The 57,671-nt window shown below is 68.8% G+C and carries 44 protein-coding genes, 1 other RNA gene and 1 riboswitch (1 of these 46 running past the window's edge); of the genes, 29 read left to right on the plus strand and 16 right to left on the minus strand.

The window, feature by feature from the left end:
- Positions 1-105: 105 nt before the first annotated feature.
- Positions 106-696: a hypothetical protein gene (locus RT456_RS14730; protein ID WP_313347792.1), complete on the minus strand. Its 591-nt coding sequence runs from the start codon at positions 694-696 to the stop codon at positions 106-108.
- 233 nt (positions 697-929) lie between these two features.
- Between RT456_RS14730 and RT456_RS14735 the strand changes: the two genes are divergently transcribed.
- A complete protein-coding gene (locus RT456_RS14735; RefSeq protein ID WP_313347793.1) occupies positions 930-1,709 on the plus strand; it encodes a thioredoxin fold domain-containing protein in 780 nt (259 codons plus the stop codon).
- 51 nt (positions 1,710-1,760) lie between these two features.
- Here the strand turns inward: RT456_RS14735 and RT456_RS14740 are convergent, their stop codons facing one another.
- The 3 genes from RT456_RS14740 to RT456_RS14750 all read right to left on the minus strand — a co-directional run bounded on the left by RT456_RS14740 (position 1,761) and on the right by RT456_RS14750 (position 6,346).
- Positions 1,761-2,777, minus strand: coding sequence for a hypothetical protein (locus RT456_RS14740; protein WP_313347794.1), 1,017 nt, complete (start codon positions 2,775-2,777; stop codon positions 1,761-1,763).
- Between the two features lie 196 nt (positions 2,778-2,973).
- Positions 2,974-3,999: a hypothetical protein gene (locus tag RT456_RS14745; protein ID WP_313347795.1), complete on the minus strand. Its 1,026-nt coding sequence runs from the start codon at positions 3,997-3,999 to the stop codon at positions 2,974-2,976.
- Positions 4,000-4,324: 325 nt separating this feature from the next.
- The gene (locus RT456_RS14750) at positions 4,325-6,346 is read right to left on the minus strand and encodes a glycosyl hydrolase family 18 protein (RefSeq protein WP_313347843.1); all 2,022 of its coding nucleotides are present in this window, start codon (positions 6,344-6,346) and stop codon (positions 4,325-4,327) included.
- 383 nt (positions 6,347-6,729) lie between these two features.
- Between RT456_RS14750 and purL the strand changes: the two genes are divergently transcribed.
- The 17 genes from purL (at position 6,730) to pncB (ending at position 34,503) form a co-directional block, all read left to right on the plus strand.
- Positions 6,730-10,614: a phosphoribosylformylglycinamidine synthase gene (purL, locus tag RT456_RS14755; protein WP_313347796.1), complete on the plus strand. Its 3,885-nt coding sequence runs from the start codon at positions 6,730-6,732 to the stop codon at positions 10,612-10,614.
- A gap of 459 nt (positions 10,615-11,073) precedes the next feature.
- Complete coding sequence (locus RT456_RS14760) at positions 11,074-18,657, plus strand: ESPR-type extended signal peptide-containing protein (RefSeq protein WP_313347797.1); 7,584 nt, start codon at positions 11,074-11,076, stop codon at positions 18,655-18,657.
- 128 nt (positions 18,658-18,785) lie between these two features.
- Positions 18,786-20,639: a S8 family peptidase gene (locus RT456_RS14765; protein ID WP_313347798.1), complete on the plus strand. Its 1,854-nt coding sequence runs from the start codon at positions 18,786-18,788 to the stop codon at positions 20,637-20,639.
- A 118-nt stretch (positions 20,640-20,757) separates the two neighbouring features.
- The gene (gspE, locus tag RT456_RS14770) at positions 20,758-22,491 is read left to right on the plus strand and encodes a type II secretion system ATPase GspE (RefSeq protein WP_313347799.1); all 1,734 of its coding nucleotides are present in this window, start codon (positions 20,758-20,760) and stop codon (positions 22,489-22,491) included.
- 40 nt (positions 22,492-22,531) lie between these two features.
- Complete coding sequence (locus tag RT456_RS14775; RefSeq protein ID WP_313347800.1) at positions 22,532-23,752, plus strand: type II secretion system F family protein; 1,221 nt, start codon at positions 22,532-22,534, stop codon at positions 23,750-23,752.
- 43 nt (positions 23,753-23,795) lie between these two features.
- A complete protein-coding gene (gspG, locus tag RT456_RS14780) occupies positions 23,796-24,230 on the plus strand; it encodes a type II secretion system major pseudopilin GspG (RefSeq protein WP_313347801.1) in 435 nt (144 codons plus the stop codon).
- Between the two features lie 51 nt (positions 24,231-24,281).
- Entirely contained in the window at positions 24,282-24,743 is a 462-nt protein-coding gene (locus RT456_RS14785) for a GspH/FimT family pseudopilin (RefSeq protein ID WP_313347844.1), read from the plus strand.
- Positions 24,740-25,159, plus strand: a complete 420-nt coding sequence (locus RT456_RS14790; protein WP_313347802.1) for a prepilin-type N-terminal cleavage/methylation domain-containing protein — start codon at positions 24,740-24,742, stop codon at positions 25,157-25,159. Before RT456_RS14785 ends, RT456_RS14790 begins: the two co-directional genes overlap by 4 nt.
- Entirely contained in the window at positions 25,156-25,791 is a 636-nt protein-coding gene (locus RT456_RS14795) for a type II secretion system protein J (protein ID WP_313347803.1), read from the plus strand. The genes RT456_RS14790 and RT456_RS14795 overlap by 4 nt, the downstream gene beginning before the upstream one ends.
- Positions 25,788-26,651: a type II secretion system protein GspK gene (locus tag RT456_RS14800; RefSeq protein WP_313347804.1), complete on the plus strand. Its 864-nt coding sequence runs from the start codon at positions 25,788-25,790 to the stop codon at positions 26,649-26,651. The genes RT456_RS14795 and RT456_RS14800 overlap by 4 nt, the downstream gene beginning before the upstream one ends.
- A complete protein-coding gene (locus RT456_RS14805) occupies positions 26,648-27,805 on the plus strand; it encodes a PilN domain-containing protein (RefSeq protein WP_313347805.1) in 1,158 nt (385 codons plus the stop codon). Before RT456_RS14800 ends, RT456_RS14805 begins: the two co-directional genes overlap by 4 nt.
- On the plus strand, positions 27,786-28,508 hold the full coding sequence (gene gspM / locus RT456_RS14810; protein ID WP_313347845.1) for a type II secretion system protein GspM: 723 nt from the start codon (positions 27,786-27,788) through the stop codon (positions 28,506-28,508). Before RT456_RS14805 ends, gspM begins: the two co-directional genes overlap by 20 nt.
- Positions 28,498-29,295 (plus strand): hypothetical protein, encoded by a 798-nt coding sequence (locus RT456_RS14815; protein ID WP_313347806.1) that lies wholly within the window; start codon positions 28,498-28,500, stop codon positions 29,293-29,295. Before gspM ends, RT456_RS14815 begins: the two co-directional genes overlap by 11 nt.
- Positions 29,296-29,304: 9 nt before the next feature.
- Complete coding sequence (gene gspD, locus RT456_RS14820) at positions 29,305-31,509, plus strand: type II secretion system secretin GspD (RefSeq protein WP_313347807.1); 2,205 nt, start codon at positions 29,305-29,307, stop codon at positions 31,507-31,509.
- A 72-nt stretch (positions 31,510-31,581) separates the two neighbouring features.
- Entirely contained in the window at positions 31,582-32,442 is an 861-nt protein-coding gene (locus tag RT456_RS14825; RefSeq protein WP_313347808.1) for a glycosyltransferase, read from the plus strand.
- The gene (locus RT456_RS14830) at positions 32,439-33,275 is read left to right on the plus strand and encodes a glycosyltransferase family 2 protein (protein ID WP_313347809.1); all 837 of its coding nucleotides are present in this window, start codon (positions 32,439-32,441) and stop codon (positions 33,273-33,275) included. The genes RT456_RS14825 and RT456_RS14830 overlap by 4 nt, the downstream gene beginning before the upstream one ends.
- A gap of 43 nt (positions 33,276-33,318) precedes the next feature.
- Positions 33,319-34,503: a nicotinate phosphoribosyltransferase gene (gene pncB / locus RT456_RS14835; RefSeq protein ID WP_313347846.1), complete on the plus strand. Its 1,185-nt coding sequence runs from the start codon at positions 33,319-33,321 to the stop codon at positions 34,501-34,503.
- A gap of 5 nt (positions 34,504-34,508) precedes the next feature.
- On the opposite strand, the gene RT456_RS14840 is transcribed toward pncB, so the two are convergent.
- Together RT456_RS14840 and ettA are read right to left on the minus strand one after the other, a co-directional pair.
- Positions 34,509-35,825, minus strand: a complete 1,317-nt coding sequence (locus RT456_RS14840; protein ID WP_313347810.1) for an NCS2 family permease — start codon at positions 35,823-35,825, stop codon at positions 34,509-34,511.
- Between the two features lie 520 nt (positions 35,826-36,345).
- Complete coding sequence (gene ettA, locus RT456_RS14845; RefSeq protein WP_313347811.1) at positions 36,346-38,010, minus strand: energy-dependent translational throttle protein EttA; 1,665 nt, start codon at positions 38,008-38,010, stop codon at positions 36,346-36,348.
- A 234-nt stretch (positions 38,011-38,244) separates the two neighbouring features.
- Between ettA and RT456_RS14850 the strand changes: the two genes are divergently transcribed.
- Positions 38,245-38,715, plus strand: coding sequence for an RcnB family protein (locus RT456_RS14850; protein WP_313347812.1), 471 nt, complete (start codon positions 38,245-38,247; stop codon positions 38,713-38,715).
- A gap of 128 nt (positions 38,716-38,843) precedes the next feature.
- Here RT456_RS14850 and RT456_RS14855 read toward each other — a convergent pair whose 3' ends face one another.
- Complete coding sequence (locus RT456_RS14855) at positions 38,844-42,464, minus strand: autotransporter domain-containing protein (protein ID WP_313347813.1); 3,621 nt, start codon at positions 42,462-42,464, stop codon at positions 38,844-38,846.
- Positions 42,465-42,623: 159 nt separating this feature from the next.
- Here RT456_RS14855 and glyA point away from each other — a divergent pair, with 159 nt between their 5' ends.
- The 4 genes from glyA (at position 42,624) to ribD (ending at position 46,215) form a co-directional block, all read left to right on the plus strand.
- Positions 42,624-43,877 (plus strand): serine hydroxymethyltransferase, encoded by a 1,254-nt coding sequence (gene glyA / locus RT456_RS14860; RefSeq protein ID WP_313347814.1) that lies wholly within the window; start codon positions 42,624-42,626, stop codon positions 43,875-43,877.
- Positions 43,878-43,939: 62 nt separating this feature from the next.
- Positions 43,940-44,374, plus strand: coding sequence for a hypothetical protein (locus tag RT456_RS14865; RefSeq protein WP_313347815.1), 435 nt, complete (start codon positions 43,940-43,942; stop codon positions 44,372-44,374).
- 94 nt (positions 44,375-44,468) lie between these two features.
- Positions 44,469-44,996 carry a transcriptional regulator NrdR gene (nrdR, locus tag RT456_RS14870; protein WP_313347816.1) on the plus strand — a complete coding sequence of 176 codons (528 nt, stop codon included), beginning with the start codon at positions 44,469-44,471 and terminating at the stop codon, positions 44,994-44,996.
- Between the two features lie 139 nt (positions 44,997-45,135).
- Positions 45,136-46,215: a bifunctional diaminohydroxyphosphoribosylaminopyrimidine deaminase/5-amino-6-(5-phosphoribosylamino)uracil reductase RibD gene (gene ribD / locus RT456_RS14875; RefSeq protein WP_313347817.1), complete on the plus strand. Its 1,080-nt coding sequence runs from the start codon at positions 45,136-45,138 to the stop codon at positions 46,213-46,215.
- 45 nt (positions 46,216-46,260) lie between these two features.
- Here the strand turns inward: ribD and RT456_RS14880 are convergent, their stop codons facing one another.
- The 3 genes from RT456_RS14880 to RT456_RS14890 all read right to left on the minus strand — a co-directional run bounded on the left by RT456_RS14880 (position 46,261) and on the right by RT456_RS14890 (position 47,770).
- Positions 46,261-46,590, minus strand: coding sequence for a transcriptional regulator (locus tag RT456_RS14880; RefSeq protein WP_313347818.1), 330 nt, complete (start codon positions 46,588-46,590; stop codon positions 46,261-46,263).
- A complete protein-coding gene (locus tag RT456_RS14885; protein WP_313347819.1) occupies positions 46,590-46,931 on the minus strand; it encodes a hypothetical protein in 342 nt (113 codons plus the stop codon). The genes RT456_RS14880 and RT456_RS14885 overlap by 1 nt, the downstream gene beginning before the upstream one ends.
- A gap of 209 nt (positions 46,932-47,140) precedes the next feature.
- Complete coding sequence (locus tag RT456_RS14890) at positions 47,141-47,770, minus strand: outer membrane beta-barrel protein (RefSeq protein WP_313347820.1); 630 nt, start codon at positions 47,768-47,770, stop codon at positions 47,141-47,143.
- Between the two features lie 156 nt (positions 47,771-47,926).
- A riboswitch (FMN riboswitch) is annotated at positions 47,927-48,071 on the plus strand.
- A gap of 78 nt (positions 48,072-48,149) precedes the next feature.
- Between RT456_RS14890 and RT456_RS14895 the strand changes: the two genes are divergently transcribed.
- The 5 genes from RT456_RS14895 to thiL all read left to right on the plus strand — a co-directional run bounded on the left by RT456_RS14895 (position 48,150) and on the right by thiL (position 52,082).
- Positions 48,150-48,776 carry a riboflavin synthase gene (locus tag RT456_RS14895; RefSeq protein WP_313347821.1) on the plus strand — a complete coding sequence of 209 codons (627 nt, stop codon included), beginning with the start codon at positions 48,150-48,152 and terminating at the stop codon, positions 48,774-48,776.
- Positions 48,773-49,870 (plus strand): 3,4-dihydroxy-2-butanone-4-phosphate synthase, encoded by a 1,098-nt coding sequence (ribB, locus tag RT456_RS14900; RefSeq protein ID WP_313347822.1) that lies wholly within the window; start codon positions 48,773-48,775, stop codon positions 49,868-49,870. Before RT456_RS14895 ends, ribB begins: the two co-directional genes overlap by 4 nt.
- Positions 49,871-50,162: 292 nt before the next feature.
- Positions 50,163-50,630: a 6,7-dimethyl-8-ribityllumazine synthase gene (gene ribH / locus RT456_RS14905; protein WP_313347823.1), complete on the plus strand. Its 468-nt coding sequence runs from the start codon at positions 50,163-50,165 to the stop codon at positions 50,628-50,630.
- Positions 50,627-51,106, plus strand: a complete 480-nt coding sequence (gene nusB, locus RT456_RS14910) for a transcription antitermination factor NusB (protein ID WP_313347824.1) — start codon at positions 50,627-50,629, stop codon at positions 51,104-51,106. The genes ribH and nusB overlap by 4 nt, the downstream gene beginning before the upstream one ends.
- 4 nt (positions 51,107-51,110) lie before the next feature.
- Complete coding sequence (gene thiL / locus RT456_RS14915) at positions 51,111-52,082, plus strand: thiamine-phosphate kinase (RefSeq protein WP_313347825.1); 972 nt, start codon at positions 51,111-51,113, stop codon at positions 52,080-52,082.
- A 6-nt stretch (positions 52,083-52,088) separates the two neighbouring features.
- Here thiL and RT456_RS14920 read toward each other — a convergent pair whose 3' ends face one another.
- From RT456_RS14920 to RT456_RS14935, 4 genes are read right to left on the minus strand one after another with little or no spacing between them, the layout of a single operon-like run.
- Positions 52,089-53,477 carry an FAD-linked oxidase C-terminal domain-containing protein gene (locus RT456_RS14920; RefSeq protein WP_313347826.1) on the minus strand — a complete coding sequence of 463 codons (1,389 nt, stop codon included), beginning with the start codon at positions 53,475-53,477 and terminating at the stop codon, positions 52,089-52,091.
- Complete coding sequence (locus RT456_RS14925; protein ID WP_313347827.1) at positions 53,474-54,016, minus strand: metal-dependent hydrolase; 543 nt, start codon at positions 54,014-54,016, stop codon at positions 53,474-53,476. Before RT456_RS14925 ends, RT456_RS14920 begins: the two co-directional genes overlap by 4 nt.
- Entirely contained in the window at positions 54,016-54,384 is a 369-nt protein-coding gene (locus RT456_RS14930) for a YraN family protein (protein WP_313347828.1), read from the minus strand. The genes RT456_RS14925 and RT456_RS14930 overlap by 1 nt, the downstream gene beginning before the upstream one ends.
- Before the next feature lie 5 nt (positions 54,385-54,389).
- Positions 54,390-56,111 carry a penicillin-binding protein activator gene (locus RT456_RS14935; protein WP_313347829.1) on the minus strand — a complete coding sequence of 574 codons (1,722 nt, stop codon included), beginning with the start codon at positions 56,109-56,111 and terminating at the stop codon, positions 54,390-54,392.
- A gap of 78 nt (positions 56,112-56,189) precedes the next feature.
- Here RT456_RS14935 and rsmI point away from each other — a divergent pair, with 78 nt between their 5' ends.
- Positions 56,190-57,011 carry a 16S rRNA (cytidine(1402)-2'-O)-methyltransferase gene (gene rsmI, locus RT456_RS14940; RefSeq protein ID WP_313347830.1) on the plus strand — a complete coding sequence of 274 codons (822 nt, stop codon included), beginning with the start codon at positions 56,190-56,192 and terminating at the stop codon, positions 57,009-57,011.
- A gap of 273 nt (positions 57,012-57,284) precedes the next feature.
- Here the strand turns inward: rsmI and rnpB are convergent.
- Positions 57,285-57,635: RNase P RNA component class A (rnpB, locus tag RT456_RS14945), an RNA gene on the minus strand.
- 29 nt (positions 57,636-57,664) lie between these two features.
- Positions 57,665-57,671, minus strand: the end of a protein-coding gene (locus tag RT456_RS14950) for an NRDE family protein (RefSeq protein WP_313347831.1). Its footprint extends 803 nt past the window's final position; 7 of the gene's 810 nt are visible here — the last part of the coding sequence; its start codon lies beyond the right edge, outside the window; it ends in the stop codon at positions 57,665-57,667.

A 57,671-nucleotide genomic window follows, 5' to 3' on the forward strand; every position in this document is an offset into this window, starting at 1 on the left:
AGCTCGCTGTCCACCACCCAGATCTACACGCTGGTGGCACGCGAACACCTGCAGAAGCTGCATGCGCGGCATCATCCGCGGGGGTGAGCGGCGCGGCGCGTGCGGTTACCGCCGCAGGGAATGCACTTCATCACCGGGCCGTTTGCCCCAGAGGGGGGCAACTCCCTCCACACTGTCGAAGGAAGCCAGGCTCCACGTGCGCCGGCTCCTCACCGAGCCGGTATCGGAACTGTCACACCGGATAAAACTGTGACAGGACCGCGCATCACCATCGACCGAATCGTGCCCGCGGCTGCTCGAATCCGGGTAGTACGACGAAGCTGAGGTCACGCTGGTACGCGCGTCGCTGCGATGACCCTCATCCTCATCCTGCGCAGGAGGAGCGTTGTCGACCGCGCCAGTACCGGCCATCAGGTGGCCGGGAGCGGTCGCCAAGGGTGTGTCAGGGGGGAGTGTTGCGGGATGTAGAGCATGGCACGCGTTCAGCAGCCTGGCCATGCCGATGTGGACCGGCACCGAGGGATTCAGCGTCGCTCCCAGACGGGCCAGTTTCGTGGCGCGCGAGATCAGCTGGTCCTCGGCCAACCTGCCTTTCCCGTAGGCCCGGTACATGGCCGCTTCGCTGTTGGAGAGGCTGCTCAGGGCCAAAGCGTATCGCTTGCCGCCCGGGTCTGGCTTGTTGGCTGCCAGCGCCACGCGTGCGGTGGTGCTGCCAAGTAGATGGGCCTTGAGAGACAGAGTGAGCGAGGGAAGGCAGCGCATTGGCGTGGAGGTAGCGTAGGACGTCCGAGGCTGGGCCTTCGGATGCGCGGCTGCTTCCAGAAATCACTCACCTGACGCGACCCGAGTGCCGGCTCCCTCTGCTGGGCGTACCTCGCGTTCCAGCCGGCTGTGCGAGAATTCGCACATCCCCTACCGTGGAACGCCTGATGCTTCGTGTCCTTACCGTCGCCCTGTTCGGCGCGCTCAGCCTGACGGCCTGCGCCCAGCCGGCCGCCCCGGTCGCCTCCTCTTCGAACAAGCCGGCCGCCAGTGCGGCACCGGCGTCCAACGCCACGGCCGAGCAGACCGTGCGAACCGCGCTGGCCAGCCTGGACGCAAAGTTCAACCCCGATTACATCGGTGCCGCACCGTTCCCGGGCTTCCGCGAAGTGCTGGTGTCCGGTCAGGTGCTGTACGTGTCTGATGATGGCCGCTACCTGATGCAGTCGCAGCCGTATGACATCCAGAACCGGGGGCCGGCCAGCAGTGCCGGGCTGCTGTCTTACCGCAAGGCCCTGCTGGACAAGGTGCCGCGCAGCGAGCGCATCGTGTTCGCCGCGCCCAACCCGAAACACACGATCACGGTGTTCACCGACATCGAATGCGGTTACTGCCGCAAGCTGCACCAGGACCTGCCCGAACTGAACCGCCAGGGCATCACCGTGGAATACCTGGCGTTTCCGCGCATGGGTCCCGGCAGCCAGGACTTCACCGACATGATTTCGGTCTGGTGCGCCGTGGACAAGCGCAAGGCGCTGACCGAAGCCAAGAGCGGCCAGGCGGTAGCGCCGAAGAACTGCACCAGCCCGGTGGCCATGCAGTACAACCTGGGCCAGCAGGTCGGCGTGAGCGGCACCCCCGCGATCTTCGCCGCCGACGGCACCCAGCTGGGCGGCTATCTCACCCCGGCACAGCTGGCCAAGGCGCTGGAGCGGCAGTCCCGGTAAACCGGGCTGTCCAGACCGGAGGCTCAATGCCTCCGGTCCGACCAGCGTGGCTCAGCCGCTGGGATTGTTGGCGCGCGTCGCCAGCTTTTGCCTGAGTTCCGTCATCATGTCGTTCTTGACGGCGCTGTCCTTCTGCCGCCCCGGAGGTCCCGCGAACGCGTTGTTGACTCCGGTGGCCCCCTTTTCTTCACCCTTGTAGTGAACGTGGACTACCTTGGGTGCGGCGGTCTCGTCATCCACCGCGCGCTGCTCCGATTCCAGGTCCAGCACTGCGCGACGCTCGGCGATCTTCCGCAGCAGCTCGGCCGGCAACGTACCCCCGAACAGGTCGCTATGGCTGAGGCGCCCACGAGCGGCATCGCGTGCGCTGCTGTCCGGCGCCTCGTGTGTCTTTTCCTTGCGGGTCCCGAAACTCACTGTCGCCTGTTCATCGAGCGAGCGGCTCTTGATCAACGGATTGCGCTGCAACTCCTTGAGCAGACCGCCCGAGGTTGCATGAACCTGCGCGGCAGGGAAGGCGGGCGGCGCTGGGGGAGGCGGGGGAGCGGGTGCCGTTGATGGCAGCGTCGGCTCGCTCGCGCATTTCACTTCCAGGAGGGCGGGCCGGGGTATGCGAAAGACGGAGGGAAACGCAGCTGCCTGCGTCTTCCAATCGGTGGTATCAACGTGATTGGACCGGGTCGCAACACCCGCCGGGCGGTCTGCCCAATGATTGTGCAGCCAGCCGCCTTGGAGGTTCCCGGCGTTGCGTGCCTCGCTGGTTCCTGCAGCCCCATGAATCAGCAGGGGTGCAGCGCGCGGACCACGTTCCGTTTCCCGCGGCACCGGCGGCACGTGCAGCTGCGCCGGTGCCATCAACTTCCTCACATCCTGCAGAGACAGCTTGTCGGCTTTTCGGAACTCGAACGGGCGGACAGGCGGGTCCGACACCTTCGGTCGGTTGGAGAGATGCGTGAAGGAGCGGATTTTGACCGTGGGGAGCTCCAGCTTCGTCTTGGCGCGTGAACTGCCGAGGAAGGCGGCGATCCGAAGGAGGGGGGTGGGGACGCGGGAGGTTGCAGTAGTCATGAGCTTCCAATGGCAATCGAACGAGTGCCCCGCCATTGTTGGTGCAACGCCGTGGCAGACTTTCATGAAACGCTCGCGCCCCGCGCGCGCCATGCATCACGGGGCGTCACGGGCGTTTATTCCTTTGCACCATTCCAATCGCTGTCATCCGGGGACCGGGTCATGGCGCTGAGCACCCGCGTGCTGGCCGACCTGCTCAGGGATCCCAACCGTGGTCGGAAGCATCGTCGTCCGGGCCGCTGCCAATGCCCGAGTCGCTGGAAGATGCCTGGCGAGCCAAGGATGTTTCTCCGCTTCCGATGTTGATGAGGGCGCGCTGGTAGAAGTCCTCCATCGCTGACGCCACACGGGTCGGTTCCACGTCCAGGATGCGCCTGACAGGCGCAGCCTGTCCTCTCGCCCGTATTTCCGCCAACAGGTCCGTTGGAAGCGCCGAGCGGTGCAGGGGCTGGGCAGGCGCCGGACCTGCTTCCTTGACGGGGAGCGTCCGCGGAACCGTCGCGCTGGCGACCTGCGGGGCGTGCGGTCGTTGTCCGCCTGCATCGGCCAGATGCGGATAGATGGCCTTGTCGGGAAGGCGTGCCTTGAATTCCGCGAACGACTCGCCGCCGGCGCGCAGCTGCAGTGCGGTTCGTAGTGCCTGCGACATGGTCTGTTCGTGAAGGCCAACTCGATTGGCGCTGCCGGCGCTGGGCGGGAGGGCTGTGTTCGCCAGCGGGAGTGGCGCGGGAGCGTGGACGCCTGCCTTGGCACGGTCCAGCAGCCACGCAGGTTTGGGCGCCGGGACAGGCTTGGTGGGCACGGGCGCCTGCGCGCGCATCTGCGGTGATGGCACGAACGCTGCCGCCGCCTTGGAGCGCGCCAACAACGCCGGTGGCTTCGGCGGAACAACGGGCTTCATGGAGGGGGCGGGCGGCGCGCGCCGTTTCCGTCCCATGGTGCCCTCCTGCAGCGCCGTCATGAGCACCACATTGCGGGCGGCCGGCGTCCGCGTCTCTCGGTTCGACCCGGAGCTGCGCGCAGGCAATTCGCCGAACATGTCGCCGTCCAGGCTGTCGCGGTACGGTCGGGACCGTGCGCTGTGATCGGTGGCGGACTGCCCGCTCAACCATGCGATCAGCGTGCTGTTGCCGGCTTCCACCAGTGCGGGGGGCGCGGCGCGCGGCGCTTCGGCCGGTCCCGGGGCGCCAAAATAATTAGCGATGGCCCACGGCGGCTTCACCGGAAGGGACGCAGTTCCGGGCGCCTTATGCGCTGAGACCGTACCGGGGCGAGAGGTCGGCGGAGGCGACTGCCATGTGCCCGATGCCTTGTTGTTGCTTATGTCACTGACAGACAGGGGCTGGAGGGACTGCCGCAACCACCGTTCGTTTTTCGCGCTCTTGCTGCCCAGGCGGTCAAGGAGTTTGATGAGAGGAGTAGGAATGCGCATGGCGATCAAACATCTGGAGGCCCGGCACCCTAACGGCGACCAAGCAGCGCCGCTTTCAGTTTGCGCTCATCCCTGCACAACACCCGGGGCCACAGCGGCCCCGGGCGCGTTGCACTTACTTCAAACCCGTACTGATGGTGTTCACCAGCGTGCCTTGTGCGTCATCGCCACTGAACTCCCAGAAGAACGCGCCGCCCAGTCCCTGGGTCTTCACGTAACCCATCTTCTCGGTCACCAGCGCCGGCGTATCGAAGCTCCAGAACGTGGTGCCGTTATAGCTCCAGGTGGCCCGTGCATTGGCGTCGGTGAAGATGGGATGGTTGAGGTTCTTCAGCACCTTCCAGTCTTCGATGCCCGCCTCGTAGGTACCCGGCGCGGCGCTGCCGCTCTGGTACAGGCCATTGTTGACGTTGGGCACGTTCGTCCAGCCGCGGCCGTAGAAGCCGATGCCCAGGTTGAGCTTGCTGGCCGGCACGCCACGGCTGATGAACGCTTCCATTGCATCGTTGCTGTTGTACAGCTTCGTATCACCGGTGGAGGGGTCGGCCGGCGAATTGAACAGCGCCGAGTGGTGCCCGGTGATCGGGTCGAACGCGCCGTGGAAGTCGTACGTCATCACGTTGATGAAATCCAGGTAGCCGTGATACGCGGCCGGGTCGGTCACGCGGATCTTGTCGATGCCCGCGCCTACCGCCACGGTCAGCAACAGGCCAGGGCGCACCGCGTCCAGCTGGCGGCGGAACTCGGCCAGCAGTGCGGTGTAGTTGGCATTGTCGGCCGGCGTCCCGCAGCTCAACCCGCACCCCACCGGGTACTCCCAGTCGATGTCGATGCCATCGAACACGCCCGCCGCCGCGCCCACGCCGCCGGCACCGTCGGTCACCGGCAGGTTGCCCTTGATGTAGGCATCGACGCACGACGCCACGAAGGCCTGGCGGTTGGCGGGCTGTGCCGCGCTGGAGAAGCCGCGCGACCAGGTCCAGCCGCCCAGCGAGATCAGCACCTTCACGTTCGGGTGCTTGGCCTTGAGCTGCTTGAGCTGGTTCCAGTTGCCGCGCAGCGGCTGGTCCCAGGTATCGGCGCCGCCACTGACGCTTTCGCCCGCCTGGAAGGCCTTGGTGTAGTCGGCGAACGCATCGCCACCCACGCCGGTGTTCGGGTCCGAGGCCTGGGTGATGCCCACTTCGCAGCGGTTGTTGCGCACGTTGCCGAAGGCGTAGTTGATGTGGGTCAGCTTGCTGGCCGAGCCGCTGGTGTCGATGTTCTTGACCCGGTAGTTGCGCCCGTAGATACCCCACTGGGTGAAGTAACCGATCACCCGCTTGTTGCCGCCCGTGCCGCCACCGGTGGCGGTGGTGACGCTGATCGACGCGCTCTGCGCCGAGGCATTGCCGGCGTTGTCACGGGCGCGCACCCGGTAGGTGTAGGCCGTGCTGGCGGTGAGGCCGCCGTCGGTGTACTGGGTGGCGCTGGGCGAACCGACCAGGCTGCCGTTGCGGTACACGTCGTAACCGGCCACGCCGCTGCCGCCGGTGTTGTCGCTGGCCGCGTTCCAGGCCAGGTTCACCGTGGTGGCGGTTTTGGCGGGCGAGGCCAGGCCGCCGGGCACGCTGGGCGGGGTGGTGTCGTTGCTGGCCGCGTTGACCGTCACGCTGACCGTGGCCGAGGAGGTCACCGCATTGTTGTTGTCGGTGGCCACCGCCTTGAACGTGTGGCTGCCGGCGCTGGCGTTGGTCCAAGCCACGCTGTACGGCGCGCTCGTGTCGATGCCGAGCGAGGTGCCGCCGCGGAAGAACTCGACCTTGGCCACGCTGCCATCACTGTCGCTGGCAGTGGCGCTGACGGTGATGCTGCTGCCGGCGGCGAAGCTGGCGCCGTTGGACGGCGAGGTCAGGCTGACGCTCGGGGGCTGGTTGCTGCCGCCAGTGTCGCAGGCGCCCAGGTTGGTGTAGTACGGCGCGCCGGCGGGGTGGTCGGGCGGGGCGTTCCAGATGTCCTGGTTGGCCCGGTACAGCACGCCCCCCTTCTGCAGGGTGCTGCCGGACAGGTAGATCACGTTGCCGTTCCACTCCGGCACCCCGGTACAGCTGGCCGCCAGGGCCAGGCCGGGGCTCAGTGCCGCCGAGCCCAGCGCCATGGCCAGCAGCCAACGCCGATGCCGGGCGGGGGAGCGGGGAGATAACGATGTCACCGTACTGCGCGCAATCGGGTCAGTCATGTCTTACTCCGATCAGGTGGTGGGCGCTGGGCGGCAGGGTGTCGGCCAGCGTTGCAGCAGGTCCGGGGCCGGTGAGAGAGGCCGGCAACAGCAGAGGGGGCGGACATGGACCCCGCCCGGCAGTCCGCTGGGCAGGTGGTGGCAACGTTGTCATGGTTTGCCCCTCCGTTCCGTGCGCCAGCGCAAGGTTCGGGACGCGGCCGGTCTGCGCCGGTGCGGGAGCGGGGGGGGGCCGGGCCGACCACCGGCGGGCACGTATCGGTACAATAGTGGGCCCCGTCTCCAACCACGGTTCCCCGGACATGATGGTCCTCGAGGGCGCATCCGCCCTTTCGCCGTTCCGCCGCGAACGTCTTGAATCCCGCCTGCAGTCCCTCGCCGCCGACCTGCGCATTACCGGTGCCTGGCACGTCTACTTCATCCAGACCGAAGGTGATGCCGCCCCGGACCCGGTGATCCTGAGCCGGATCCTGGAGGCGCAGCCGGCGCTGGCCGCGCAGGCGGAGGGCGCTCTTTCGCGCTTCGTGGTGCCGCGCCTGGGCACGCTGTCGCCGTGGTCGAGCAAGGCCACCGAGCTGGTCCGTGGTGCCGGGCAGCCGATCCGCCGCGTGGAGCGCGGGCTGCGCATCGACCTGGCCGGCTGGCCGGCCGATGCCGCCCAGCGTGAGGCGGTGATCCGCGCGCTGCACGACCCGATGACCCAGTCCGTGCTGGACGATGCCGCCCAGGCGCAGGCGCTGTTCACCGCGCCGGCCCGTGGCGAGCTGGAGCGGGTGGCGCTGGATGACCTGGAAGCGGCCAACCGCCGCCTCGGCCTGGCCATGGCCCAGGACGAGATCGACTACCTGCGCCAGCGCTTCGGCGAACTGGGCCGCAAGCCGTCGGACGTGGAACTGATGATGTTCGCCCAGGCGAACTCCGAACACTGCCGGCACAAGATCTTCAATGCCAGCTGGACCATCGACGGCGCCGACCAGGCCAACTCGCTGTTCCGCATGATCAAGAACACCCACCAGCACACCCCGCAGCACACGTTGAGCGCGTACAGCGACAACGCCGCGGTGGTGGCCGGTTTCCCGGCCGCGCGCTACCGGCCGGACCCGGCCACGGGCGAATACCGCAGCGAAGCGGTGGTGGACTCGGCCTTCTGCATCAAGGTGGAAACCCACAACCACCCGACCGCGATCGCGCCGTTCCCGGGCGCCTCGACCGGTGCCGGCGGCGAGATCCGGGACGAAGGTGCCACCGGCCGCGGCGGCAAGCCCAAAGCCGGCCTGACCGGATTCTCGGTCTCGCACCTGCGCATCCCGACCCTGCCGCAGCCGTGGGAGGCGCCGCGTGCGCTGAACCCGCGCATGGCGCCTGCGCTGGACATCATGCTGGAGGGCCCGCTCGGCGGCGCCGCATTCAACAACGAGTTCGGCCGGCCCAACCTGCTGGGCTACTTCCGCAGCTTCGAACTGCCGGAAGGCGAGGGCCTGACCCGCGCCTACGACAAGCCGATCATGCTGGCCGGTGGCCTGGGCGCCATCGACCAGGTCCAGGTCGAGAAGCTGCGCCTGCAGCCGGGCGATGCGGTCATCGTGCTCGGTGGTCCGGCCATGCTGATCGGGCTGGGCGGCGGTGCCGCCAGTTCGGTGGCATCGGGCGAAAGCGCCGAAGACCTCGATTTTGCCAGCGTGCAGCGCGACAACCCGGAAATGGAGCGTCGCTGCCAGGAAGTGATCGACCGCTGCGTCGCGCTGGGCCTGGACAACCCGATCCGCTGGTTCCATGACGTTGGCGCGGGCGGCCTGTCCAATGCCATTCCCGAGCTGCTGCACGACTCCGGCGTGGGCGGTGTGATCGACCTGGGCAAGGTGCCCACCGACGATCCGTCGCTGTCGCCGATGCAGTTGTGGTGCAACGAATCGCAGGAGCGCTACGTGCTCGGCGTGCCGCAGGCGCGCCTGGCCGAGTTCGCCGCGCTGTGCGCCCGCGAGCGCTGCCCGTTCGCCGCCGTCGGCGTGGCCACGGCCGAGGAACGCCTGGTGGTGGCCTACGGTGCAACGGTGGGCAACATCCCCGCCGATGCGCCGATCGACCTGCCCATGGACGTGCTGTTCGGCAAGGCGCCGAAGATGCACCGCGATACCGCGCACCCGCCGGCGCCGCGCTGGCCGGCGTTGAGGACGAGCGGGCTGGACCTGCATGAGGCCGGCCTGCGCGTGCTCGCGCACCCGTCCGTGGCCGCCAAGAACTTCCTGGTCACGATCGGCGACCGCAGCGTGGGCGGCCTGACCGCTCGCGAACAGATGATCGGGCCGTGGCAGCTGCCGCTGGCCGACGTGGCCATCACCCTGGCCGGTTTCGATACCGTCGCCGGTGAAGCGATGGCGATTGGCGAGCGCACCCCGCTGGCCCTGCTGGATGCGGCCGCCTCGGCGCGCATGGCGGTGGGCGAAGCGATCACCAACCTGTGCGCCGCCCCGGTGGACGCGCTGGAGACGGTGAAGCTCTCGGCCAACTGGATGGCGGCGGCCGGCCACAACGGTGAAGACGCGCTGCTGTATGACGCGGTGCGTGCGGTGGGCATGGAACTCTGCCCGCAGCTGGACCTGAGCATTCCGGTCGGCAAGGATTCGCTGTCGATGCAGGCGCAGTGGCATGACAACGGCCAGGCGCACAAGTCGGTGTCGCCGGTGTCGCTGGTGATCTCGGCGTTCGCGCCGGTGGCCGATGCCAGCGGCCAGCTGACCCCGTTGCTCGACCGCGAGACCGACAGCGAGCTGTGGCTTATCGGCCTCGGTGCCGGCAAGCAGCGGCTGGGCGGTTCGATCCTGGCCCAGGTGCACGCCGACCACAGTGCACTGCCGGCCTTCGCCGGCCCGGTGCCGGACCTGGACGATGCGCAGCGCCTGCGTGCCTTCTTTGAACTGATCCGCGATGCGCGCCAGTCCGGCCTGCTGCTGGCGTACCACGACCGCAGCGATGGCGGTGCGTTTGCCGCGCTGTGCGAAATGGCGTTTGCCTCGCGCCTGGGCTTGGACATTACTCTGGATGCCTGGGGCGACGATCCGTTCCGCAGCCTGTTCAACGAAGAACTGGGTGCGGTGGTGCAGATCGCCAAGGAAGACCGTGCCGCGTTCGCCGACCTGGTCGAACGCCATGCACTCACCGAGTGCGCCCAGCGCATTGCCCGCCCGACCACCGCACCGGTGGTGCGGGTGACGCTGCAGGGCGAGAGCCTGGTCGAATGGCGCTGGGAAGCGCTGTTCGACGCATGGTGGTCGGTGACCCACGCGATGCAGAAGCTGCGCGACAACCCCGACAACGCCGACCAGGAGCGTGCGATCGCGCGCAACTTCAACGCGCCGGGCCTGAAGCCGAAGCTGACCTTCGACATCAACGAAGATGTCGCAGGCCCCTACATCAACACCGGCGCGCGCCCGCGCGTGGCGGTGCTGCGCGAGCAGGGCGTCAACGGCCAGATCGAGATGGCCAACATCTTCGAACGCGCGGGGTTCAGTGCCCATGACGTGCACATGAGCGACCTGATCGAGGGCCGCGTGGCACTGTCCGATTTCACCGGCCTGGCCGCCTGTGGTGGTTTCAGCTACGGCGACGTGCTGGGTGCAGGGCGTGGCTGGGCCACCTCGGTGCTGGAACGCAACGCACTGCGCGATGCCTTCGCCACGTTCTTCGCGCGGCAGGACAGCTTCGCGCTGGGCGTGTGCAACGGCTGCCAGATGATGAGCCAGCTCAAGGACATCATCCCGGGTGCCGAGCACTGGCCACAGTTCCGCCGCAACCGCAGCGAACAGTTCGAGGCGCGGACCGCGTTGCTGGAAGTGGTGGAGTCCCCGTCGATCCTGCTGCGCGGCATGGCCGGCTCGCGCCTGCCGGTGGCCGTGGCGCATGGTGAAGGCCAGGCGGTGTTCGCCACCGCCGTCGACCAGGCCGCTGCCCGCGTCTCGCTGCGCTACGTGGACGGCGATGGCAACGTCGCCAGCCAGTACCCGCTCAATCCGAACGGTTCACCGGACGGCATCACCGGCCTGACCAGCACCGATGGCCGCGTCACCATCATGATGCCGCACCCGGAGCGCACACCGCGCGCGATCAACCTGAGCTGGCGTCCGGCGGAGTGGCAGGGCGACTCGCCGTGGCTGCGCATGTTCCGCAACGCACGCGTATGGTGCGATTGAGCAGACATACAGATCGCGTGAAAGCGTGGTGAAAGCTGAGTGAAAAAACCGCCGACCCGTTCGGCGGTTTTTTTTCGTCTTCGATCCAAGTCGAGTGGAAGCAACAAGTTACAGCGCGTTACATGCGTCAATTCGTGTGATGAAGATTACTCACATCGATCTAACAAAACGCGTTGATGAATAGTCAAATATGTGACGTCTCTCGCGTTCGAGCAATTTCTGCAGTCAAAGTCTTGACGCCATCGGAACCGTGCGTTAACACTGATTGCTCATTTTGACAGCGTTCAGTTCTGCAGTAACCCCAAGGATGGCGAGTTCTCTGTACGTCGCACACGCCGTTCGGCACACAACGCAGTAATCCAAAGCATTCAAGCGAAAACGCCCCCAGGGGACGTTGGACCACGTTGTCCGGCGTTGGCGTCGCTTTGCCCGAAACCAGTCCAACCAGGAGTCGCATCGATGAATCGGATTTATCGCAAGGTCTGGAACAAAGCACTGGGGCAGATGGTCGTTGCCTCCGAACTCGCCAGCAGCCAGACCCCGGGCGTGGTGGTGGACCAGCGACGAGCCGCTGGCGCGCGCGGCACATCGGTGTTGTCCGCTGCCATTGCGTTGACGCTTGGATTGGGCATGGCCGGGGTGACCGCGGATGCGCGTGCGCAATCGGTGGAAGTGGGCGGCAACGCCAACTGCGTGGTGCTCAACAGCGGCGTGGTCGACAGCTGCGTGGTTGACGGCAACGCAACCGCGTCGGGCGCGAATGCCGTGGCGATCGGCAGCAACAGCACGGCCTCGGCAGCCAACAGCGTGGCGCTGGGCGCCGGCTCGCGCGCTGCACGGGCCAACACCGTTTCGGTCGGCGACGCTGGCAAGGAACGCCAGGTCACCAACGTCGCGGCCGGCACCGCCGCCACGGACGCGGTGAACAAGGCACAGCTCGATACGGTGGCCGCGACCGCCGCCGGCGCAACGCGCTACTTCAAGGCCGATGGCGAAGGCAACGACAGCGACGCGGCCCGTATCGATGGCGAAGGTGCACTCGCTGCCGGTGCCAATGCCACGGCCGAAGGCGACGGCGCCACGGCGCTGGGCCACAACAGCCAGGCGCTGGCCAACGCCACCACGGCGGTGGGCAGCGATGCCATCGCCGCGGGCCTGGGCGGCAGCGCCTTCGGCCAGAACAGCCTGGCCATCGGCGACGCCACCGTTGCGGTGGGCCAGAGCGCCATGGCGTTCGGGCTCGGCGATGTAGCGCTGGGCGCGTCGGCCTTCGCGGCAAGCGAAAACGGCGCCGCCACCGCGATCGGCGGCCTGGCCGAAGCCAGTGCGGATGGCGCCACTGCCATCGGTGGCGGCGCCCTGGCCATTGGCGCGGGCAGCACCTCGCTCGGCCGTGGTGCCGGCAGCGGCGGCGAAGCCTCGATTGCGGTGGGCGCGTTCAGCACTGCGGTGGCTGACTTCAGCGCCGCACTGGGCTCCAACTCAGCCGCGGTGGCGGTGGGCAGCGTGGCGCTCGGCGCCGGCTCCTACGCCGATCGCGTCGACACGGTCTCGGTGGGCAACAACAACGGCCTGCAGCGCCAGATCACCAACGTGGCTGCCGGCACCGAAGACAACGACGCGGTGAACAAGGCCCAGCTCGATGGAGTGGGTGACGTCGCGCAGACCACGAGCAAGTTCTTCCAGGCCAGCGGCAGCGCCGACAGCGATGCCGGTGCGTTCGTCGATGGCGACAACGCCACTGCGATCGGCGAAGCCAGCAACGCGCTCGGCAACGGCGCCACCGCGCTGGGCAGCGGTGCGACCGCCGTCGCGCAGAACGCCACCGCGGTGGGTTACAACGCACTGGCCAGCGGTCAGAACAGCGCCGCGTTCGGCACCAATGCGCAGGCCAACGGCCCGGGCAGCGTGGCCGTGGGCGGTACCGCCGTCGACGAAGACGGCAATCCGTTGATCACCAATGGCGGCGTCCCGGTCGACACCGGCGCCACCAGTGCCGGCGTGGGCGGCACGGCCGTCGGCGCCAGCGCCGAGGCCTCCGGCTTCGCCGCATCCTCGTACGGCGTCGGTGCATACGCGGGCGGCGCGCAGTCGTCGGCCTTCGGTGCCGTCTCCAATGCGACGGGCGATTACGCCACCGCCGTGGGCACGCAGAGCGTGGCCGCCGGCACCAGCAGCACCGCCATTGGCGGCCCGGCCGACCTGATTCCGGGCCTGGGCTTCTTCGTGCAGACCCAGGCCAGCGGCGAAGCCGCCACCGCCGTCGGTGCCGGCGCGATCGCCAGCGGCGATTACGCGGTGGCCAACGGCACGCTGAGCGAAGCGTCGGGCACCGAAGCCACCGCCGTGGGCTATTTCGCCTACGCACCCGGCGAGGGCGCGTCTGCGCTCGGCGCCGAAAGCTGGGCGAGTGGTGACCTGAGCACGGCGGTCGGGTTCTACAGCACCGCACGCGGCGCCAACAGCGTGGCCCTCGGCGCCAACTCCACGGCCGTGCGCGCCAACACCGTATCGGTCGGCGATGTCGGCAACGAACGCCAGATCACCCACGTCGCCGCCGGCAGCGAAGCCACCGATGCGGTCAACAAGGCGCAGCTGGATGCCGTCGCGGAAACGGCCGATGGCACGGCCTACCGTTTCAAGGCCAACGCGTCGCAGGACAGCGATGTGGGCGCCTTCGCCGACGGCGACGGTGCGCTGGCCGCTGGTGAAGCCAGCAATGCCTTCGGTGCCGGCGCCACTGCGGTGGGTAACGGCGCGTCTGCCATTGGCGACGATACCGTCGCGGTCGGCCGCAACGTAGCCGCCAACGGCACCGGCAGCGTCGCCATCGGCGGTGTGGGGCAGGCCTACGACCAGTACAACGCGCCGATCGTGGATGCCGACGGCAACGCGGTGACGGTGGGCACCACCGCCGCGCAGGATGCCGTCGCCGTCGGTGCGGGCGCCCAGGCCACCGGTGCGCTCAGCAATGCTTACGGCAGCGGCGCGCAGGCCACCGGCGACAACAGCCTGGCGCAGGGCTACAAGTCGCGCGCCACCGGCGAGTACAGCGTCGCGCAGGGCGACAACGCCTTCGCCAGCGGCAGCGAAAGCACCGCCACCGGTGCATACGCATGGGCAACCAACGACGGCGCCACCGCGTTCGGCTCCAGCGCGTGGGCCACCGAAGCCAACGCCACGGCCGTGGGCTATGCGGCCTGGGCCGACGGCAGCGGTTCCACCTCGGTCGGCTACAACAGCTGGGCGCGCGGCAGCAGTGCCACCGCGCTCGGTCGCGGTGCGTTCGGCTACGGCGACAACAGCGTGGCCGTGGGCTACCAGGCACTCGGCAACAGCATCAACACCATCGCCATCGGTACCAATGTGGTGGCCGGCGGTGAAAGCGCGATCGGCATCGGTGCGGGCAGCACCGCCAGTGCATCCAACGCGGTCGCGCTGGGGGCCGGTGCACGCGCCGACCGCGCTTACACGGTCTCGGTCGGCAATGACAACCAGCAGCGCCAGATCACCCAGGTGGCCGCCGGTACCGAAGGCACCGATGCGGTCAACGTGGACCAGCTGACCGCCGCCACCGAACAGTTCCAGGCGAGCGGCGACGGCGTGGCCGTAGCCGGTGGCGAGGAAAGCGTGGCCGCCGGTTCGAATGCCGCCACCGATGGCGATTACGCCACCGCCGTGGGCTCCAGCAGCTTCGCCAGTGGCACCGGCGCATCGGCCGTGGGCAGCGGCGCGTTCGCGCTGGCAGACGGCGCCACGGCCGTCGGCCTGAATGCATTGGCCAGTGCGGCCAACGCCACGGCATCCGGCGCGGATGCACAGGCCACTGCCGAATATGCCACCGCCAACGGTGCGGAAAGCCTGGCCTCGGGTGAGCAGAGCACCGCCAACGGTGCGGCCAGCATTGCGTCCGGTGCGGGCAGCCTGGCCAGCGGCGCGTTGTCCGAAGCGGCCGGCGAAGAATCGGTGGCGCTGGGCTACTACAGCACCGCCAGCGGCTCGGGGTCCACGGCGGTCGGTGCGGAAAGCGTGGTCAGCGGGACCCTTTCCGCTGGCTACGGTTTCGCGTCCGAAGCTACTGCGGGCTACACCACGGCGATCGGTGGCTATGCCGCCGCAACCGCCTTCAACGCCACCGCACTGGGCAGCTTCGCGCAGGCCACCGGCTCCAACAGTGTCGCGCTCGGCGGTGACGCCGAAGCCAGCGGCGCCTACAGCACCGCCACCGGCCAGGGCAGCCTGGCCAGCGGCACCAACAGTGTTGCCATCGGTGGCGCGCTGTTCGGCCTGCTGCCCACCGAAGCATCCGGCAACTATTCCACCGCCGTCGGCGGTGGTGCCTGGTCGCCGGGCCTGAACAGCACCGCGCTGGGCAATGCCGCCACTTCCGAAGGCGAAAACAGCGTAGCGCTGGGTGCGGATTCCATCGCTGACCGCGACGACAGCGTGTCGGTCGGCAGTGCCGGCAGCGAGCGCCAGGTCACCAACGTGGCCGCCGGTACCGAAGGCACCGACGCGGTGAATGTGGATCAGCTCAACGCGGTGGCCGATACGGCCGCCACCACCAGCAAGTACTTCCAGGCCAGCGGCAGCGACGCCAGCGATGCCGGTGCCTACGTGGAAGGCGATGACGCATTGGCGGCCGGTGAGGCAGCCAACGCCATCGGTGACGGTGCCAGCGCGCTGGGCAGCGGTGCCACTGCGCTGGCCAACAACGCCACGGCAGTGGGTTTCAACGCGTTGGCGACGGGCGAAGGTGCCGCGGCATTGGGCAGCGAAGCCCAGGCCACCGGCGAAGACAGCGTGGCCATCGGCAACGGTGCGGCGGCCAGCGAGATCGGTGCCAGCGCCATTGGTGCCGGCGCGCAGGCGTCCGGCGCGTACAGCACGGCCAGCGGCAGCGAAGCCATCGCATCGGGCCAGCAGGCCACTGCCAACGGCTTCCGTTCCAGTGCATCGGAGGCGGGTGCGTCGTCGTTCGGCAGCTACAGCGAAGCGACCGGCGAATTGTCCTCCGCGCTGGGCTACGGCGCGGTGGCCTCCAACGCCTACGCCACTGCCGTGGGTGCAGCGGCGACCGCATCGGGCGCCAGTTCGGTCGCGGTCGGCGAGTTCAGCGAAGCCACCGGCGATGAAAGCGTCGCCATCGGCGGCAGCACGTTCTTCGGCTTCATCCCGGCGCGCGCGTCCGGTACCGGCGCCTCCGCGTTCGGTGCAGGTGCCTGGGCCACCGACGACTACGCCACCGCGATCGGCTGGAATTCGTGGGCCGATGCCGCCAGTGCTACCGCACTGGGCGAAAGCGCCACTGCCACCGGCGTGAACAGCGTGGCCCTGGGTGCCGGTTCCAGCGCGGATCGCGACAACAGCGTGTCCGTCGGCACCGCCACCGCGCAGCGGCAGATCACCAACGTTGCGGCCGGCACCGAAGGCACCGATGCGGTGAACGTCGACCAGCTCAACGCCGTCGCCGATACCGCCGAGGAAACCAACCGCTACTTCAAGGCCTCCGGCAGCGGCAATGGCGACGACGTGGGCAGCTACGTCGACGGTACCTACGCCACGGCGGCGGGCGAAGCGTCCAATGCGTACGGCACCGGCGCGTCGGCCTACGGCAGCGGTTCGCTGGCGTCGGGTCGTTACGCCTCGGCGTCGGGCTACAACGCCTCGGCCACGGCCGATTCGGCCACCGCCATCGGTGGTGCGCTGTACTACGAAGATGCCAACGGCAACGTGCTGCTGGACAAGGCCACCAGTGCCAGCGGCACCGGTGCGACCGCGCTGGGTGCCGGTGCACAGGCCACCGGTGTGTTCAGCACCGCCAGCGGTGCCGGCGCCACCTCGGCCGGCCTGCAGTCGTCTGCATTCGGCTACAGCGCCGAAGCCGGCAGCGACTACAGCACCGCCGTGGGAGCGTTCAGCGCCGCGACCGGGCTGCGCACCACCGCGCTCGGCTACGGCGCGGAAGCCAGCGGCGACTATGCCTCGGCGTTCGGTTGGGGCAGCACGGCATCGGGTGCCTACGGCATCGCCATCGGCAACAGCGCGCAGGCCAGCGGAGCGAACAGCTTCGCCGGTGGCGCCAGCGCCTGGGCGACGGCCGCGCAGACCACGGCGGTGGGCCAGCTGGCGTGGGCGACCTCGGCCGGTTCCACCGCGATCGGCCAGGACAGCTACGCCTACAGCGGCCTCAATGCCACCGCACTCGGCAAGAGCGCCTGGGCCAGCGGCACCGGCAGCGTGGCACTGGGCGCAGGCGCACGCGCCACTGAAGCCAACGTGGTGTCGGTCGGTGGCGGCAACGGCACCACCGGTCCGGCCACGCGCCGCATCACCAATGTCGGTGCGGCGGTGAATGCCAACGACGCGGTCAACAAGACCCAGCTGGACAGCGTGGCGGCGACGGCCGATGCGGTCGGCCAGCGCTTCAAGGCCAGCGGCACCGGCGTGGCCACGGCCAGCGGCACCGATGCGCTGGCGACCGGCGCTGGCGCCACCGCCAGCGGCACGCGCAGCAGCGCATTGGGGACCGCGGCCACCGCCTCGGCCACCGGTGCGACTGCCGTGGGTGCAGATGCCTCGGCACGCGGCGACAACAGCACCGTGGTCGGCCGCCTGGCCTCGACCAACGCCACCAACGCGGTGGCCGTCGGCAACGGCGCCTTCGTCAGCAACGGCGCCAACGGCATCGCCATCGGTTCCAGCGCGGGTGCGTCCGGGGCCAACTCGGTGGCGCTGGGCGCGGGTTCGCGTGCGGTGGAAGCCAACGTGGTCTCGGTCGGTGGCGGCAATGGCACCGATTCGCCGGCCACCCGCCGCATCGTCAACGTCGCGGCCGGTCGCGTCGCCGCAGGCAGCACGGATGCGGTCACCGGTGGCCAGCTCAACACCACCAACCAGCGCGTGGGTGCAGTGGAAACCCGCGTCGGCGACATCGACGACCGCATCGGCTCGGTGGAAAACGTCACCGCCAATGCGCTGACCTACGACGACAGCAGTCGTGACACGCTCACGCTGTCCGGTGTGGAAGGCACCACGCTGGACAACGTCGCCACCGGTTCGATCGCCAGCGGCAGCCGCCAGGCCATCAATGGCGGGCAGCTGTTCCAGGCCCTGAGCGACACCGCCAGCTTCCTCGGTGGTGGTGCCAGCGTGGGCATGCAGGGCGTGTTCGTCGCCCCGAACTACGTGATCCAGGGGTCGACCTACACCAACGTGGGCGATGCGCTCGGCGCGCTGGATGCCAAGGTGAGCGATCTTGACCAGCGTGTGGCAGGGGGCAGCAGCAGCGCGGCGCGTGCGCGCACCGCGGCGGTATCCACCGCCAGCATTGGGGCAACGCCGGAGGCGGCCGATACCGCCGCCACCCCGGCGGCCAGCGTGGCCACTGCGGATGTTGCCGCACCCGTCGTGCAGGGCACGCCGACCGCCGCCAGCGTCGGCGCCCCGCAGCCGGTTGCCGCAGTGGTGCCGGTCACCTCGGTAGCCATGGGCGACGGTGCCGTGGCCAGCGGTGCCTCGGCCACGGCGATCGGGCAGGGGGCCAGCGCCACGGCTGCCAACTCGGTGGCATTGGGCCAGGGCTCGGTTGCCGACCGCGCCGATACCGTCTCGGTGGGTGCCGTCGGTTCCGAACGGCAGGTGACCAACGTCGCCGCCGGCAGCGCGGCCACCGATGCCGTCAACAAGGGGCAGCTGGACGGTGGCATCGCCACCGCCAACAGCTACACCGACCAGCGTTACAGCGCGATGGCCGACACCTTCGACGTCTACAAGGGCGAGATCGACGAGCGCCTGCGTCACCAGGACCGTCGCATCGACCGCCAGGGTGCAATGAACGCGGCCATGCTCAACATGGCCACCAGTGCCGCCGGTATCCGCACGCAGAACCGCGTCGGTGTCGGCGTCGGCTTCCAGAGCGGCGAGTCGGCGTTGTCGCTGGGCTACCAGCGCGCCCTCAGTGAACGCGCCACCGTCACCGTCGGCGGCGCCTTCAGCAGTGATGACAGCTCGGTGGGCGTGGGTGCCGGCTTCGGCTGGTAACGCGCCCTATGCAATGCAGGGCCTGAGGGGGCGGGTCACGGAGACCCTGGCCAGGGCCGGCCGGGGTTTCCGCATGGAGTGTTGGCCTGAACAGTCGTTTGATCCATGACCTTGAAGAGGATTACACCGTGACCAGAAAGCAGAACCTTCGCATCAACGTGCTGGCAGCCGCCGTGTTGTCGCTGTCCGTGGGCGCCAGCGCCTATGCCGCCGGTTTGCCGGTCAAGGAACCCGCACGCCAGGCCACCACCGCCCAACAGGGTTCCGAACGCATCATCGTCAAATACCGCACCGGCACCGCCGCTGCCACCGACCGCTCGGCCAAGCTGGCCGCCGTGACCTCGGCGGTATCGCGCGCCAGCCTGGGCACGACCGCCGCGCGCGCCGCGGCGGCCAGTCCGCAGCACCTGCGCCGCCTCGGCACCGGGGCCGACGTGATCCGCCTGCAGGGCAAGCTCAGCCAGGCCGAACTGCAGAAGGTGCTCAAGGAGATCCAGGCCGATCCGTCGGTCCAGTACGCCGAAGCCGACGTCAAGCTGCAGCGCGCCGACGTTCGTCCGAAGGAAACCGCGCAGCTGGTGCCGAACGACCCGTATTACGCGCAGTACCAGTGGCACCTCAGCAGCGCCACCGGTGGCGTCAACGCGCCGGCCGCGTGGGACGTGGCCCAGGGCGAAGGCGTGGTGGTGGCGGTGCTCGACACCGGCATCCTGCCCGGACACCCGGACTTCGCCGCCGGCACCCTGCTGGAAGGCTACGACTTCATCAGTGATGCGGAGACCTCGCGTCGTGCCACCGACGCGCGCGTACCGGGCGCGCTGGATTACGGCGACTGGGTAGAGAACGACAACGAGTGCTACGCCGGCTCGCTGGCCGAAGACAGCTCCTGGCACGGCACCCATGTCTCGGGCACCATCGCCGAAGCGACCAACAACGGCGTCGGCATGGCCGGCGTCGCCTACAAGGCGAAGGTGCTGCCGGTACGCGTGCTCGGCAAGTGCGGCGGCTACCTGTCCGACATCGCCGATGCGATCACCTGGGCCTCGGGCGGTACCGTCGCCGGTGTTCCGGCCAACGCGAATCCGGCCGAAGTGATCAACATGAGCCTCGGCGGCGGTGGCGTGTGCGACGCGGTCTACCAGGATGCGATCAACGGCGCGGTGTCGCGCGGCACCACCGTGGTGGTGGCGGCCGGCAACTCGGCCGGCAACGCGGCCAACTTCCGTCCGGCCAGCTGCGCCAACGTGGTGGCGGTGGGTGCCACCCGCATCACCGGTGGGATCGCCTCCTACTCCAACTTCGGCCCGGCCGTGGACCTGTCCGGCCCGGGCGGCGGTGGCGGCGTTGACGGCAATCCGGGCGGTTACGTCTGGCAGGCCGGCTACAACGGCCTGACCACCCCGACCTCCGGCGCCTACAGCTACATGGGCATGGGCGGTACCTCGATGGCGTCGCCGCACGTGGCCGGCGTCGCCGCACTGGTGCAGGGCGCGCTGGCCTCGGCCGGCAAGGACCCGCTGACCCCGGCGCAGCTGGAAACCCTGCTCAAGCAGACCGCACGCACCTTCCCGGTGACCATCCCGGCGGCCACGCCGATCGGCAGTGGCATCGTCGACGCCAAGGCCGCGCTGGACAAGGCCCTGGAAGAGCCGTGCACCGTGGATTGCGCGCCGGAAGCGACCGCGCTCACCAACCGCGTGGCGGTAGCCGGCCTGAGCGGCGCCGGTGGCAGCGAAGCGCTGTACAGCTTCGAGGCGAGTGCCGGCAAGGTACTGAGCTTCCTCACCTACGGTGGCAGCGGCAACGTGTCGGTGTACGTCAGTGCCGGCGCCGAGCCGTCTGCGACGGACTTCGATGCCAAGTCCGCGCGTCCGGGCAACAGCGAAACCGTGCGCTTCACCGCGCCGGCCGCGGGGACCTACTACATCAAGCTGGTGGGTGAATCCGCGTACAGCGGCGTGAGCATCCAGGCCGTCCAGTAACGGTCAGGGCGTACCTGCGGGAGCCCGTCATGTGACGGGCTCCCGTTTTCAGTCTGCGGCGACCGCATGTAGCACCACGGCGAACTGCTAAAGTCTCCGGGTCGCCAGGAGAGCTTTCGTGAATGCGGTAGCCCACCATCTTGCTGAAGAAGCTTCAATGGATGCGGAGTCCCGCATCATCGCGCTGTTGCTGCGCAATGGCCGGCTGAAAGACGCCGACCTGGCCCGCGCACGCCCATTGCATCGCGAAGCCGGTGGCAGCCTGCTGCCATTGCTGGTCCGGCTGGGCCTGGTGTCCGAACGCGACCATGCGCTGGCCTGTGCCGAGGTACTGGCGCTGCCGCTGCTGGAAGGCAAGGCCGTGGCCGAGTCGCCGCCCGAATCCCTGATGGATGCGCTGCCGCTGTCGCTGCGCTTCCTCAAACAATTCCATGCCTGTCCGCTGGCGCTGCACGACGGCGTGCTCGACCTGTGGCTGAGCGATCCGCAGGAACCCTATGCCGCCGATGCGGTACGGCTGGCCATGGCGGTGCCGCTGCGCCTGCACGTGGGCCTGCGTTCGGAGATCGACGACGTCATCGAACGCTGGTTCGGCCAGGGCCGCAGCGCGATGGGTGCCATCATCGAGACCGCCGATGGCGAAGGCACTGTGGTCGACGACATCGAACACCTGCGTGACCTGGCCTCCGAAGCGCCGGTGATCCGCCTGGTCAACCTGGTCATCCAGCGTGCGGTCGAACTGCGCGCCTCGGACATCCACATCGAGCCGTTCGAAAACCGGCTCAAGGTGCGCTACCGCGTCGATGGCGTGCTGATCGAAGGCGAAAGCCCGCCGGTCAACCTCACGGCGGCGGTGATCAGCCGCATCAAGATCATGGCGCGGCTCAACATCGCCGAGCGCCGGCTGCCGCAGGACGGCCGCATCATGCTGCGGGTACAGGGAAAGGAACTGGACCTGCGCGTGAGCACCGTGCCGACCGCACACGGCGAAAGCGTGGTCATGCGCCTGCTCGATCGCGACACCGTGGTGTTCGATTTCCACCGCCTGGGCTTCACCGATGCCTTCCTGCCACAGTTCCGCAAGGTACTGGAGCAGCCACACGGCATCCTGCTGGTCACCGGCCCCACCGGTTCGGGCAAGACCACCACGCTCTACACCGCGTTGAGCCAGCTCAACACCGCCGACGTCAAGATCATCACCGTCGAGGATCCGGTCGAGTACCAGATCGAAGGCATCAACCAGATCCAGGCCAAGCCGCAGATCGGGCTGGATTTCGCCAATGCGCTGCGCAGCATCGTGCGCCAGGATCCGGACATCATCATGATCGGCGAAATGCGCGACCTGGAGACCGCCCGCATCGCGATCCAGTCGGCATTGACCGGCCACCTGGTGCTGTCCACCCTGCACACCAACAACGCCGCCGGTGGCATCACCCGCCTGCTCGACATGGGCGTGGAGGACTACCTGCTGACCTCCACCATCAACGGCATCCTGGCCCAGCGCCTGGTACGCCGGCTGGAGCCGCAGCATGCGCTGCGCTATCCGGCCTCGCCGGAGGAGATAGAGAAGTTCGGGCTGCGTCGCCTGCAGCCGCAGGGCGATATTTTCCTGTATCGCGCGCAGCCGTCCGCGCTGGCCCCGACCGGCTACCTGGGGCGCACCACCATCATGGAATTCCTGGTGATGAACGACGAACTGCGGCGTGCGGTGATGCGTCGCGCCGGCATGGGTGAAGTGGAGCAGATCGCACGCGCCGCCGGCATGCGCACCATGTACGAAGACGGCCTGAGCAAGGCGCTGCAGGGCCACACCACCATCGAAGAAGTGCTGCGCGTGACGGAGGACAGCTGATGCCTGCCACCCCGGCACCCGTCAAGGCAGGCCCCTGAGCATGCCGCTGTACCGCTACAAGGCGCTCAACACGCACGGCGAACTGTTCGACGGCCAGATGGAGGCCGCCAGCGAAGCCGACGTTGCCGCGCGCCTGCAGGACCAGGGCCACATGCCGATGGAGGCGCGGCTGGCCAGCGACGGCAGCGGCGGCCGCACCTCCTGGGCCGCACTGCTGCGGCGCAAGCCGTTCGATGGTGGCGCGCTGGTGCAGTTCACCCAGCAGCTGGCGACCCTGCTGGGCGCCGGGCAGCCGCTGGACCGCGCGCTGACCATTCTGCTGGAACTGCCCGAGGACGAACGCAGCCGCCGGGTGATCACCGACATCCGCGACGTGGTGCGGGGCGGCGCCGCGCTGTCCACCGCACTCGAGCGCCAGCACGGGCTGTTCTCGCGCCTGTACATCAACATGGTGCGCGCCGGCGAGGCCGGCGGCAGCCTGCATGACACCCTGCAGCGGCTGGCCGATTACCTGGAGCGCAGCCGCGAGCTGAAGGGCCGGGTCATCAACGCGTTGATCTATCCGGCCATCCTGCTGGCGGTGGTGGGCGGTGCGCTGATGTTCCTGCTTGGCTACGTGGTGCCGCAGTTCGCGCTGATGTACGAAAGCCTGGATGTGGCGCTGCCGTGGTTCACCCAGTGGGTGCTCAGTGCCGGCCTGATCGTGCGCGAGGGCTGGCTGGCGATGATCGTGGTGCCGGCCGTGGCCGTGCTGGTGATCGAGCGCAAGCTGCGCCAGCCCGCGTTCCGCCTGGCGGTGGACGGCTGGCTGCTGCAGCGCAAGGGCATCGGCGGGCTGGTGGCCAAGCTGGAAACCGCGCGGCTGGCCCGCACGCTGGGCACCCTGCTGCGCAACGGCGTGCCGCTGCTGGCCGGGCTGGGCATCGCCCGCAACGTGCTCGGAAACCGCGCGCTGGCCGCCGATGTTGATGCGGCCAGCGACGAGGTCAAGAACGGCAACGGCCTGTCCGCGTCGCTCGCACGCGGCAAGCGCTTCCCGCGGCTGGCGCTGCAGATGATCCAGGTCGGCGAGGAGTCGGGCGCGCTCGATACCATGCTGCTCAAGACGGCCGATACCTTCGAACAGGAAACCGCGCGCGCGATCGATCGCCTGCTGTCCGCGCTGGTACCGGTGATCACCCTGGTGCTGGCCTCGGTGGTCGGCCTGGTGATCGTTGCGGTACTGGTCCCGCTGTATGACCTGACCAATGCCATCGGCTGACCGCCGTGGCGCACGTAGTCCCGACATGTTGCAAGGAGCTTCCATGATCCACCGTCGCAAAATGGTCCGCCTGTCCTCGCGCCGCCACCAGGCCGGCATGAGCCTGCTGGAAATCATCATCGTCATCGTGCTGATCGGCGCGGTGCTCACCCTGGTCGGCAGCCGCGTGCTCGGCGGTGCCGACCGCGGCAAGGCCAACATCGCCAAGGCCCAGGTCCAGACCATGGCCGGCAAGATCGAGAACTACCAGCTCGACACCGGCAAGCTGCCCGCCAAGCTCGACGACCTGGTGACCCAGCCCGGCGGCGCCAGCGGCTGGCTCGGCCCGTATGCCAAGGCGCCCGACCTGAATGATCCGTGGGGCCACGCGCTGGAGTACCGTGCGCCGGGCGAAGGCCAGCCATTCGACCTGATCAGCCTGGGCAAGGACGGCAAGGTCGGAGGCAGCAGCTACGACGCGGACATCAAGTACGAGTAACCGCGCGTGAGTCCGTCCGCCGCGCCGTGCCGCATCCCGTCGCCCCGCGCCATGCCGCGACGGCACGCCATGCGTGGCGTGTCGCTGCTGGAAATGCTGCTGGTGGTCGCGCTGATCGCGATCATCGGGCTCATCACCGCCACCGCGATGAACGGTGGCATCGATGGCATGCGCCTGCGCAGCGCCGGCAAGGAAGTGGCCAGCCAGCTGCGCTACACGCGCACCCAGGCCATTGCCACCGGCGAACGCCAGCGCTTCCTGATCGATCCGCGCGCGCGCACCTGGCAGGGCGCCAACGGCCGCCATGGCAGCCTGCCCGGCTCGCTGGACGTCCGTTTCCACGGCGCCGGCCAGGTCGCCAACGCACCGGGGCAGGGCGGCATCGCATTCCATCCGGACGGTGGCTCCAGTGGCGGCACCATCGAGCTGAGCGTGCGCGATGCGCTGTGGCGCATCGATGTGGGTTGGGTGACGGGCGAGGTGCGGTCGGGTCCCGTGCGGGGCGCGCCATGAGGACACAGCGCGGCTATTCGCTGCTGGAAGTGATTGTCGCGTTCGCGCTGCTGGCGCTGGCGCTGACCCTGCTGTTGGGCAGCCTGTCCGGTGCCTCGCGGCAGGTGCACAACGCCGACCTGCGCACGCGCGCGGTCCTGCACGCGCAGTCGCTGCTCGCCGCCACGGGGGTGGATGCGCCGCTGCAGGTCGGCCACGAACAGGGCGACTGGGAGGACGGCCGCTACCGCTGGGACCTGCAGGTGGAGCCCTATGTGGAGCCGCGCGCCACCGCGCTGGCACCGGCCGCCGTCAGCAGCGGCCCGACCCTGGCCCAGCTCACCCTGCGGGTGTCCTGGGGCGAGCGCGAGGGCGAGCGCCTGCAGTGGCGCAGCCTGCGTCTGGTGCCGGACAGCGCGGCGGGGACGACACGATGACGCACCCGCAGCGCGCGCGCGGTTTCACCCTGATCGAAGTCCTGCTGGCCACCGTGCTGCTGGTCGGCGGCCTCGCGCTGGCCTTCGCGACGGTGCGCTCGGCCATGAACATCGCCCAGCGCGGCGAACGCGTGGCCGCGCAGAACGAACGCATGCGTGCGGTGGAAGGGTTCCTGCGCCGGCGGCTGACGATGGCCCTGCCGACGGCTACTCAGCCACCGGATCCCACCCGCGAACCGGTGCACTTCCTGGGCGAACCGCAGCGCATGCTGTTCGTGTCGGAACTGCCCGGCTACCTCGGTCGCGGCGGCCCGTACGTGCATGAGCTGCAGGTGCAGCGCAGGGGTGCAACGCTGCGCCTGGAGGTCGCGCTGACGCTCGTGCAGAACGGCGAACGCATCGACGAGACACCGCCGCGCGCCCCCGAACTGCTTGCCGACGATCTGCGCGAGGTGGCGTTCCGCTACCGTGGGGTGGACCCGCGCAGCGGTCAGCTGGGCGACTGGCAGACGCGCTGGGACGATACGCGGCGGCTGCCCACGCTGGTGGAGATCCGCATCACCCCGCAGCAGGGCGTTGCCTGGCCGCCGATGGTGGCCGCCCTGACCCAGTCGCGCGGGGCGCGTTCGTGAGCCGTCCGCGTGGTGCGGCGCTGGTCCTGGTGCTGTGGCTGATCGCCCTGCTCACCGCCGTGGTGGGCGCGTTCGCGCTGAGCGCGCGCATCGAGCACCTGCAGCAGCGGGTGATCGCTGACGATGCCATCGGCCAGGAGCACGCACGCGCCGGGCTCGAGTACGCGCTGCACCGGCTGCAGCCCAACGCATTGCAACCGCCGTGGTTGCCGGACGGGCGTCGCTACCGATGGCAGTTCGACACGCGCCGCATCGACCTGCGCATCATCGACGAGAACGGCAAGATCAACCTCAACCTCGCCGATACCGCGCTGCTGGACGCGTTCCTTCGCGCCATGGGCGTTGAACCGGGCCGTGCGCGACAGCTCGCCGGGGCGATCGCCGACTGGCGCGATGCCGACAGCCTCACCCAGCCGGGGGGCGGTGCCGAGACGCCGGACTACGTGGCAGCCGGCCTGCCGTATGGCGCGCGCAACGGACGCTTCGAAACGCTGGGCGAACTGCAGCGCGTGCTGGGCATGGACGCAGCGTTGTATGAACGCCTCGAACCCATGCTGACCCTGTACAGTCGGCAGTCGCGCCCCGATCCGCGTTTTGCGGCCGGGCCGGTACTCACCGCGCTCGGGCTGGATGCCGAACGCCTGCTGGCCGAGCGCGAACGCGCCGAGGCCGCTGAGGATGGAAACGTGACCGGTGGAACGCTTGCCAGCGGCAGCGGCACCTATAGTATCGAGAGCCGCGCAATGGATGAACGCGGACGGATCTCGGTGCTGCATGCCGTAGTGCGCATGGGCGCGGCGGGCACGCCGGGAACGACTTACACGGTACTTCGCTGGGAACAGGGAATGGCAGCACGATGACGGCATGGCGGGACAGTCTGGTGCAGGCAAAGGGACGGCTCGCGCCGGGCGTGGGCGATGGCCTGCGCTGGTGGCGGCGTTCGCTGCTGGCCTGGCTGCCGGTACGCTGGCAATGGGCGATGGGCTGGTCGCGCTCGCGGCTGCTGCTGTCGCGGCATGCCGAACAACTGGTGCTGCGCCGCGACACCGCCGCGCAGGTGCAGGCGATTGCGGAACTGCCGTGGCCCACCGCGCCGTCGGACCTGGATGCCGTGCTCGAGGCGCGTCTGCGCCGCCTGCCGCGGCATTGGGTGCTGCCCGCCTCGGCCGTGCTGCGCCGCCCACTGCGGCTGCCCGCTGCGGCCGCGCCCCGGCTGCGGGACGTGGTGGGGTTCGAGATCGACCGGCAGACCCCGTTCGAGGCCAGCCAGGTCCATTACGACGTGCGCGAACTGGACACGCTGCCCGACGGCCAGCTGCAGGTCGAACTGGTGGTCATTCCGCGCCAGGCGCTGGAGCAGTGGGCGCAGCAGGCCGGATCGTGGTCGCAGCAGCTGGCGGGCGTGGATGCCGACGACGGCCATGGGCAGCCGCTGGGCGTCAACCTGCTGCCGCCCACCCAACGCCGCGTCACCCACGATCCGATGCGTCGCTGGAACCTGCTGCTGGGCTGCGCCACGCTGGTGCTGCTCGCGTTGGCGGGCCACCAGCTGCTGGACAACCGCCAGGCCGCCGCCGACCGCCTGCGCGGGCAGGTCGACAGCGCCGCACACGATGCGCGCCGCGTGGCCGCGCAGCGCCAGCAGCTGCAGGACATGGTGGACGGCGCTGCGTTCCTGGAAGGCAAGCGCGGCGCGCACGCCAGCACCGTGGAGCTGTGGAACGAACTGACCCGGCTGCTGCCCGACGGCACGTACCTGGAAAAACTTTCGGTGGAAGGCAACACGCTGCAGCTGATCGGGCTCAGTCGTGAGGCCTCGCAGCTGGTGTCGCTGCTGCAGGATTCGCCGCTGTGGCGCAAGGTCAACCTGACCGGCGTGCTGCAGGCCGATGGCGGTGCCGCCGGTCGCGATCGCTTCACGCTGACTGCCGAGCTGCAGCCGTTGCCCGGTGCCCCGGCCGCCGCCGCGCCCGCCAAGGAGGTTGCCCATGGCAATGCCCCCGACGCGCCGTGACCGCTGGCTGGCGCTGGCATTGCTGCTGGCGGCCATCGCCGTGGCCTACCTGCTGCTCGTGCATCCGTGGTTCACCCGGCCGCTGCTGGATATCAACCAGGGCATTGCCGAGCTGCAGGAACGCGACCAGCGCGTCCAGGCGCAGCTGCAGCAGCGCCGTCAGGTGCAGCAGCGCCTGCAGGACGTGCTGGGCGCGCTGGATGGGCGCCCGGGTTTCCTGCGCGAGCCCACCGCCGAGTCCGCCGCCGCCGCGTTGTCCACGCGGTTGCAGGACGCGGTGGCGTCGGCCAGCCCGGGCAATCGCAGCTGCACCATCAGCAACCGCTCGCCGTTGACCGACACCGCACGCGACGCGCAGTTCCCGCGCGTGGCACTGCAGGTGCGGCTGCGCTGTGGCGTACCGGAAATGGCGGCGGTGCTGCACACGCTGGAGACCGGCAGCCCGCGCCTGTTCGTCGACAACCTCAACCTGCTGGCGCAGCGCTTCCAGGCCTCGCCCAACGAGAGCGGTACCGGCCTGGACGTGTCCTTCGAGCTGGTCGGGTACCTCAAGCCGGGTGCGGCCAGCGACACCACCGCAGCGCCTGCGGCGCCGATGATGGACGCCGCCCCGGCGGGTCTCGAGCCGGTAGGGTCGGCCATGGCCGCGCCTGCCGATCCGGGCGTTGCCGCACCGGTCGAGGAGGGCACCCTTGAAGATTGAACTGGCTCCCCTGCGCAGCTGGTGGCTCGGCGGCGTGGCGGTGTGGGCTGCCGCGGTGTGGATCGCCACGCTGCTGGGCGCGGGCGGACGCATCGCTCCGCTCGATGCCGGCGACCGCACTACGCCGCCGCTGCCCGCGCTGGCACCGGCCGCACCGGAACGCATCGCCTCGGCGGCCGCCTACGCCGACATCGGCGCGCGCCCGCTGTTCGCCGAAGACCGCAAGCCGCGCCCCTACCTGCTCGGGGGCGCTGAACCGGGCAGCGCGTCCAGCGCGGTCACGCTGACCGGGGTGCTGCTGACCACCGAGTTCGGCATGGCCATCCTCACCACCGACCAGAAACAGTCGCTGCGGCTGCGCCTCAACGGCGATGCGGTGAACGGCTGGCAGTTGCTGGCACTGGAACCGCGCAGCGCCACGGTGACCGGCCCGGGCGGCACCCAGACCCTGGAGCTGGTGACCTTCAGCGGCCAAGGCGGCGAGCCGCCAACGGTGCTGGGCACGGCCACCCAAGGCGGGCCGCAGGCGCCGGGCGTGCGCGCCCCGTTGCCGCCGCCCCCGGGCACGGGCGGGCAAGCCGCACAGGCGACGGCGCGGGCGCCCACCATGCCGCCGCCTGCAGCGGTGCCGCCGGTGCCCACGCCGGCCGCGCAGAACGCGCCCGCGCAGGGGCCCAGCGAAGAACAGATGCAAGCCATCCGCGCCCGCATCCAGGCGCGCCGCCAGCAATTGCAGCAACAGCAACAGTCGCAGTCGCCGCCCGGCGGCTCCGGCCAAACCAAATAGAGTGAAAGCATGACATTGCGTCTTTTCTCCCTGTCCTTCGCCGTTGCCCTCCTTGCGGGTTGCGCCACCGTGCCCGGTCCGGAAGTCCGCCGCGACGCGGTCCTTGATGGTTCGCACCAGGTCGTGGCGGGTGACGGCTCGCGCGACGGCGTGGAGGCGCAGCCGCTGGGTGCCGAGGGCACGCCGCAGGCGGTGATCCGCCGTGGCACCGGCACCATGATCAACCGCAGCGCGGCCGCCGCCGCCGCGCCGTCGCTGTCGCAGGCCAGCAACGGCACCGCCACCTTCAACTTCGAAGGCGAGTCGGTGCACGCAGTGGTCAAGGCGATCCTGGGCGACATGCTCGGCCAGAACTATGTGATCGCGCCGGGCGTGCAGGGCACGGTGACCCTGGCCACACCCAAGCCGGTGTCATCCGCGCAGGCGCTGAACCTGCTGGAGATGGTGCTGGGGTGGAACAACGCACGCATGGTCTACAGCGGCGGCCGCTACAACATCGTCGCCGCCGACCAGGCGCTGGCCGGCACCGTCGCGCCCAGCACCGCCCCGGCGGCCAGCGCACGCGGCTTCGAGGTGCGCGTGGTCCCGCTGCAGTACATCTCGGCCACCGAGATGAAGAAGGTGCTGGAGCCGTACGCGCGCCCCAATGCGATCGTCAACGTCGACAGCGGCCGCAACGTCATCACCCTGGGCGGCACCCGCAGCGAGCTGGAAAATTACCTGCGCACCGTGGAGATCTTCGACGTGGACTGGCTGTCGGGCATGTCCGTCGGCGTGTTCCCGATCCAGACCGGCAAGGCCGAGCAGGTTGCGGCCGATCTGGAGAAGGTGTTCGGCGAGGAGAGCAAGACCCCCAGCGCAGGCATGTTCCGCTTCCTGCCGCTGGAGAACGCCAACGCCGTGCTGGTGATCACCCCGCAGGCGCGCTACCTCGACCAGATCCAGCAGTGGCTGGAGCGCATCGACACCGCCGGTGGCAGCGCCCGCCTGTTTTCCTATGAGCTGCGCTACGTGAAGGCCAAGGACCTGGCCGAGCGCCTGGCCGAAGCCTTCGCCAGCGAAAACGGCCGCAGTGGTCGCGGTGGCGGCGGCTCGCTGGCGCCGGGCGCCGCCGTGCAGGAGCTGGGCAGCCGCGACGGCACCAGTGGCAACAGCCTCAACACCAACGGCAGCAGCGGCGGCACCAACCGTACCGGCGGCATGGGCGACGGCACCATGAGCCTGCCGCAGCGCCAGTCCGGCAACGCCAGTTTCAACCTGGAAGTGCAGGGCGATACGGTCGGCGTGTCGGCGGTGGAAGAAACCAACACGCTGCTGGTGCGCTCCACCCCGCAGGCCTGGCGGTCGATCCGCGAAGTGATCGAGAAGCTCGACGTGATGCCCATGCAGGTGCATATCGAAGCGCAGGTGGCCGAGGTCTCGCTGACCGGCGACCTCAGCTATGGCGTGAACTGGTTCTTCGAACAGGCCGTGGCCACCGGCAAGACCGAGAGCGGCATCGATCTGCCCAGTGCGCTCGGGCGCTCGATCTGGGGCAGCATCTCCGGCGTGGTCGGTGACGGCGGCGTGGGCTGGACCTTCCTCGGCAAGAATGCGGCTGCGGTGGTCACCGCGCTGGACAAGGTCAGCAACCTGCGCCTGCTCCAGACGCCGTCGATCTTCGTGCGCAACAACGCCGAAGCGACCCTCAACGTCGGCACCCAGATTCCGATCAACTCGGTGTCGGTGAACACCGGCGTGGGTGGCGACAACACCTACAGCCAGGTGCAGTACCTGGACACCGGCGTGATCCTCAAGGTGCGCCCGCGCATCACCCGCGATGGGGTGGTGTTCCTGGACATCGTGCAGGAAGTCAGCTCGGCCGGCGCGATCCCCGCCGGCTGCGATCCGACCCGCACCACCTGCAACCCGCCGATCAACACGCGCAAGATCTCCACCGAAGCGGCCGTGCAGAGCGGCGACACCATCATGCTGGCCGGGTTGATCACCAACTCGGAGGAAGACGGCGCCAACGGCGTGCCCGGCCTGAGCCGGATCCCGGTGATCGGCGCACTGTTCGGCAAGAAGACCCAGAACACCGGGCGCTCGGAAGTGATCGTGCTGCTGACCCCGACCATCGTGCGCAACGCGCAGGAGTCGCGCAATCTGACCGATGAATACAGCAACCGCTTCCGTGCGATGGAGCCGTTCCCGGCGCCGCGTCCGCGGCGCTGAGCCACCTGCGGCCGCCACGCAGGTGGCCGCGCCTGCTACGCTGCGGTCAGGTGGCCGCGCACAGGGGGACGGATGGGGACGATCGTGTTGCTGCCGATCGGGGTCGATGACAGCGCCCTGGACCGTTGCCTTGCCGCGCTCGATGCCGCTACGCCGGCCGGTACGCCGGCATGGCTGGCCGACGACTGCCAGGCCGGTCCGCGCGCGCAGGCGGTGATCGAACACTGGCTGGCCAACACGCCCCTGCGTGCCGAGTACACCCGCCGCGCACGCGCGATCGGCGAGGTGGCCCACCTGGATGAAATGCTGCGTGCCTGTGCAGGCAGCGACGTGGTCGTGCTCGCTCCCGATGCGGTGCCCGCACCGGGCTGGCTGCAGCAACTGGATGCCTGCTTCGCGCGTGACGCGTCGATCGGCTCGGCCACGCCGTGGTGCAATGCCGGCGAAACGGCGGCGTGGCCGCGACTGGGGGAGATCAACCCGGCGCCCGACGACCTGCAGGCACTCGCCCAGGCCTGCGCCGCACTGCCCGCGCTGCACCCGGAGCTGCCGTCGGCGGTGACCCATGCGGTATTGCTGCGGGCCAACGCACGGCACAAGGCCGGCGGCCTGGACATGCACAGCTATGCCTCGTGGAATGCCGCACTGATCGACTTGAGCCTGCGCATGGCCGGCCTGGGCTGGCGCAATGCGCTGTGCGAAACCGCGTTCGTTGCGCGCGGCGGGGAGTCGCAGGCACAGGAGGGCGACATGGACGCGCTGGCCACCCGTTGGCCGTCCTGGCAGCCGCGGCTGGCCAGCTTCCTGATGGGTGACCCGTTGCTCCAGGCCAGGGAAGCCCTGCAGGGCCTGCACCGGCAGGCGATAATGCCGCGTTCCCAGGGCGATCTGTTCGGATCGCCCGCCGCACCCGCCCCGGAGTCGTCCGTTTGAATCCCTGCATTGCCGTTGTGATCGTCAGCTACCAGAGCGCCAGCACCCTGGACGACTGCCTGGCGCGGTTGCGCGCCGCCACCGACGTCGCCGAAATCCGCGTGGTCGACAACGCCTCCGACGACGGCACGCTGGACATCGTGCAGCGCCACGCCACTGCCGATCCCCGCGTGCGTTTCATCGCCAACCCGGACAACCCCGGGTTCGCCGCCGCCAACAACCAGGGCGTGGCCGACAGCCACGCGCCCTGGCTGGCCTTCATCAATCCGGACCTGATGGTCGCTCCGGACACCCTGGCCCAGCTGCGCGTGCGCGGTGAGGCGCTGGGCGACTGCGTGCTGGGCGTGGAGCAGGTGGACGAGCAGGGCCAGCCGGATGCCGCGGTGCGCCGCCGCGACCCGGACTTTGCCGCCATGCTGCGCCGGCCGGGGCAGGGCGCGCGCCTGGCCATTCCGGCCGATCCGGCGCAGGCGCTGCAGACGGTGCCGGCGCTGTCCGGCGCGCTGCTGCTGATGCCCCGCGCGCTGTTCGAGCGCATCGGCGGCTGGGATGCCGGCTACCGCCTGCACGCCGAGGATCTGGACCTGTGCCGGCGCGCGCGCGAGGCCGGTGCCGTGGTGGCCATCGCCAACGACCTGCGGGTGGTGCACGTGCGGGGGGTATCCAGCCGGTCGCGCCCGTTCTTCGTGGAATGGCACAAGCACCGTGGGCTGTGGCGCTACTTCCGCAAATTCGAGGCACGCCAGCGCAACGTGCTGGTGCAGGGGGCGGTGTGGGGCGCGATCTGGGCGCATGCGGTTGCGCAGATTCCGCGGTTGTTGCGCAGCCGGTGAAATCCGTACCCACCGTTGGTGGGTACATGCAGGCAGGCGCATAATCCCCGACATGATCATCCAATCCCTGCTCGACACCGACCTGTACAAGTTCACGATGATGCAGGCGGTGCTGCACCAGCACCCCGGCGCGCAGGTCCAGTACCGGTTCAAATGCCGCACGACGGGCATCGACCTGGCGCAGTTCATCGCGCAGATCAACGCGGAGATCGATCATCTCTGCACGCTGCGCTTCACCGACGAAGAGCTCGCCTACATGCGCGGGCTGCGCTTCGTGAAGCCGGACTTCGCCGACTTCCTCGGTCTTTTCCACCTCGATCGCAAGTACATCAACCTGCGCCCGTCGCAGACCGTGCCCGGCGAGATCGATCTGGACATCACCGGTCCGTGGCTGCACACCATCCTGTTTGAAGTCCCGTTGCTGGCGATCATCAACGAGGTCTGGTTCCGCAACACCAGCGAGGCCGACTTCGCCGAAGGCGAGCGCCGCCTGCAGGCCAAGACCGCGCTGCTGCGCGATACCCCGGGTTTCGAGCTGTGCCGGATTGCCGACTACGGCAGTCGCCGCCGCTACTCGCGCGAATGGCACGCACGCATGCTGCCGATGATGCGCGACGCGCTGGGTGCGCAGTTCGTGGGCACCAGCAACGTGCATTTCGCGCGTCTCTACGGGATGACCCCGCACGGCACCATGGCCCACGAATACCTGCAGGCCTTCCAGGCGCTGGGGCCGCGGCTGCGTGATTCGCAGGTGGCGGCGCTGGAATCGTGGGCGCGCGAGTATCGCGGCGACCTCGGCATCGCGCTGTCGGACGTGGTCGGCCTGGACGCCTTCCTGCGTGACTTCGACATGTACTTCTGCAAGCTGTTCGACGGCGTGCGCCACGATTCCGGAGACCCGTTCAGCTGGGGCGACCGCATGCTGGCCCACTTCCAGGAACGCCGCGTGGATCCGCGCAGCAAGGTGCTGGTGTTCAGCGACGGGTTGAACATCGAAAAGGTCATGCGCCTGTTCGATTACTTCCGCGGCCGCTGCCAGGTCGCGTTCGGTGTCGGCACGCACCTCACCAACGACCTGGGCCCGACGCCGCTCAACATCGTCATCAAGATGGTCCGCTGCAACGGCCAGCCGGTGGCCAAGCTCAGTGATTCGCCGGGCAAGAGCATGTGCGACGACCCGGGTTACCTGGCCTACCTGCGCCAGGTATTCGAGCTGCCGCCGGAGTAACCGCGTTATTCCAACGCATACCGCGCAACGAACAGCCCGGCCACCAGCCACACCGCCGGGTGCACCTCACGCCAGCGCCCGGTTCCGGCCTTGAGCACGGCATAGGCGATGAATCCAAACGCCAGCCCATTCGCAATCGAATAGGTAAACGGCATCGCCAGTGCGCACAGGGCGGCCGGCACCGATTCGGTCAGGTCGTTCCACTCCACATCCACCAGCTCACGCAGCATCAATCCGGCCACGAACAGCAGCGCCGGCGCGGTGGCGTAGCCCGGCACCATGGCGGCGAGCGGTGAGAACAGCAACGCGGCCAGGAACAGGGCGGCCACGACCAGCGCGGTCAGTCCGGTGCGGCCGCCGGCCTGCACGCCCGACGCGCTTTCGGCGAAGGCGGTAGTGCTGCTGGTACCGAGCAGGGAGCCGGCCACGATGGCGGTGCTGTCGGCCAGCAGGGCACGTCCGAAGCGCTTCTGCGCGCCGGGAAGCTTGAGCAGTCCGGCGCGACCCACCACGCCATACAGGGTGCCGGTGGCGTCGAACACTTCGACCAGCACGAACACCAGCACGACCTGCAGCAGCACGGCGATGGGCGCACCGCCGTCGTGGTGCAGCAGGCCGGGCAGGTCCAGCTGCAGGAAGGTCGGGGCCAGGCTGGGCGGCAGGGAAATGACGCCGTGGTATTGGACGTCGCCGAGCAGCCAGGCCGCGCCGGTGACGGCCAGGATGCCGATCAGGATGGCGCCGCGCACACGCCGTGCCTCAAGGATGGCGATCAGCAGGAAGCCGGCCAGCGCCAGCAGCGGCGGGGCAGTGTTGAGGGGCCCGAGCGCAACCAGGGTGTCGGGGTTGGCAATGATCACGCCGGACTTCTGCAGGGCGATGATGGCCAGGAACAGGCCGATACCGGCGACGATCGCGGCGCGCAGCGAGGCGGGAATCCCCGCCACCAGCCAGGCGCGCACGCCGGTCAGCGACAGTGCCAGGAACACCAGTCCGGAAATGAAGACCGCCGCCAACGCCTGCTGCCAAGGCAGCCCCGCGGCGCCCACCACGGTGAACGCAAAGAACGCGTTCAATCCCATGCCGGGCGCCATGCCGACCGGGAAATTGGCGGCAAAGGCCATCACCAGCGAGCCCAGCGCGGCGGCCAGGCACGTAGCAACGAACACCGCGCCGGCATCCATGCCGGTGGTGGAGAGGATGTCCGGGTTGACGAAGACGATGTAGGACATCGTCAGGAACGTGGTCAGCCCGGCCAGCAGTTCGGTCCGCACGGTGGTGCCGTGCTGCTGGAGCTGGAACAGGCGTTCAAACAGTTTCATGGGTTTGGTCCATGGGGTTTGGTTTCTCTTTGGATCAAACGCTACGGCAAGAGCATTGGTCTGATCCATTGCGAGCGTAGGGCCGCCGGGTACGGGGGTACGGGACACGCCGTGAACCCATCCATGGGGGCTCGTAGAAAACTTGCACGTGTATGCAATCCTGCATACACGGCAAGGCCTGGGTTGGGCGTCCTGCCCAACCCGCCGGGCGCATGCGCCCGGCCCATGTTTTCTACGGTCCCGTACCCCCGCACCCGCCGGCCCTTCGATAGAAGGTCGGTGGCCATGGAAGATCAACATCGGTTTCGATCATGTCCATGCGTTGCCGGGTGTGGGTGGTGCATCGTCGGTCGTTCGGGAACCGACGTGCCGCGTAGAGCCACGCCCTGCGTGGCTGCACCTACTGCCCGCCGGCCTCCCCATCCCGCAAACAACAAAGACGCCGCGCTTCTGCTTCTGCCTTTGATTCACAACCCGCAAATGCAAAACGGCCGCGCGAGCGCGGCCGTTTCGTCCTTCCTTACTTCAGCGCCTTGAAGCGCAGGCGCTTCGGCGCGGCGTCGTCGCCCATGCGGCGGCGCTTGTCTTCTTCGTATTCGCGGTAGTTGCCCTGGAAGAACTCCACGTGCGAATTGCCTTCGAACGCCAGGATGTGGGTCGCGATGCGATCCAGGAACCAGCGGTCATGCGAAATCACGAACGTGTTGCCCGGGAACTCCAGCAGCGCATCTTCCAGCGCACGCAGGGTTTCGATGTCCAGATCGTTGGACGGTTCGTCGAGCAGCAGCACGTTGCCACCCTGCAGCAGCGTCTTGGCCATGTGCAGGCGGCCACGCTCACCACCGGACAGCGAACCCACGAGCTTCTGCTGATCCTGGCCCTTGAAGTTGAAGCGGCCGATGTAGGCGCGCGACTGGATCTCGATGCCGTTGATGTTGAGGATGTCCAGGCCGCCCGCGATTTCCTGGAAGACGTTGTGGTTGCCTTCCAGGGCGTCGCGGCTCTGGTCCACGTAGGACAGCTGCACGGTCGGACCGACCACGATCTCGCCCGAATCCGGCTTTTCCTGGCCGGTGATCATCTTGAACAGCGTCGACTTACCGGCACCGTTCGGGCCGATGATGCCCACGATCGCACCGGCCGGCACCAGGAAGTTCAGCTCGTCGAACAGCAGGCGGTCGCCAAACTTCTTGGAGACGTTCTTGAATTCCATCACCGAGTTGCCCAGGCGCTCGCCCGGCGGGATGAAGATTTCATTGGTTTCGTTGCGCTTCTGGTAGTCGACCGACTGCAGCTCTTCCAGGCGTGCCAGACGGGCCTTGCCCTTGGTGCGGCCGCCCTTCGCATTCTGGCGCGACCACTCCAGTTCCTTCTGGATCGCCTTCTGGCGCGACTTTTCCTGGTTGTCTTCCTGCTTCAGGCGCTCGTCCTTCTGCATCAGCCAGTCGGTGTAGTTGCCCTTCCACGGAATGCCGCGGCCGCGGTCCAGTTCCAGGATCCACTCGGCCGCGTTGTCCAGGAAGTAACGATCATGGGTGACCGCCACGACGGTGCCGGTGTAGCGCGCCAGGAACTGCTCCAGCCATTCCACCGACTCGGCGTCGAGATGGTTGGTCGGTTCGTCGAGCAGCAGCATGTCCGGCTTTTGCAGCAGCAGGCGGCACAGCGCCACGCGGCGCTTTTCACCACCGGAGAGCTTGCCCACGATGGCGTCCCACGGCGGCAGGCGCAGCGCGTCGGCGGCCACGTCCAGCTGGTTTTCCAGCGTATGTGCGTCGCCGGCGGCCAGGATTGCCTCCAGGCGCTCCTGTTCCTTGGCCAGCTTGTCGAAATCGGCGCCTTCCTCGGCATAGGCGAGGTAGACCGCGTCCAGCGCGGCCTGGGCCTGCAGCACTTCGCCCACACCTTCCTCGACCGCTTCACGCACGGTCTTGGTCGGGTCCAGCTCCGGTTCCTGGGCCAGGTAACCGACCTTGATGCCGGCCTGCGGACGGGCTTCGCCCTCGAAGTCGGTATCCACGCCGGCCATGATCTTCAGCACCGTGGACTTGCCGGCGCCGTTCAGGCCCAGCAGGCCGATCTTGGCACCCGGGAAGAACGACAGCGAGATGTCCTTGATGATCTGCCGCTTGGGCGGGACCACCTTGCTGACTTTGTTCATGGTGTAGATGTATTGCGAGGACATGAGCTCTCCGAAGGCGCAACCCTGCGCCCGTTCCGTCAGGAACAGGAACAGATGAAATGGGATGGGCCCAATTATAGCCGGAAGCGATGACAGCCGCCGGTCGGCCCGCGGGACGGGGCTTGCCGCTGCCTGAATGGGTGGTCAAAGCGCCTGAATTGGAAACCGTTTCCAGCCGGAAACCGTTCAGACGGCGTCTGCATGATGGAGTCGTCAATCCACCAAGCGAGGCCAATCATGCGCATGAATCGAATTGTGGTCGGGACCGTGGCCTCGCTGCTCGCCTTGGGCAGCATCGCCCCGGCCTTCGCCGACGACCACCGTGGCCGTGGTCACGACCGGCACGACCGCCATGACGACCGCCACGACCGCCGGGGCGACCGGCATGACTGGCGCGACGACCGTCGCGACGACCGCCGCGAGGCCCACCATGACCGTCGTTATTACGACAACCGTGGCCACTACCGGCCGGCACCGCCGCCCCGCGTGGTCTACCGCCCCGCGCCGGGCAGGGGGTATGGCTGGGCCCGTGGCCATCGTTACAACGAGTACTACCGTGGCCCCGTTTACGTGGTCAACGACTACGGACGCTATTCGGTCCGTCGCCCCCCGCGTGACCACCACTGGATCCGCGATGACCGCGGCAACCTGCTGCTGGTCGCCATCGCCACCGGGATCATCGCGGACTACGTGATCAACAACCGTTGAGAACGCCCGCGGCACCGCGGCACGGAAACCACCCGAAACAAAGAAGCGCGCCCAAGGGCGCGCTTCTTTGTTGGATCCCGTAGAGCCACCCCATGGGTGGCTGCACGATGGCCCAGGAACCGGTCGCGTCAGAACGCCACCGACCAGTCCAGCTGCGCCCCCACATCGCGCTGCCCGTCGCCGTCGCGTCCCTGCACCTGCAGCGACACCCGGCTGTTGGCACTCGGGCTCACCGCCACACCCAGCTGGGCCAGCACGCTGCTGCGTGCCAGCGGCGTGCCGGCGATGGTGAAGTCCTGCGACCCGCCCACGAAGCGCGCGGTCGCGGTCGGCAGGCGGTCACCGTCGGCGTACTGCCAGCCCACGCGTGCACTGAGCACGGCGCGGTCCTGCAGGCCACCGCTGATGTCCCAATCGGCCTTCAACGCCGCCAGGCCGGTGCGGTACTCGCTGTCGGCCGAGGCAAGGCGCAGGGCGCTGTTGCCGCCACGTTCCTGGCTGCCATCGCTTTCCAGACGCACCTGGGCCAGCTCGATTTCCGGCGTCAGCTGCACGCGCGGACCGCCGAAGGTCCAGCCGGCCCGCACGAACGCGGTGGTGCCGGTGGCATCTTCACGGGCCAGCAGCTGCTCGCTGAACGCCGTGCCGACCTGCGCCGTGCGCGTGGTGTCGGTGCGGTAGTCGGCACGGGTCACGCCGCCGCGCAGGCTCAGGCCCTGCCAGCGGTAGTGTGCATACACGCCGTACTCGGTCGCGTCGGTCTCGGCCACGGCCGCACGCTCGCGCAGGCGGTTGTCCACCTTCTGCTGGCCGGCGGCCACGCCCAGTTCCAGCGTCTCACCGACCTGCCAGCCGGCACCGGCCATGAGGCCGTGCTGCTGCACGCGCGAGGCGGCGTTTTCGGCGGTGGCGTCGGTGCGCAGCTGCCCACCACTCCCCGCCAGCCACAGGTTGACGCCCGGGGCGACAGCGCCACTGAGCGCGCGGCCGTCCAGGTGACGGTCGATGCCGTCGTGCAGGAAACGGTTCTGCAGCAGCGCGCCACGGGTGGCGGCATGCACTTCACCGGACAGGCTGTCGAAGGCCGGCACCACTTCCGGCACGGCCAGCCGCACCACGGCGTCGTACACCGCATTGCCTTCGCCCAGTGCTTCCACCGCGCCAGCGACCTGCTGCTGGTTGGTATTGACCACCACGTCCGGGAACGCCACTTCCACGTCCGGCATCGACACGTCGTTGCGGGTCATGGTCAGGTACACGTTGTTGGCGTCGTAGCTGAGGCTGGGGTCGAGGAAGGCGAAGTTGCTGCTGACCCCGGCGAAGGCGCCGTCTACGCCGGCACCGGCGGAGATCAGGGTGTAGCGGGTGGACAACGCCCAGTTGCCTGCAGCGGCGACGGCGACCGTGCCGGCATTGCCGAGGAACGCCTTGCCGCCTACGCCGACGAAGTCGCTGCTGCCATTGGCGGCAATGTCCACCTGGAAGGTCGCGCTTGAATCGAAGCGCAGGTCGCCACCCACCGACAACCGGCCGATGCCGCCGCTCATGCGGGCACCGGGGGACAGCACGCTGCCGCTCAGCAGTTCCACGTTGCCCACGCTGCCCATGCCGGCCAGCAGGGCGTTGTTGGTCATCTGGATGTCACCGCCCAGCGCACCGGCCACCTCCAGCATGCCGCCGTTGACGACCGTGGTACCGGTGAAGGCACTGCTGTCGCCGGTCAGGGTCAGGAAGTGGCGGCCCTGGCGAAGGGTGCCGCTGCCGCTGAACTGGCCGTCGTACTGCAGCACGCGGGTGGTGTCGATGGCAAACGTGCCGCCGCTGCCGATCTCGATGTCGCCGGTCGGCAGCGCATTGCCGGTGGCAAGCAGGGTGCCGCCGTCGATGCGGGTGTCGCCGGTGTAGGCGTTGCCGCCCAGGACCAGCGTACCGCTGTCATTCTTCACCAGCAGGCTGTCGCCGCTCGCATCACGCACGCCGCCCGCCAGGGTGACGCTGTTGCCCGGAGCCACCCAGACGCCGACGTCGCCGTTGAGCGCGATGTCGTTGTCGAGCGTGATGGGGCTGCCCAGGCCCAGCGAGGTGCCGTCGGCCATGCTCAGGGTGCCGGTGCCCAGTGCCTTGCTGCTGCCCACCGACAGCGTGCCCTGGTCGACCTGCAGACCACCGCTCCAGGTGCTGTCGGCGCCCAGCATCAGCGTGCCGGTGCCGGTCTTGCGCAGCTGGCCGGTGCCGCTGAAGGCGCGGGAGGCCATCAGGTTGCTGGCCACCTCCACGGTGGAGTCGGCCGAGACCAGCACGGCGCTGTCCAGGTTGAGCCAGGTGTTGGCACGCAGGGTGCCGCCGGCCAGTTCGAACAGGCCTTGGCCGGTGCCGGCGGTGATGGCGGCCTGGCTGCTGCCGCTGTCGCCCACCGCGAAGGTCGCGTTCTGGCCGACGGTGATCGTGCCGCGGCTGGTGCCGGTCATGGCCAGGTCGACCGAGCCGTTGACCAGCGCGTTGGCGCCATCGTCGACCAGGAAGCTGCCGGTACCGTTGGTGCCCACCTTCAGGATCGTGCTCTGCCAGACGCTGTTCGCGCCGGTAACCTCGACCGCGCCGTTGCCGCCGACACGGTTGCCCAGCCACGCTTCGCCGCCGACCAGACGCCCGCCATCGGACACCGTGACCGTGGCGCGGCCAAGGTCGCCGAACACCATCTGGGCAGCACCTGCATCCAGGCGGGAGCCGGTGTTGCTGATGTCCAGTGTACCCACGCCGGTGGCGGCCGAGCCTACGTACAGGCCTGTGCCCGCCGTGGCGGTGGCGCCGCCCGACAGGCGGGCCGTGCCGGTGCCGCCGTCGCCGATGCGAATGTCGCGCGAGGTGGTCCAGCTGGCACCGTCGCTCACGGACATCAGGCCCACGCTGCCTGCGTTGACGCCGACCCGGGAGAACTGTGCCGTCACCTTCGCGCCATCGGTCACGTTCACGGTGCCATTGCCGCCCGCGCCCAGCAGCAGGGTGGCTCCGGCGGTGAATGAGGAGGTGGCGCCGGTGACGTTGACCACGCCGACCGCCCCAAGTCCGGAGGCGATGTACGCGTCGCTGCCGATCGCCAGTGTGCCGCCGTCGTCGATATCGACCAGGCCCTTGCCCCAATGCCCGACGCCAATGGTCCCCAGCGAGGTCCAGGTCGAACCGGCACCGCTGATGGTGGCGCGGCCGTCGGCCGTGCCGCGGGTGCCGATGACTTCGCCGGTGCCCATGAAGATGGTGGCCGAGGTCAGCTGCCCGCCGCCCTGGATCACCAACGTGCCGATCCCGGTGTCACCCACATGGATGTGATTGGTGCCTTCGCCCGTGCCGGTAACGACGGCGGTGCGGTTGCTGTCGATGTAGGTCGCCCGGGCCAGCGGGTCGGCGGCGCTGGGCTCGCCCAGCTGCCAGTTGCCGGGCTTGGCCCAGTCGGTGTCGACCGTGCCGCGCCATTCATTCCAGTTGGCATCGGCTGCGAACGCGACCGGTGCGATGCAGCCCAGCGCGATGGCGGTGGAAAGGGCGGCCAGCTGCGGCGCGCGGCGCACGGCGGTGGACGAGGCGGCACGGCCGCCGCAGGCGAGTTCGGACACAACCTGCATGCACTTCAGCGCGTGATTGAAGACCACGCGATACACATGATTCACAGCCAACCCCTGTTTGAATGAAAGACGATTCCCTGAGGTGGGAATAACGGCCGCTGGCTGAACGTCTTTAGGGTCAAAAATCACAAAATCTGAACAATTCAAGGAACGGCGTCCCAATTCAGATTGTTGGCGGATTTCGCATCATCGGGGTCGGCCCAGCCTCCGGCACGGGCCAGGCCCCGGTTGTGGGCCTTACAATGAAAGGCTGCCGTTCCCCCCCTCACCCCTGCCCTGGAGTAAGCGATGTTCCCGCGTGACGTCCGCATCGAAACCTACGATCCCGAACTGGCCAAGGCCATCGCCGCCGAAACCCAGCGCCAGGAAGACCACGTCGAGCTGATCGCCAGCGAGAACTACACCAGCCCGGCGGTGATGGAAGCCCAGGGCAGCCAGCTGACCAACAAGTACGCCGAAGGCTACCCGGGCAAGCGCTACTACGGCGGCTGCGAATACGTGGACATCGCCGAGCAGCTGGCCATCGACCGCCTCAAGCAGCTGTTCGACGCCGACTACGCCAACGTGCAGCCGCACAGCGGTTCGCAGGCCAACCAGGCCGTCTATTTCGCGCTGCTGCAGCCGGGTGACACCATCCTGGGCATGAGCCTGGCCCACGGCGGCCACCTGACCCACGGCGCCAAGGTCAATGCCTCGGGCAAGCTGTTCAACGCCGTGCAGTACGGGGTGAACGAGCAGGGCCTGATCGACTATGACGAGGTCGAGCGCCTGGCCCTGGAGCACACGCCGAAGATGGTCGTGGCAGGCTTCTCGGCATACTCGCAGGTGGTGGACTGGGCGCGCTTCCGCGCCATCGCCGACAAGGTCGGTGCCTACCTGTTCGTCGACATGGCGCACGTGGCCGGTCTGGTCGCCGCCGGCGTCTACCCGAGCCCGCTGCCGCACGCCCACGTGGTCACCTCGACCACCCACAAGACCCTGCGCGGTCCGCGTGGCGGCATCATCATCGCCAAGGGCGCCAGCGAAGAACTGCAGAAGAAGCTGCAGTCCATCGTGTTCCCGGGCATCCAGGGCGGTCCGCTGATGCACGTCATCGCCGGCAAGGCCGTGGCCTTCAAGGAAGCACTGGAGCCGGGCTTCAAGGCCTACCAGGAGCAGGTGGTGAAGAACGCCCAGGCGATGGCGAATACGCTGATCGCGCGCGGCTACAAGATCGTGTCCGGCGGCACCCAGAACCACCTGATGCTGGTCGACATGATCGGCAAGGACGTGTCCGGCAAGGACGCGGAAGCCGCGCTGGGCAAGGCGCACATCACCGTCAACAAGAACTCGGTGCCCAACGACCCGCGCTCGCCGTTCGTGACCTCGGGCCTGCGCCTGGGCACCCCGGCGGTGACCACCCGCGGTTACGTGGAACAGGACTGCGTGGACCTGGCCAACTGGATCGCCGATGTACTGGACGCGCCAGCAGACGAGGCCGTGATCGCCCGCGTGCGCGATGCGGTCAGCGCACAGTGCCGCAAGTACCCGGTCTACGGGTGAGGTAAGCCGCCGCCGTCCCCGGCCCGGCCGGGGACGGCGTGTCGACACAGGGAGACTGCTGCATGGATGACATTGCCCAACGCCGCCTTTACGCCGCACAGGCCGTGCTGCTGGGCCTGCCCACGCTGGTGGCCGGGGGCACCCTGTCGGTGCTGGCCGTGCTGGTCTTCTTCTCCCGCAACAACTACATGGGCGGCATCGAGGGCATGGCGCTGCTCGCGTGGGGCCTGTCGGGCATCGTCGGCCTGCTGGGCTGGCTCTGGTTGAGCAGCGTGTATCTTCGCCGCGGCCGGGACGGGCTGCGCCAGAGCGGACCGTTGGGCTGGATCTGCATCGCGCTGGGCACCGTCGGGGCACTGGTGGTGATGGGGCTTGTGGTACGTCTGGTGGGCGAGGGCGGCTGGAAGGATCTCGGTTACCTGGTCGCCGGACCGCTGCTGCTGGTTCCCAGCGCGCAGCTGGTGTGGATGCGCTGGTCGCGTCCGCCGCGCGGCTGACGCCGACGGCCATTTGCCGCCCCGCGTCTTCTCAGGTACCGTTGCGACGCTGCCGTGACCACGGCATGACGTTTTTTTTGATGCAAGGCGTTCCATGTACTGTCCGTTCTGCCAGCATGCCGATACCCGGGTGATCGACTCGCGCGTCTCCGAAGACGGTGCGACGATCCGTCGTCGGCGCGAGTGCGAGGCCTGCAACGAACGTTTCAGCACGCTGGAAACCATCGAACTGAAGCTGCCGGCGATCGTGAAGAGCGATGGCAGCCGCGAGGGCTTCGACGCGCGCAAGCTGCGCGTCGGTTTCGACCGCGCGCTGCAGAAGCGTCCGGTGCCGGAAGACAAGATCGAACTGGCGGTGCGCGCGGTGATGCAGCAGCTGCGCATGTGCGGCGAGCGCGAAATCCCGTCGATCAAGGTGGGCGAGTTCGTGATGAATGAACTGCGCAAGCTGGATCACGTGGCCTATGTGCGGTTTGCATCGGTATACCGCAGCTTCGAGGACGTGGCCGATTTCCGCGAGGAGATCGAGAAGCTGGAGCGCGAATTGCCCTCCAGCACCGAACAGCTGCAGCTGCTGGGCGATGTGATTGCGTTGACCAAGAAGAAAAAAAGTCAGCCGTAGAGCGGACTGGTAGAGCGGACTGTTAGTCCGCTGTCCGCTGTCCGCTGTCCGATCTCCGAATGACCCGTGCACGCCGCCAACGGTAGCGGACTAACAGTCCGCTCTACCCAGTCGAGGGTAGGGCGTTACCATTGCCGCCATGAACTTCTCTACGCTTGACCACCTGCACATGGCGCGCGCGCTGCGCCTGGCCGAACGTGCCCGCTTCACCGCGCGGCCGAACCCCATGGTGGGCTGCGTGATCGCGCACGGCGAGCGGATCGTGGGCGAGGGATGGCACCAGCGCACCGGTGGTCCGCATGCCGAGGTGTTCGCGCTGCGCCAGGCCGGCGCCGATGCGCGTGGCGCCACCGCCTACGTCACCCTGGAACCCTGCGCGCACCACGGGCGCACGCCGCCGTGCGCGTTGGCGCTGATCGAGGCCGGCGTCAGCCGCGTGGTGGCGGCCATGCGCGACCCGTTCCCCAAGGTCGACGGCGGCGGCTTCGTGCTGCTGCGCGAGGCGGGTATCGAGGTTGCGGAAGGATTGATGGCCGCGCAGGCGCGCGAGCTCAACCACGGCTTCCTGTCGCGGATCGAGCGGGACCGGCCGTGGCTGCGGGTCAAACTGGCTGCCAGTCTGGACGGCCGCACGGCCATGGCCGACGGCAGCTCCAAGTGGATCACCGGCGATGCGGCCCGCGCGGACGTGCAGCAGTGGCGCGCACGCGCCGGCGCGATTCTGACCGGGGCCGACACCGTGCTGGCCGACGACCCGATGCTGACCGTGCGCCTGGCCGACACCGACGTGCTGCCGCCGCTGCGCGTGGTGCTCGATTCACGGCTGCGTTCGTTGGAATGCGCACGCGTGCGGGAGGGCGGGGCGCCTACGCTGTATCTGCACGATGCGGCGGTGAGCCCGCCGGACGCGGCCGACGCCGAATTCGCCAGCGTGCCGGCGCACGACGGACGGCTGGACCTGGGTGCGGTGCTGGCACTGCTGGCCGAGCGCGGCATCAACGAAGTACATACCGAAGCCGGCGCCACGCTGTCGGGTGCATTGCTTGCAGGTGGCTGGGTCGACGAGCTGCTGCTCTACCAGGCACCCACCCTGCTGGGCGAGCACGGCAGGCCGCTGCTCGCCGGCCTGGGCATTCATGCCATGGACCAGCAGCATCGCCTGCGCGTGGTCGATCAACGCCAGGTCGGTGCGGACCTGCGGCTGCTGTTGCGCGTGTGAAGGTTCTGCCACGCAGGGCGTGGCACTACGCGTGACGTGGAGACGTCAGGATGCTGCGACCGGTTGCAGCGCTTCCAGGTGGCGTACTGTCTGTGGAAACTGCTGCACCAGTCGAATGAGGGTCGATGCCTGCGCGTTGGGACGCGCGCGGCCCTGCTCCCAGTTCTCAAGCGTGCGTGCATTGGTACGCAGGTACATGGCAAACACCGGCCGTGACATGTTCAGCTGTTCACGGATGGCGACCAACTCACCCGCATGCAGCGGCGGCAACGGCTTCAGTCGCGCCTTGTGGGTGCGCAGCGTGACCTTGCCCGAGCGCTCATCCTCCAATGCATGCAGCCCCTCGACAAGCTCGGCAAATATGTCGCGTTTCATCATGTGATCCTCGCCAGAAGTTCGGCTTGAAGCATTCGTTTCAGCAGTCTTTTCTGCGTCGCGTCCAGATCGTCCTGGACGCCCTTGCCGTAGAGGGTGAACAGCCAGAACTGCGAACCCGCCAGCCAGTGGAAGTAGATCACCCGTAGTCCGCCCCGCTTGCCACGCTGCCTGCGGTCGTCGGAAAAACGCAGCTTGCGGAGACCGCCCGTGCCCATGATCACGTCACCGGCCTCCGGAGCCCGCAGCAGGAACTGCTGAAGCGCGCAGAACCCGTCGTTGTCGAGGTAGGCGGCACGGTGGCGCGAAAAAGCGGGCATCTCCACGAACACGGCGTGCATAAGTATACGTTTTCTGCGTAGGGTTGCGAGCCACCTTACCTTGCGCCTTCACACCGGAAGGGGGCAGCCGTTCACACCTCGCTTCCCGCATGGATCGTGCATTTGATCGAATTACGGAAAGGGATAGGTGGCCAACGCCGGGGCAAAAAAACGGGCCCCTTGCGGGGCCCGTCGATCATGGCGCGGGTTAGCGCTGCCCGATCAGTAACTTAGAAGCTGGCGCGCACGCCGACCGAGTACTGGGTCACGTCGTCGTAGTACTGCACTTCGCCGACCACGCCCCAGTTGCGGGTGAAGCTGACCTGGCCACCGAGGGTGCCGATCCACACGCCGTCCATGTCGCTGCCGTCAATGTAGCCGGCCTTGAGCCACGCCTCGGTGCTGCGCGACGGCTTGCCACGCACACCCAGCGCGGCACGGCCGGCGTTGGTGTGGAACTTGTCGGTTTCGCTGGTCACACCGTCATCGAACTTTACTTCGTTGTTGATGCGCATCCAGGCGATATCCGCCGTGAAGTCCACGCGGTCGGTCATCGGCATGTGGTAGCCGATGCCCAGCTCCGGCTGGTCGATCGTGTTCTTGGCGCGGTATTCGCCGACGCTGTCTTCCAGATGGTACGTCTTGGAAGTGGTGCTGTAGCCGCCAAACACGTTGACCTGGTCGGCAATGGCGAACGAACCGCGGAGGTAGCCGCCGTCCAGCTTCGGGTTGCTGCCCGGAACGCTGATCTGCTGCTGGGTCCAGCCGCCTTCGACATAGGTGTAGCTCATGCTTTCGGCAGCGACGGCGGAAAGCGGGGCGGCAGCCAGCAGGGCGGCGGCCAGGAAGATCTTGCGCATGCAGGTTCCTTGTTGTGTGAGGTCCATTTCAGCCAGCCCGTCATGGGCGGCAGGGCGGCGGTCATCGCCACGCGGCGCGCATTTTAACAAATTATTCACAGAAAGCCAGCGCTCAGCCAGCACTGCTACAATGGCCGCGCCGGTTCGCCGGTACACAAACGTCTTCAGGGCGGGGTGCGATTCCCCACCGGCGGTAGGTGCGCAAGCACGAGCCCGCGAGCGCTTCCGGCCTGGCCGGAAGGTCAGCAGATCCGGTCCGATGCCGGAGCCGACGGTATAGTCCGGATGAAAGAAGACGGTGCCACAGGGCCTTTACCGGCCCTGCGCCCGCCTGTTTGCCTTGCGGCGTTTTTCGCTCACTTTTCGCGGAGAACGTTCCTTGTTTACTGGAATCATCGAAGGCGTCGGCCATGTGGCCGCACGCGTACCCTTGGGCGGCGATGTCCGCTTCACCTTCCACGTCGGCAGCCTGCCGTTCGACGCGGTGCAGCTTGGCGAGAGCATCGCCATCAACGGCGTGTGCCTGACCGTGATCGCGTTCGACGCGACGACCTTCCAGGCCGATGCCTCCACGGAAACGCTCGGCCTGACCACGCTGGGTCAGCTGGCCGATGGCGCCGTGATCAATCTTGAACGCGCCATGCGCCCGACCGACCGCCTCGGCGGCCACCTGGTCAGCGGCCATGTCGATGGCCTGGGCACGGTGGTGTCCATCCATGACGACGCGCGTGCCCAGCGCTGGCGCTTCGCCGCACCGGCCGCGCTGCTGCGCTACATCGCCAGGAAGGGCTCGATCTGCGTGGACGGGGTCAGCCTGACCGTCAACGACGTGGACGACGCCGGCTTCGAGGTCGCGCTGATCCCGCATACCGTCGCCAATACCGCCTTCGCGGCGACCGGCGTGGGCAGTGCGGTCAATCTGGAGATCGACCTGGTCGCCCGCTACGTGGAGCGCTTGATCAGCGTGCCGGCCCCGCATGGGCACGCACAGGGAGAGGCCGCATGAACTTCGCCCCCATCCCCGAGATCCTCGAGGACATCCGCCTTGGCCGCATGGTGGTCATCGTCGACGACGAAGACCGCGAGAACGAAGGCGACCTGATCATGGCCGCCGAGCTGGTCAAGCCGTCGGACATCAACTTCATGGTCACCCACGGCCGCGGCCTGGTGTGCCTGCCGCTGACCCGCGAGCGCGCCGCCGACCTGGGCCTGGCGCCGATGGTCCAGGCCAATACCGCGCAGTTCCAGACCAACTTCACGGTGAGCATCGAGGCCGCCGAAGGCGTCACCACCGGCATCTCGGCCTACGACCGCGCCCACACCATCCGCACCGCAGTGAAGCCGGACGCCAAGCCGGCCGACCTGCACCAGCCGGGCCACATCTTCCCGCTGATCGCCCAGCCGGGCGGCGTGCTGACCCGCGCCGGCCACACCGAAGCCGGCGTGGACCTGGCCATGCTGGCCGGGCTGGAACCGGCCGGCGTGCTGGTGGAGATCCTCAACCCGGACGGCAGCATGGCGCGTCGCCCGGAGCTGGAGGTGTTCGCCCGCGAGCACGGGCTGAAGATCGGCTCCATCGCCGACCTGATCGCCTATCGCCTGGCGACCGAGAAGACCGTCGAACGCGTGGACGAGCGCGAGATCGATACCGAGTTCGGCCCGTTCAAGCTGGTGACCTACCGCGACCGGATCGCCCACGACCTGCATTTCGCCCTGGTCCGTGGCCCGGTCGATGCCGAGCCGACCCTGGTGCGGGTGCAGGTGGAAAACCCGCTGGCCGACCTGCTGCATTGGCGCCGCGATGATTTCGGGGTGGCCTCCACCGATGCCCTGCGCGCGATCGCCGCGGCCGGGCGCGGCGTGATGGTGGTGCTCTCGGCCCCGCGCGACACCAACAGCCTGCTGGCCCGCCTGCGCCAGCAGCCGCAGCCGGTGACCCCGGGCAAGGACAAGGACGTAAGCCAGTGGCGCCGCAACGGCGCCGGCGCGCAGATCCTCTCCGACCTGGGTCTGGGCAAGCTGCGCGTGCTGGGCACCCCGCGCCGCCAGATCGGCCTGGCCGGGTATGGCCTGGAGGTCGTGGAGACCATAACGCCCTGACCGGGCGGTAGAGCCACGCCCTGCGTGGCTGCGAGGTCGTGATCCAACCGACGTAGAGCCACGCCCTGCGTGGCTGCGAGGTCGTGATCCAACCGACGTAGAGCCACGCCCTGCGTGGCTGCGAGGTCGTGATCCAGCCGACGTAGAGCCACGCCCTGCGTGGCTGCGAGGTCCCGGATCGCCCGCGCAGCCAGGCGGGGCCTGGCTCTACCGGCTTCGCGTCGCCCCATGCCGCCAAGCAGGTCTTGGCGGTACGGTAGAATGTCCCTCTTTATTGAATAACCTGCCGACCATGAGCCACTACGAAGGCGATCTCCGGACACCGGAACAGGCCCGTTTCGCCATTCTCGCCAGCCGCTGGAACGCCCGTATCACCGACGTGCTGGTGGCCGGCGCGCGCCAGAGCCTGGCCGGCAACGGCATCGACGAATCCGCCATCGACGTGATCCGCGTGCCCGGCGCGTGGGAACTGCCGCTGGTGGCCGCCCGCCTGGCCGCCGCGCATGAACATGCCGCCATCATCGCCCTGGGCTGCGTGATCCGTGGCGACACCCGCCATTACGAGCACGTCGCCGACGGCTGTGCCGAAGGCCTGATGCGCGTGCAGCTGGACTTCGGCGTGCCGGTGCTCAATGGCGTGCTGGCGGTCGAGCGCGCCGAGGATGCCGAGGCGCGCGCCGGTGGCAGCCATGGCAACAAGGGTGAGGAAGCCGCACTGACGGCGTTGGAAATGGTCAATCTTCTGGAGCAGCTGCCATGAACAAGTCGAACCCGGGCAAGCCCTCCGGTAAACCCGTCCGCCGCGATGGCGTCGATCCGGTGCTGCGTTCGCGCGCGCGCCGTCGTGCCCTGCAGGCGATCTATGCCTGGCAGATCTCCGGCGGCAACGCACAGACCGTCGTCGCCCAGTTCGCGCACGAGCAAGCCCGCGAGATCGCCGACCTGGCGTATTTCGAGGCGCTGGTGCACGGCGTGCTCGACAACCGCAAGGACCTGGACGAAGCGCTGGACCCGTACCTGGACCGCGGCATTGAAGAAGTGGACGCGATCGAACGCGCTGCGCTGCGCGTGGCCGCCTTCGAAATGCGCTTCCGCCTGGACGTGCCGTACCGGGTGGTGATCAACGAGGCCATCGAATCGGCCAAGCGCTTCGGTTCCGAGCACGGCCACACCTATGTGAATGGCGTGCTGGACCGTGCGGCCGTCGAATGGCGCAAGGTCGAAAACGGGGGCTGACCCCGTGTCCCTCGCCGAATTTTCCCTGATCGACCGCATCCGCACGCGCACCCGTGCGCGTGCCGACGTGGTGCTGGGAATCGGCGACGATGCGGCGCTGCTGCAGCCGCGGGCCGGCGAGCAGCTGGTGGTGACCGCCGATACGCTCAACAGCGGCGTGCACTTCCCGGCCGAGACCGCGGCGTACGACATCGGCTGGAAGACGCTGGCGGTCAATCTTTCCGACCTGGCCTCCATGGGCGCGCGGCCGGACTGGTGCACGCTGGCGCTGTCACTGCCCGATGCGGACGCCGACTGGATCGATGCGTTCGCCGACGGTTTCTTCGCACTCGCTGATGAACACGGCATCGTGCTGATCGGTGGCGATACCACGCGCGGCCCCCTGTCGCTGTCGGTGACCGCCATGGGGCAGCTGGTGCCCGGCACCGCGCTTCGCCGGGATGCGGCGCGCGTTGGCGACGACATCTGGGTGAGCGGCACGCTCGGCGACGCCGCCATCGCGCTGCGCGCCTGGCAGGGCGGCACCCTGGACGTGCGTGAGGCTGCCGACGACGCACAGGTCGACTACCTCCGCCTGCGCCTGGTGCGTCCCACGCCGCGGGTCGCCCTGGGGCGCGCGCTGCTGGGCGTGGCGCATGCCGCGGTCGACGTTTCCGATGGCCTGCTCGCCGACCTCGGCCACATCTGCGACCGCAGTGGCGTGGGGGCCCGCATCGATCCCGAACGCCTGCCGGTGTCCGCCGCCGCACGTGCACGCGTCGGCGCCGCCCAGGCCCGTGACGCGGCGCTGCGTGGTGGGGACGACTACGAACTCTGCTTTACCGCGGCACCGGCGCAGCGTCCGGGCATCGACGCGGTGTCGGCGCGGCTGTCGCTGCCGCTCACCCGCATCGGCACGATCACGACGGGCACCGGCATCGCCCATGGCAGCGACGACGACGGCCCACGCGGCTACGAGCACTTCACCGAGCTCTAAGACGGGTCACACCGGTGGCAACACCTTGCCCGGGTTGAGGATGCCGTCCGGATCCAGCGCGTGCTTGATGGCACGCATCGCCGCCAACGTGGCCGGCGTGAACGCCTGGGCCATGAAGTCGCGCTTGGCCAGCCCAATGCCGTGTTCGCCCGACAGTGTGCCGCCCAGTGCGAGGGTCAACGCGAAGATCTTCGGCAGCGCGGTATGTGCGCGCGCATTCTCATCCGCATCGTCGGGGTGGTACAGGATGTTGACGTGCAGGTTGCCGTTGCCGGCATGACCGAAGGTGACGATGGTCAGCGCGTGCTCCTGCGCCAACGCCTGCACGCCGGCCACCAGGTCGGGGATGCGCGACACCGGCACCACCACGTCTTCATTGATCTTGCCCGGCGCGATGCTGCGCAGCGCCGGCGACAGCGCTTTGCGCGCGGCCCACAGTTTCTCGCGGGCGCTGCCCTCCATGGCCACGTCCAGCGCGAGCAGGCCATCGCCTTCGGCGGCGTTGGCCAGTGCCTGCAGCAGGTAGGGCAGGGTGTCGTGGTCGCCGTCTGCCTCGACCAGCAGCATCGCGCCGGCCTCGGGCACGTCGGCGCCATTGCGGCGCAGCAGCTCCAGGCTGCGCGCGTCCATGAATTCCAGGCGCGTGGGCACCACCGGCTGCGCCATCAGGCGCGACACCGCGGCGGCGGCGGCGTTCGCGTCGCGGTACAGCACGCGCAACCCGGCCTGGGCCACCGGCAGGGGCGTGAGCTTGAGCGTGGCTTCCACGATCAGCGCAAGGGTGCCTTCGCTGCCCACCAGCAGATGGGTCAGGTCGTAGCCGGTGGCGTCCTTGGTGTACGCGCCGCCGCACTGGATCAGCTCGCCGGCGCCGGTGACCGCCACCAGGCCGAGCACGTTGTCGCGGCTGGTGCCGTACTTCACCGCGCGCGGGCCGCCGGCATTGCAGGCCAGGTTGCCGCCGATGCTGCAGATGTCCGCGCTGGACGGGTCCGGTGCCCAGAACAGCCCGTGCGGCATCAGTGCCTGCTGCAGGTCGCCATTGAGCACGCCCGGCTCGACCACCGCGCAGCGGTTGCCGGCCTGGATCTCGACGATGCGGTTCATGCGGGCGAATGAAAGCACGATGCTGCCGTTCACCGGTACCGCCGCGCCGGTCGTGCCGGTGCCGGCACCGCGGGCGACCACCGGTACGCCGTGGGCGCGGCAGGCGCGCACGATCTGCACCACCTGGTCGCGGTCGCGCGGCAGTGCCACGCCGTCCGGCAGCGCATGCCGCCAGGAGTTGTCCTGTGCGTGCGCGGCCAGCGCGGCGTCGTCGGTGCGCCAGCCGTCGTCGCCCAGCAACGCATGCAGGGTGGCGGCGAACGCGGCGGGAAGGGCAGTGGGGGTCATGCAGGGGTCCGGGGTTGCGTGGGCGCACGTTGGATCAGCCGCCAGCCGATCACGGCGGCGGCCAGCGGCAGCCACACCCAACGCAGTTCAGAGACGACGGTGGCCAGACCGCGCGCGCTGAAGAACTGGCCGGCAAAGGGCGAGACGCGAATGGGGCGCCAAGGCCCGAACAGGCGCTCGCCGCTCCACGGCCACCACAGCGCGACGCCGAGGCCGCCGGAGGTCATTGCATCCAGCAGCGGGTGCGACAGCGCGGAGAGCCCGACGAACGCGGCGGCCTGTACCGCGCTGGCACGCAGGCGCGTATGCAGCGGTGCAGCCAGCAGGGCGAGCACGGCTGCGAACAGGATGGAATGGCTGGCGCCGCGATGGCCGAAGCTGTCGGCGTAGGGAATGTGCAGTGCGAACGCCAGCACATCGGCATCGGGCAGCATCGCCGCGACCACGCCGGCACCCAGCAGTGGGCCGGAGATGCGCCCGCGGTCGGACGCGCACCACAGCGCCAGCGGAATGGCGGCATGGGTGAAAATACTGGGCATCAACACTCCTCCAGACGAAACGCGTCACGCAGCCAGTTCAAGTGCAGCGGCTCGCCACTCCCTTCGACCACATCGAAGCGACACGGCTGCTGCGCCAAGGCGGGATGCGCCTGCAGGAAGAGCCGCGCGGCCAGCACCAGCTTGCGCCGCTTGCGCAGGTCGACCGAGGCCGCACCACCGCCGAAGCGGGCATCGGCCCGGTAGCGCACTTCGACGAATACGACGGTGTCGCCGTCGCGCATCACCAGGTCCAGTTCACCGCCCTTGTAACGCACGTTCCGTGCGAGCGGACTCAGCCCGGCCGTGCGCAGGTGCGCCAGTGCGGCGGTTTCCACCGCCGCGCCGCGCTGTGCCCGTTCGGTGGGCACGGCACTCAGTTGCTGCTGGCGATCGGCATCGGACGGCCGCCACTGAAGGTCGACCAGGCCGGTACCCGCAGCACGTTGCCGTTGCTGTCCAGGAACAGGGTGCCGGTGGCACCGGCCAGGCCGCCTTCGGTGGCGACCTTGTCCAGGTAGGCGCTGATCTTCCAGGCGTCGAACCCGAACGCGAACAGGCGACCGGCCGCGCCGCGCGCGGTGGGCAGGAGCTGGCCGGCGGTCGCGGCCGACGGCAGGCCCGCCACGCCCCGCACGTTCCAGGCTTCATTCGGATACACGATGCCGTCCAGCGCCACGTCTTCCTCGGCCTTGCCGGTGCCCAGCGTGAGCTGCGAGGTGCCGACGCGCGTTGCACCACCGGCACCCGCCAGCGCCAGCTGTGGGGCCAGCGCACGTGCCTGCGGCGCCTTCACCGCCAGCAGCACGCCGTCCACCGCACCGGCCGCGCGGACCTGCGCGCCGATGTCGCCCACCGTCTCGCCCACACCGACGGTGGCCAGTACCTGGCCGCCGCGCTGGGTGAAGCGTTCGCGGAAGGCGGCCGCGGTACGACGGCCGTTCTCGTCATTGCTGTGGATCACCAGCACCTTGGTGCGCTCGCGGCTGCGCAGGAATTCGGCGGCGATGATGCCGTCGTCTTCCGGCGCCAGCGAGAAACCGGCGCTGCCTGCGGGCGGGCTGCTCTTGCCGCGGTTCAGTGCAAGCACCGGCACCGGCAGCTCGGTGCGGCCGAACACCGCATCCACCTCGTCGCGGCCCAGCGGCCCGACGATGAAGTCCGCACCGGCGCCAACGGCCTTGTCATAGGCGGCCACCGCACCGGCGGCGGTGCCGGCGGTATCGATGAACTGGATGTCGGGACGACGACGGTTCTCGCCGTAGTAGCCGCTGAGCAGGCCGTCGCGCACCGGCTGCGCGGCGGTGGCAAGGCGGCCGCTGAGCGGCAGCAGCACGGCCATCTTCACCGGCGGGCGGTAGCCATCGCTCATGGCCGGCGGGCGCTTGCTCGTATCGAACTGGGCCACGCCGTCGCGGTCGAACGGGCGCGGCAGTGGCAGGCCGCGCGCGATGAGGGCGCGGCCTGCGAAGTTGTACAGCGGCTCGTTGGCCGGCAGCGCGGCGGCGCGCGTGCGCAGCGTCGCGTCATCGAGCGTGCCGAGCAGGCCGGCGATGGCCTGCTGGTTCTCGGCGCGCGCCGGCCCGGTCAGCGACGCATGCGCGCGGGCACGCTCGGTGGCTGCGCCGATGGCGTCACCGCTGGCCTGCAATGCGTTGGCGCGGGCCAGCTGCCAGCGCGTACGCAGCGGGGCGGCCACGGTGTCGGAGGATTCCTTCAGGAACGCCAGGGCCTGCGCCGGCTGCTTGTCGGCCAGGGCCAGCTCGGCGCTGGTCAGGTGGTAGCGCTGCAGGCTGGCGCCGGTGAGCTGGCGCGGCGTGACCTGGGCGAGCAGGCTGCGCGCGCGGGCGTTGTCGCCTGCTTCGTGCCAGGCGAAGGCCGCATCGGCCAGCGCGGCGCCGCGCGCATTGCCGCGCAGGGTGTTGGCCAGCGCTTCGAGCTGCACGGCAGCGTCGCGCGGTTTGCCCTGGTCGATCAGCGCCAGCGCCTGGCTCTGCGCCGGGGAATCCGGTGCGCTGGTCAGGCTGGTCGTGGCGCAGCCGGCGAGCAGCAGCAGCGACAACGACAGGGCGGAGATCCGTGCGGCGGGCTTGTTCATGATCAGGTCCATTCGATGGGGGCCGGTAGCCTCTGGTACACGGTACGATTCTACCCTTGACCCACGAGTGCCGTTGCGATGAGTGCTGTCCCCACGCTGTATGTCGTTGCCACCCCGATCGGCAACCTGGCCGACCTGACGCCGCGGGCGCAGGACGTGCTGCGCTCGGTGGCCGCGATCTGCGCCGAGGACACCCGCCGCAGCGGCCAGCTGCTGCAGCACTTCGGCATCCAGCAGCCACTGGTGGCGCTGCATGACCACAACGAAGAGGCGCTGGCCGAACGCATCGTGGCGCGGCTGAAGGCCGGTGAATCGCTGGCGCTGGTGAGCGACGCCGGCACGCCGCTGGTCAGCGACCCGGGCTACCGGCTGGTACGGGCCGCGCGCGAAGCCGGGATCCGGGTCAGCCCGGTGCCGGGCGCATGCGCGGCGATCGCCGCGTTGAGCGTGGCCGGCCTGCCCAGCGACCGCTTCACCTTTGAAGGCTTCCTGCCGGCGAAGGGCTCGGGCCGGCGCGAGCGCCTGCAGGGCTTGGCGGGGGAAACCCGCACGCTGGTGTTCTACGAATCCTCACATCGCATTGCGGAGTCCCTGGCCGACATGGTCGCCGCATTCGGCCCGGAGCGGCCGGCGGTGCTGGCGCGCGAACTGACCAAGCTGTTCGAGACCGTGCTTGATGGCGACCTGGCCAGCCTGCTGCGGCAGGTAGAAGCGGACGACAACCAGCGCAAGGGCGAGTTCGTGGTGATGGTGCAGGGCGCCGCCGACGACGAGCAGGCGCAGCTGGCCGCCGGCCGCCGGATGTACGCCAAGCTCAGCGAACACCTCCCGCCGTCCACCGCCGCCAAGCTGGCGGCCGAGCTGACCGGCGCCCCGAGAAAATCGCTGTACGGCGGTTGAGCCCGCGCAGCCACGCAGGGCGTGGCTCTACCGTGGGTGTCCGAATGCATCCGCCAGCCACGCAGGGCGTGGCTCTACCGTGGGGTGACCCAAATGCATCCGCCAGCCACGCAGGGCGTGGCCCTATACGATTGACGTTGCGTGCCTGGAGGAACAGCCCCCTTTAGTAAAGGGGGCGCGCCGACAGGCGCGGGGAATTGGGTGCTGGTAACGCCCGGGGCCCAAGGTTTGCGCAGCAAACCCTGGGGCTCCTTTTGCAGCATGCAAAAGGAAGGGCGGAGCCGGCCGATAAGCCGGGTTTTGTCGTGGACAGTCATTCCTCTAGGCGCTGCGTCACCACAGCGCTCAAGCAACCTACCCGGTCCCGACGCGGGCCACGTCATTAGGACCCTATTTGGTCTTGCTCCAGGTGGGGTTTGCCGTGCCGGTCTGTTGCCAGACTCGCGGTGCGCTCTTACCGCACCATTTCACCCTTACCGGCTCCCCGAAGGGAACGTAGGCGGTATCTTTCTGTTGCACTTTCCGTCGGCTCGCGCCGCCCAGGCATTACCTGGCACCTTGCCCTATGGAGCCCGGACTTTCCTCGGCATCCGCAAGGGATGACGCGACTGTCTGGCCGACTCCGCCACGCGCATTTTCGCACATCCGCCGCGTCACCGG

It is taken from the genome of Stenotrophomonas sp., from assembly GCF_032099025.1.
Lineage (GTDB): Bacteria > Pseudomonadota > Gammaproteobacteria > Xanthomonadales > Xanthomonadaceae > Stenotrophomonas.

Coding starts and splice junctions, on each gene's coding strand:
- RT456_RS14735 (WP_313347793.1), top strand. CDS start 930: ATGCTTCGTGTCCTTACCGTCGCCCTGTTCGGCGCGCTCAGCCTGACG.
- RT456_RS14740 (WP_313347794.1), bottom strand. CDS start 2,777: ATGACTACTGCAACCTCCCGCGTCCCCACCCCCCTCCTTCGGATCGCC.
- RT456_RS14750 (WP_313347843.1), bottom strand. CDS start 6,346: ATGGCGCTGGGCTCGGCGGCACTGAGCCCCGGCCTGGCCCTGGCGGCC.
- purL (WP_313347796.1), top strand. CDS start 6,730: ATGATGGTCCTCGAGGGCGCATCCGCCCTTTCGCCGTTCCGCCGCGAA.
- RT456_RS14760 (WP_313347797.1), top strand. CDS start 11,074: ATGAATCGGATTTATCGCAAGGTCTGGAACAAAGCACTGGGGCAGATG.
- RT456_RS14775 (WP_313347800.1), top strand. CDS start 22,532: ATGCCGCTGTACCGCTACAAGGCGCTCAACACGCACGGCGAACTGTTC.
- gspG (WP_313347801.1), top strand. CDS start 23,796: ATGATCCACCGTCGCAAAATGGTCCGCCTGTCCTCGCGCCGCCACCAG.
- RT456_RS14785 (WP_313347844.1), top strand. CDS start 24,282: ATGCCGCGACGGCACGCCATGCGTGGCGTGTCGCTGCTGGAAATGCTG.
- RT456_RS14790 (WP_313347802.1), top strand. CDS start 24,740: ATGAGGACACAGCGCGGCTATTCGCTGCTGGAAGTGATTGTCGCGTTC.
- RT456_RS14795 (WP_313347803.1), top strand. CDS start 25,156: ATGACGCACCCGCAGCGCGCGCGCGGTTTCACCCTGATCGAAGTCCTG.
- RT456_RS14805 (WP_313347805.1), top strand. CDS start 26,648: ATGACGGCATGGCGGGACAGTCTGGTGCAGGCAAAGGGACGGCTCGCG.
- gspM (WP_313347845.1), top strand. CDS start 27,786: ATGCCCCCGACGCGCCGTGACCGCTGGCTGGCGCTGGCATTGCTGCTG.
- gspD (WP_313347807.1), top strand. CDS start 29,305: ATGACATTGCGTCTTTTCTCCCTGTCCTTCGCCGTTGCCCTCCTTGCG.
- RT456_RS14825 (WP_313347808.1), top strand. CDS start 31,582: ATGGGGACGATCGTGTTGCTGCCGATCGGGGTCGATGACAGCGCCCTG.
- RT456_RS14840 (WP_313347810.1), bottom strand. CDS start 35,825: ATGAAACTGTTTGAACGCCTGTTCCAGCTCCAGCAGCACGGCACCACC.
- ettA (WP_313347811.1), bottom strand. CDS start 38,010: ATGTCCTCGCAATACATCTACACCATGAACAAAGTCAGCAAGGTGGTC.
- RT456_RS14850 (WP_313347812.1), top strand. CDS start 38,245: ATGCGCATGAATCGAATTGTGGTCGGGACCGTGGCCTCGCTGCTCGCC.
- glyA (WP_313347814.1), top strand. CDS start 42,624: ATGTTCCCGCGTGACGTCCGCATCGAAACCTACGATCCCGAACTGGCC.
- RT456_RS14865 (WP_313347815.1), top strand. CDS start 43,940: ATGGATGACATTGCCCAACGCCGCCTTTACGCCGCACAGGCCGTGCTG.
- nrdR (WP_313347816.1), top strand. CDS start 44,469: ATGTACTGTCCGTTCTGCCAGCATGCCGATACCCGGGTGATCGACTCG.
- ribD (WP_313347817.1), top strand. CDS start 45,136: ATGAACTTCTCTACGCTTGACCACCTGCACATGGCGCGCGCGCTGCGC.
- RT456_RS14880 (WP_313347818.1), bottom strand. CDS start 46,590: ATGAAACGCGACATATTTGCCGAGCTTGTCGAGGGGCTGCATGCATTG.
- RT456_RS14885 (WP_313347819.1), bottom strand. CDS start 46,931: ATGCACGCCGTGTTCGTGGAGATGCCCGCTTTTTCGCGCCACCGTGCC.
- RT456_RS14890 (WP_313347820.1), bottom strand. CDS start 47,770: ATGCGCAAGATCTTCCTGGCCGCCGCCCTGCTGGCTGCCGCCCCGCTT.
- ribB (WP_313347822.1), top strand. CDS start 48,773: ATGAACTTCGCCCCCATCCCCGAGATCCTCGAGGACATCCGCCTTGGC.
- ribH (WP_313347823.1), top strand. CDS start 50,163: ATGAGCCACTACGAAGGCGATCTCCGGACACCGGAACAGGCCCGTTTC.
- nusB (WP_313347824.1), top strand. CDS start 50,627: ATGAACAAGTCGAACCCGGGCAAGCCCTCCGGTAAACCCGTCCGCCGC.
- RT456_RS14920 (WP_313347826.1), bottom strand. CDS start 53,477: ATGACCCCCACTGCCCTTCCCGCCGCGTTCGCCGCCACCCTGCATGCG.
- RT456_RS14925 (WP_313347827.1), bottom strand. CDS start 54,016: ATGCCCAGTATTTTCACCCATGCCGCCATTCCGCTGGCGCTGTGGTGC.
- RT456_RS14935 (WP_313347829.1), bottom strand. CDS start 56,111: ATGAACAAGCCCGCCGCACGGATCTCCGCCCTGTCGTTGTCGCTGCTG.
- rsmI (WP_313347830.1), top strand. CDS start 56,190: ATGAGTGCTGTCCCCACGCTGTATGTCGTTGCCACCCCGATCGGCAAC.